This window comes from Streptomyces sp. NPDC104106, assembly GCF_055584345.1.
Map to the genome: position 1 here is coordinate 1 of NZ_JBVJMF010000026.1, position 57,671 is coordinate 57,671.

At 72.8% G+C, this 57,671-nt stretch carries 36 protein-coding genes and 3 pseudogenes (1 of these 39 running past the window's edge); 21 read left to right on the forward strand and 18 right to left on the reverse strand.

Translation table 11 applies throughout. The annotated features are described in order from the left end of the window. The 8 genes and pseudogenes from ACZ60X_RS38680 to ACZ60X_RS38715 all read left to right on the forward strand — a co-directional run. Positions 1–1,145 (forward strand): beta-ketoacyl reductase (locus tag ACZ60X_RS38680; RefSeq protein ID WP_469609234.1); only part of this gene is annotated, 1,145 nt, incomplete at its 5' end. 65 nt (positions 1,146–1,210) lie between these two features. Further along, a pseudogene (locus ACZ60X_RS38685) lies at positions 1,211–5,713 on the forward strand (type I polyketide synthase); the annotation flags it as partial. Positions 5,714–5,838: 125 nt separating this feature from the next. Beyond that, complete coding sequence (locus ACZ60X_RS38690) at positions 5,839–6,033, forward strand: hypothetical protein (RefSeq protein WP_469609237.1); 195 nt, start codon at positions 5,839–5,841, stop codon at positions 6,031–6,033. 10 nt (positions 6,034–6,043) lie between these two features. Then, positions 6,044–7,555, forward strand: a complete 1,512-nt coding sequence (locus tag ACZ60X_RS38695; RefSeq protein WP_469609239.1) for an FAD-dependent monooxygenase — start codon at positions 6,044–6,046, stop codon at positions 7,553–7,555. A gap of 55 nt (positions 7,556–7,610) precedes the next feature. Next, on the forward strand, positions 7,611–8,639 hold the full coding sequence (locus tag ACZ60X_RS38700; protein ID WP_469609241.1) for a 3-oxoacyl-ACP synthase III family protein: 1,029 nt from the start codon (positions 7,611–7,613) through the stop codon (positions 8,637–8,639). Continuing rightward, on the forward strand, positions 8,636–10,537 hold the full coding sequence (locus ACZ60X_RS38705; RefSeq protein ID WP_469609243.1) for an HAD-IIIC family phosphatase: 1,902 nt from the start codon (positions 8,636–8,638) through the stop codon (positions 10,535–10,537). The genes ACZ60X_RS38700 and ACZ60X_RS38705 overlap by 4 nt, the downstream gene beginning before the upstream one ends. Then, complete coding sequence (locus ACZ60X_RS38710) at positions 10,534–10,761, forward strand: phosphopantetheine-binding protein (RefSeq protein ID WP_469609245.1); 228 nt, start codon at positions 10,534–10,536, stop codon at positions 10,759–10,761. The genes ACZ60X_RS38705 and ACZ60X_RS38710 overlap by 4 nt, the downstream gene beginning before the upstream one ends. Beyond that, a complete protein-coding gene (locus ACZ60X_RS38715) occupies positions 10,758–12,617 on the forward strand; it encodes a 2-oxo acid dehydrogenase subunit E2 (protein ID WP_469609247.1) in 1,860 nt (619 codons plus the stop codon). Before ACZ60X_RS38710 ends, ACZ60X_RS38715 begins: the two co-directional genes overlap by 4 nt. Here ACZ60X_RS38715 and ACZ60X_RS38720 read toward each other — a convergent pair. After that, on the reverse strand, positions 12,614–13,234 hold the full coding sequence (locus ACZ60X_RS38720; protein ID WP_469609249.1) for a TetR/AcrR family transcriptional regulator: 621 nt from the start codon (positions 13,232–13,234) through the stop codon (positions 12,614–12,616). The genes ACZ60X_RS38715 and ACZ60X_RS38720 overlap by 4 nt on opposite strands. Positions 13,235–13,434: 200 nt before the next feature. Here ACZ60X_RS38720 and ACZ60X_RS38725 point away from each other — a divergent pair, with 200 nt between their 5' ends. Both ACZ60X_RS38725 and ACZ60X_RS38730 read left to right on the forward strand, forming a co-directional pair. Then, positions 13,435–14,634 (forward strand): nucleotide disphospho-sugar-binding domain-containing protein, encoded by a 1,200-nt coding sequence (locus ACZ60X_RS38725; RefSeq protein ID WP_469609253.1) that lies wholly within the window; start codon positions 13,435–13,437, stop codon positions 14,632–14,634. A gap of 93 nt (positions 14,635–14,727) precedes the next feature. Beyond that, on the forward strand, positions 14,728–15,996 hold the full coding sequence (locus tag ACZ60X_RS38730; protein ID WP_469609256.1) for a nucleotide disphospho-sugar-binding domain-containing protein: 1,269 nt from the start codon (positions 14,728–14,730) through the stop codon (positions 15,994–15,996). Positions 15,997–16,066: 70 nt separating this feature from the next. Here ACZ60X_RS38730 and ACZ60X_RS38735 read toward each other — a convergent pair whose 3' ends face one another. Genes ACZ60X_RS38735 through ACZ60X_RS38745 form a run of 3 tightly spaced genes read right to left on the reverse strand, consistent with a single transcriptional unit; the run spans position 16,067 to position 19,859 of the window. Beyond that, positions 16,067–17,584, reverse strand: a complete 1,518-nt coding sequence (locus tag ACZ60X_RS38735; RefSeq protein ID WP_469609258.1) for an FAD-binding oxidoreductase — start codon at positions 17,582–17,584, stop codon at positions 16,067–16,069. Positions 17,585–17,604: 20 nt separating this feature from the next. Further along, the gene (locus ACZ60X_RS38740; RefSeq protein ID WP_469609261.1) at positions 17,605–18,378 is read right to left on the reverse strand and encodes a thioesterase II family protein; all 774 of its coding nucleotides are present in this window, start codon (positions 18,376–18,378) and stop codon (positions 17,605–17,607) included. 29 nt (positions 18,379–18,407) lie between these two features. Further along, on the reverse strand, positions 18,408–19,859 hold the full coding sequence (locus ACZ60X_RS38745) for an NDP-hexose 2,3-dehydratase family protein (RefSeq protein ID WP_469609264.1): 1,452 nt from the start codon (positions 19,857–19,859) through the stop codon (positions 18,408–18,410). Between the two features lie 199 nt (positions 19,860–20,058). On the opposite strand from ACZ60X_RS38745, the gene ACZ60X_RS38750 reads away from it, so the two are divergent. Beyond that, positions 20,059–31,881, forward strand: a complete 11,823-nt coding sequence (locus tag ACZ60X_RS38750) for an SDR family NAD(P)-dependent oxidoreductase (RefSeq protein ID WP_469609266.1) — start codon at positions 20,059–20,061, stop codon at positions 31,879–31,881. Positions 31,882–32,887: 1,006 nt separating this feature from the next. Here the strand turns inward: ACZ60X_RS38750 and ACZ60X_RS38755 are convergent. Continuing rightward, a complete protein-coding gene (locus ACZ60X_RS38755; protein WP_469609269.1) occupies positions 32,888–33,751 on the reverse strand; it encodes an oxidoreductase in 864 nt (287 codons plus the stop codon). A gap of 142 nt (positions 33,752–33,893) precedes the next feature. Beyond that, positions 33,894–35,381 (reverse strand): MDR family MFS transporter, encoded by a 1,488-nt coding sequence (locus ACZ60X_RS38760; protein WP_469609271.1) that lies wholly within the window; start codon positions 35,379–35,381, stop codon positions 33,894–33,896. 188 nt (positions 35,382–35,569) lie between these two features. Between ACZ60X_RS38760 and ACZ60X_RS38765 the strand changes: the two genes are divergently transcribed. After that, the gene (locus tag ACZ60X_RS38765) at positions 35,570–36,772 is read left to right on the forward strand and encodes a nucleotide disphospho-sugar-binding domain-containing protein (protein WP_469609273.1); all 1,203 of its coding nucleotides are present in this window, start codon (positions 35,570–35,572) and stop codon (positions 36,770–36,772) included. A gap of 89 nt (positions 36,773–36,861) precedes the next feature. Here the strand turns inward: ACZ60X_RS38765 and ACZ60X_RS38770 are convergent, their stop codons facing one another. Then, positions 36,862–38,049, reverse strand: coding sequence for a cytochrome P450 (locus ACZ60X_RS38770; RefSeq protein WP_469609275.1), 1,188 nt, complete (start codon positions 38,047–38,049; stop codon positions 36,862–36,864). A gap of 228 nt (positions 38,050–38,277) precedes the next feature. Between ACZ60X_RS38770 and ACZ60X_RS38775 the strand changes: the two genes are divergently transcribed. The 3 genes from ACZ60X_RS38775 (at position 38,278) to ACZ60X_RS38785 (ending at position 40,748) form a co-directional block, all read left to right on the forward strand. Continuing rightward, positions 38,278–39,513: a cytochrome P450 gene (locus tag ACZ60X_RS38775; protein WP_469609278.1), complete on the forward strand. Its 1,236-nt coding sequence runs from the start codon at positions 38,278–38,280 to the stop codon at positions 39,511–39,513. Between the two features lie 60 nt (positions 39,514–39,573). Beyond that, positions 39,574–39,768 carry a ferredoxin gene (locus ACZ60X_RS38780; protein WP_469609281.1) on the forward strand — a complete coding sequence of 65 codons (195 nt, stop codon included), beginning with the start codon at positions 39,574–39,576 and terminating at the stop codon, positions 39,766–39,768. Positions 39,769–39,848: 80 nt separating this feature from the next. Further along, the gene (locus tag ACZ60X_RS38785) at positions 39,849–40,748 is read left to right on the forward strand and encodes an SDR family oxidoreductase (RefSeq protein WP_469609283.1); all 900 of its coding nucleotides are present in this window, start codon (positions 39,849–39,851) and stop codon (positions 40,746–40,748) included. Here ACZ60X_RS38785 and rfbH read toward each other — a convergent pair. The 3 genes from rfbH to ACZ60X_RS38800 all read right to left on the reverse strand — a co-directional run bounded on the left by rfbH (position 40,711) and on the right by ACZ60X_RS38800 (position 44,146). Next, on the reverse strand, positions 40,711–42,012 hold the full coding sequence (gene rfbH / locus ACZ60X_RS38790; protein WP_469609285.1) for a lipopolysaccharide biosynthesis protein RfbH: 1,302 nt from the start codon (positions 42,010–42,012) through the stop codon (positions 40,711–40,713). The genes ACZ60X_RS38785 and rfbH overlap by 38 nt on opposite strands. A 148-nt stretch (positions 42,013–42,160) precedes the next feature. Beyond that, positions 42,161–43,591, reverse strand: a complete 1,431-nt coding sequence (locus ACZ60X_RS38795; RefSeq protein ID WP_469609289.1) for a nucleotide disphospho-sugar-binding domain-containing protein — start codon at positions 43,589–43,591, stop codon at positions 42,161–42,163. Then, a complete protein-coding gene (locus ACZ60X_RS38800) occupies positions 43,592–44,146 on the reverse strand; it encodes a flavin reductase family protein (protein ID WP_469609292.1) in 555 nt (184 codons plus the stop codon). It lies immediately after the preceding gene. 440 nt (positions 44,147–44,586) lie between these two features. On the opposite strand from ACZ60X_RS38800, the gene ACZ60X_RS38805 reads away from it, so the two are divergent. The 4 genes from ACZ60X_RS38805 (at position 44,587) to ACZ60X_RS38820 (ending at position 49,794) form a co-directional block, all read left to right on the forward strand. Continuing rightward, entirely contained in the window at positions 44,587–45,327 is a 741-nt protein-coding gene (locus tag ACZ60X_RS38805; RefSeq protein ID WP_469609295.1) for a VOC family protein, read from the forward strand. A 239-nt stretch (positions 45,328–45,566) separates the two neighbouring features. Beyond that, positions 45,567–45,995: a hypothetical protein gene (locus ACZ60X_RS38810; RefSeq protein WP_469609297.1), complete on the forward strand. Its 429-nt coding sequence runs from the start codon at positions 45,567–45,569 to the stop codon at positions 45,993–45,995. Further along, the gene (locus ACZ60X_RS38815; RefSeq protein WP_469609300.1) at positions 45,992–48,388 is read left to right on the forward strand and encodes a glycoside hydrolase family 65 protein; all 2,397 of its coding nucleotides are present in this window, start codon (positions 45,992–45,994) and stop codon (positions 48,386–48,388) included. The genes ACZ60X_RS38810 and ACZ60X_RS38815 overlap by 4 nt, the downstream gene beginning before the upstream one ends. Positions 48,389–48,729: 341 nt before the next feature. Beyond that, positions 48,730–49,794, forward strand: coding sequence for an ABC-2 transporter permease (locus ACZ60X_RS38820; RefSeq protein WP_469609302.1), 1,065 nt, complete (start codon positions 48,730–48,732; stop codon positions 49,792–49,794). 382 nt (positions 49,795–50,176) lie between these two features. On the opposite strand, the gene pntB is transcribed toward ACZ60X_RS38820, so the two are convergent. The 4 genes and pseudogenes from pntB to ACZ60X_RS38840 form a co-directional block, all read right to left on the reverse strand. Further along, positions 50,177–51,643, reverse strand: a complete 1,467-nt coding sequence (gene pntB / locus ACZ60X_RS38825) for a Re/Si-specific NAD(P)(+) transhydrogenase subunit beta (RefSeq protein ID WP_469609305.1) — start codon at positions 51,641–51,643, stop codon at positions 50,177–50,179. Between the two features lie 6 nt (positions 51,644–51,649). Then, positions 51,650–53,206: a Re/Si-specific NAD(P)(+) transhydrogenase subunit alpha gene (locus ACZ60X_RS38830; RefSeq protein ID WP_469609309.1), complete on the reverse strand. Its 1,557-nt coding sequence runs from the start codon at positions 53,204–53,206 to the stop codon at positions 51,650–51,652. 94 nt (positions 53,207–53,300) lie between these two features. Then, complete coding sequence (locus tag ACZ60X_RS38835) at positions 53,301–54,128, reverse strand: beta-galactosidase trimerization domain-containing protein (RefSeq protein WP_469609312.1); 828 nt, start codon at positions 54,126–54,128, stop codon at positions 53,301–53,303. Positions 54,129–54,270: 142 nt separating this feature from the next. Beyond that, positions 54,271–54,462, reverse strand: a pseudogene (locus tag ACZ60X_RS38840) (beta-galactosidase); the annotation flags it as partial. A gap of 26 nt (positions 54,463–54,488) precedes the next feature. Here ACZ60X_RS38840 and ACZ60X_RS38845 point away from each other — a divergent pair. Then, positions 54,489–54,644 (forward strand): annotated as a pseudogene (locus ACZ60X_RS38845) (glycosyl hydrolase family 28 protein); the annotation flags it as partial. Positions 54,645–54,676: 32 nt separating this feature from the next. Next, positions 54,677–55,264: a glycosyl hydrolase family 28 protein gene (locus ACZ60X_RS38850; RefSeq protein ID WP_469609314.1), complete on the forward strand. Its 588-nt coding sequence runs from the start codon at positions 54,677–54,679 to the stop codon at positions 55,262–55,264. Positions 55,265–55,397: 133 nt separating this feature from the next. Here ACZ60X_RS38850 and ACZ60X_RS38855 read toward each other — a convergent pair whose 3' ends face one another. The 4 genes from ACZ60X_RS38855 to ACZ60X_RS38870 all read right to left on the reverse strand — a co-directional run. Next, positions 55,398–56,525, reverse strand: coding sequence for an ABC transporter substrate-binding protein (locus ACZ60X_RS38855; protein ID WP_469609317.1), 1,128 nt, complete (start codon positions 56,523–56,525; stop codon positions 55,398–55,400). Between the two features lie 311 nt (positions 56,526–56,836). After that, positions 56,837–57,046: a hypothetical protein gene (locus ACZ60X_RS38860; RefSeq protein WP_469609320.1), complete on the reverse strand. Its 210-nt coding sequence runs from the start codon at positions 57,044–57,046 to the stop codon at positions 56,837–56,839. Between the two features lie 250 nt (positions 57,047–57,296). Further along, complete coding sequence (locus ACZ60X_RS38865; protein WP_469609322.1) at positions 57,297–57,446, reverse strand: hypothetical protein; 150 nt, start codon at positions 57,444–57,446, stop codon at positions 57,297–57,299. Between the two features lie 125 nt (positions 57,447–57,571). After that, positions 57,572–57,671, reverse strand: partial view of a hypothetical protein gene (locus tag ACZ60X_RS38870; protein WP_469609324.1) — the 3' portion only. It continues 122 nt past the right edge of the window; 100 of the gene's 222 nt are visible here — the last part of the coding sequence; its start codon lies beyond the right edge, outside the window; it ends in the stop codon at positions 57,572–57,574.

Here is a 57,671-nt window from a genome sequence, read left to right on the forward strand (position 1 = left end):
GCGACGCCAGCGACCTCCACGCCCTCACACAACTCATCAGCAACATCCCACCCGAACACCCCCTCACCGCCGTCATCCACACCGCAGGCACCCTCCACGACACCACCCTCACCAACCTCACCCCCCAACACCTCCACCCCGTCCTCACCGCCAAAATCGACACCGCCTGGAACCTGCACCACACCACCCAGGACCACGACCTACAAGCCTTCATCCTCTTCTCCTCCGCCGCCGGCACCCTCGGCACCCCCGGACAAGCCAACTACGCCGCCGCCAACACCTACCTCGACGCCCTCGCCCACCACCGCCACCACCACAACCAACCCGCCACCAGCCTCGCCTGGGGACTGTGGACCGACCCCAGCACCATGACCACCAACCTCACCGACACCGACCACCAACGCCTCACCGCCACCGGACTCACCGCCCTCACACCCACCGACGCCCTCGCCCTCTTCGACGCCGCGCTCCAAGCCCCCCGCCACCCCCACCTCGTCCTCACGCAGGTCGATCGCACCGCCCTGCGCCGGCACGCGCGCCAGGGCACGCTGCCTCCCCTCCTCGACCGGCTGGTGCCCGTTCGGGTCCGGCAGGCCGGGACGGGGGGAGCGGAGCTGGCCGAGCGGCTCAGGGGGCTGGACGAGCGCAAGCGGGAACAGGTGCTGCTGGACCTGGTCCGGACGCACGTCGCCGCCGTACTGGGCCATGATTCCGCCGCCAGGATCGCGCCCCGGCAGGCGCTCAAGGAACTGGGCTTCGACTCGCTCAGCGCCGTCAGCCTGCGCAACCAGCTGTCGGCCGCGACAGGCCTGCGGCTGTCCACCACGCTGGTCTTCGACCATCCCAGCGCCGTGGCGATCGCGAGCCACCTCGGTGAACAGCTGGACGGCGGCGGCACGGCTCGGCAGGTGCCGCTGCACACGGAGCTGGAACGGCTCGAAGCTGCCTTGGCAGCCGCCGAGTTGGACGACGCGGGCCGGGGCCGGCTCGGTGCCCGGCTGAGGGCGCTGCTGCTGCGGGTGACCGCGACGCCGGGCACGACGACGGCGGCCGGTGACGACGACGATCTGACGTCGGTGACCGACGCCGAGCTGTTCGACGTCCTCGACGAGGAGCTGGGACTGTCAGAGCTGGACGAACGATGAGCGGAGGACCTGCTCCCATGGACAGTGAGAAGGAACAGCGGGTCGTCGATTACCTCAGGTGGACGACCGCCGAGCTGAAGGAGACCCGCCGACGGCTCGCGCAGGTGGAGGCCGCGCAGCGCGAGCCGATCGCCATCGTGGCGATGAGTTGCCGGTTTCCGGGCAACGTGCGGTCACCCGAGGACCTCTGGCGGTTGGTGGCGGACGGCATGGACGCGGTCTCGTCCTTCCCGGACAACCGGGGCTGGGACCTCGATGCCCTCTACCACCCCGACCCGGACCGGACCGGCACCTGCTACACCCGTGCCGGCGGCTTCCTCCATGACGCCGCCGACTTCGATCCGGAGTTCTTCGGGATCAGTCCGCGCGAGGCCCTGGCGATCGACCCGCAGCAGCGGCTGCTGCTGGAGACGAGCTGGGAGGCGTTCGAGAACGCGGGGATCGACCCGGTCTCGCTGCGCGGCAGCCGCACCGGCGTCTTCGCCGGTGTCCTGTACGACGACTACGCCGCCCGGCTGATGGAGCGCATTCCGGACGGGTTCGAGGGCTATCTCGGCACGGGGAGTGCGAGCAGCGTCGCGTCCGGGCGGATCGCCTACACGTTCGGTCTGGAGGGTCCGGCGGTCACCGTGGACACGGCGTGCTCGTCGTCGCTGGTGGCGATGCACCTGGCGGCGCGGGCCCTGCGTGCCGGGGACTGTGGGCTGGCGTTGGCGGGCGGGGTGACCGTCATGGCGACGCCGGGCGTGTTCGTGGACTTCAGCCGGCAGCGCGGCCTGGCGCCGGACGGGCGGTGCAAGTCGTTCGCCGCGGCGGCGGACGGCACCGGCTGGGGCGAGGGCGTGGGCCTGCTGCTGCTGGAGCGGCTCTCCGACGCGCGGCGCAACGGCCACCCGGTGCTGGCGGTACTGCGCGGGTCCGCGGTGAACCAGGACGGGGCGAGCAACGGGCTGACCGCGCCGAACGGCCCCGCCCAGCAGCGTGTCATCCGGCAGGCCCTGGCCGATGCCCTGCTGGACCCGGTGGACGTGGACGTGGTCGAGGGGCACGGCACCGGCACCGTCCTCGGCGACCCGATCGAGGCGCAGGCGCTGCTGGCCACCTACGGCCAGGACCGACCCGACGACCGGCCGCTGTGGCTCGGCTCGGTCAAGTCCAACATCGGTCACACGCAGGGGGCCGCCGGGGTCGCCGGGGTGATCAAGATGGTCCAGGCCATACGGCACGGGGTCCTGCCGAAGACCTTGTACGCCGCCGAGCCGAGCCCGCACGTGGACTGGACGAGCGGCAACGTCGCGCTGCTGGCCGAGGCCCGACCGTGGCCGACGGAGCACGGCCCGCGTCGCGCCGGGGTATCTTCCTTCGGCGTCAGCGGCACGAACGCGCACGTCATCGTCGAGGAGGCACCCGAGAACCCCGAACCGGCCCCGGCGGCGCCGCCCGACGCGCCGGCCCGGCCGATACCACTGGTGTTGTCGGCCCGCGGCGAGAAGGCGCTGCGGGAGGCGGCCCGCGAACTGGCGGCGCGACTGACCGCCGATCCCGCGCCCCGTCCCCTGGACGTGGCGTACTCGCTCGCCACCACCCGGTCGGCGCTCCGGGATCGCGCGGTGGTGGTCGGCACGGAGCGCAGCGAGGTGACCCGCGCTCTGGAGGCGCTGGCCCGGGGGGACCTGCTGCCCGGCAATGTGGTGGTGGACCGGGCCGCGGCCGAGCCGGGCCGACTCGCCTTTCTGTTCACCGGCCAGGGCAGTCAGCGCGCCGAGATGGGTCGGGCCCTCACCGTGGCCCAACCGGTGTTCGCCGAGGCCCTGGCCGAGGTCTGTGGGGAGCTGGACCGGCACCTGGACCGTCCGCTGTGCCCGCTGCTGTTCGCGGGCAAGGACCACCCGGACGCCCAGCTGCTGCACCGGACCCAGTACGCGCAGCTGGCGATCTTCGCCGTGGAGACGGCGTTGTTCCGGCTGCTCGCTCACTGGGGCGTGCGGCCGGACTTCCTGCTGGGGCACTCGATCGGCGAACTGGTCGCCGCGCACGTGTCCGGGATGATCGACCTGCCCGCCGCGGCCGAGTTGGTCGTCGCGCGGGCGCGTGCGATGCAGCGGGCGCGGGCGGACGGCGCGATGGCCGCCGTCGAGGCGGCGGAGGACGAGGTGCTGGCCATCCTGGCCGACCGGGCGCATCAGGTGTCGGTCGCGGCCGTCAACGGTCCCAGGGCGACGGTGATCTCCGGGGACGAGAAGGCCGTGCTGGAGATCGCCGCGCACTGGCGGGCCGAGGGACGGCGGGTCCGGAGGCTCGCCGTCAGTCACGCCTTCCACTCCTCGCACATGGACGACGTCCTCGGCGAGTTCGAGGAAGCGCTCGCCCGGGTGGACTTCGCTCGGCCGGCGATCCCGCTGGTGTCGGATGTGACCGGTGAGCTCGCGGACCCGGAGGAGCTGTGCTCCCCCGGCTACTGGCTGGAGCACGCCCGGCGCCCGGTCCGGTTCGCCGATGGCCTGCGCACTCTGCGCCGGGCCGGAGTGACCTGTTTCGTCGAGGTCGGCCCGGACGCCGTACTGACCGCGCTGGCCCGTGACTTTCTGCGCGATTCCGCGGCCGGCGAGCGGCCGGCGACGGTGGTGCCGGTGATGAGCGCTCGGCGGCCCGAACCGCAGACCGCCCTGCTCGCGGCGGCCAAAGTGCATGCGGCGGGCCATCCGGTGGACTGGGCGGCGGAGTTCGCCGGTCTGGGGGCCGCGCCGGTGCGGCTGCCCAACTACCCGTTCCAGCGGCGCGGTTACTGGCTCAATCCGAAGACCGAGTCGACCGGGCAGGCGCGGGGGCAACAGGCTCTGGACGCCGCGTTCTGGGCGGCCGTCGAGGAGAGGGACGTCGAGGTGCTCGGCCGGGCACTGCGGCTGCCGAAGGCACAGTTGGCCTCTCTGGCACAGGTGCTGCCCGCGCTGGTCACCCATCGGCGTCGTGCCGAGTGGCACCACCGGACCGTCTGGCGACCGGCCGCGGAGGTCCCGGCGGCGCCGGTGACCGGTCGGCTGGTCCTGCTGGTGCCCGCCGGTCCGGCCGAGGCCGGGCTGCCGGCCCGGGTGGGCGAGGCCCTCGGGGAGGTCGCGGACCGTGTCGTGGTGCCCGCGTCCGCCGGGACCGGCGAGGATCTCGCCGCGCTGGTCGGCGGCGCGGGCCCGGTCGGCGCGGTCGTGTCGCTGCTCGCTTTCGCGCCGGAGCCGGAACGTGGCCTGGCGCTGACCGCCGCGCTGCCCCGCGCCCTGGAGGTGGCCGGAGTGGACGCGCCGCTGTGGGTGCTGACCAGCGGTGCGGTGACGGTCGGCAGGCTCGATCCGCCGGTGGCGCCGGGCCACGCGGCGATCCGGGGCCTGGCGCGGGTCATCGCGAACGAGCACCCAGGACGCGCGATCGGCCTGCTGGACCTGGACGCCGGCCCCGACGGGCTCGGGCGGCCGCTGGCCGCGCTGTTGGCCACGGCACCCGCCGACGGGTGTCTCGCGGTGCGCGGCTCGGGGCTGTTCACCGAGCGGCTGGAACCCCTCGCCCCGCCCGGCGCCGGCCGTGACCTGCCGTGGCGGCCGGAGGGGACGGTCCTGGTCACCGGAGCCGGCACGGTGCTCGGCGGCCATGCAGCCCGCTGGCTGGCCGAGCACGGTGCCGCCCGGCTGGTCCTGTCGGGCGCCGCGGAGGCCACCGTACCGCCGGAGGAACTGGCCGAACGGGGCGTCGAGGTGGTGCTCGATCCCGGCCGGCCCGACGACCCGGACGCGCTGGCCCGGCTGGTCGCGCAGTGGCCCCCGACGGCCGTCGTCCACCTCTGCGACCTCGAACGGCCCGAGGAGGCGGTGGCCGTGGCGGCGGCGGTCGACGAAGCCACCGCGCACCTCGACCTGGCGGCGTTCGTGGTCTGCTCGTCGGGGCCCGGCACACTCGCCGCTCCCGGGTCCGGTGACCTGGCCCCGGTCCACGCGGCCCTGGCTGCCGTCGCCCGGCGGCGACGGCAGCGTGGCGGACATGCCGTGTCGCTGGCGTTCGGACCGCTCGACTGCGACGACGAACGCGCGACCGACGGCCGGTGGGACGCCCTGTCCGGCCTGCGGCCGTTGGCGCCGGCCGTGGCGGTCGACGCCCTGGGTTACGCCGTGCTGCCCGGCGCCGAGGACGTGACGGTGGCCGATCTCGACGCGGGGTCGGACTCCTGGCCTGGGTCCGACCGGCTCTTCGCCGACCTGCCCGGTTTCGCCGTGGCCGATGCCCCGGGCCCGGCCGTGGACCCGGGCCTGCCGGCCCGGCTCGCCGCGGCGGACCCGGCGGAGCGCTTCGCGCTCGTGCTGGACCTGGTGCGGGTCCAGGCGGCCGAGGCACTGGGTCTGGCCTCGCCCGACGAGCTGGAGCAGGACGCCGACCTGTTGGCGCTGGGCCTGTCGTCGCTGGCCGCTCTGGAACTGAGCACGCAGCTCAGCGCCGCCGGTCTCACGGTGACTCCGCAGCAGATCTTCGACCATCCCTCACCCGCCAAGCTCGCCGCGTCGGCGGAAGTGGTGGGCGGATCTTCCTGAGAAGGCCGCCGTCCTCGGCGCGGCCGGACCCCTCACCTCACACCAGATCCCCGTTCCCCCCCGACCGCCCGGTTCGCCACGTCGACCGACGCGGTACGCGGGGAGGACCAACTGAAAGGCACGTGATGCGGCACGACATGGTCACCGCCGGCACCGGACCGGTCGGGCTGTTCGTGTGGGTCTGTGGACTGGATCTGGCCGGCGCGCAGGCCGCCGTCCTCGGCGCTGCCGGATTCACCCTCACCTCGCAGCAGATCCCCGTACACCCTCCGACCGCCCGGTCCGCCGCGTCGGCCGACGCGGGCGAGCAGACTTCCTGAAAGGCGTTTCATGCAGCACGACATCGTCATCGCCGGCGCCGGACCCGTCGGCCTCATGCTCGCCTGCGAGCTGAGGCTGGCCGGCGCGCAGGTCGTCGTCCTCGACGGCCGTCCCGGGCCCGACGCGCAGGCGCCGGGCGTGGCCATCAACGCCGGAGTCATCGAACTGCTGGAGATGCGCGGGCTGATGGACGCCTGCCGCCCGGGTGGCTTCGAGTTCCCGATGGCCCACTTCGCGCACATCTGGCTGGACCCGGCACGGCTCGCCGACCGGTACCCGTACAACTTCTCCCTCCCGCACGGCAAGCTGATCCACCACCTCGCGGAGCGCGCGCGAGAGCTGGGGGCTCAACTGCGCTTCGGGCACCGCGTGCTCGGTGTGACCCAGGACCAGCACAGGGTGCGGACCCGAGTCGCCGGTCCGGCGGGCGAGCAGACCCTGAGCAGCTGTTACCTGGTCGGCTGCGACGGAGTGGACAGCACGGTGCGCCGTGCTGCCGGTATCGCCTTCGACGGGGAGGAGGAGCCCTTCCACGGCACGGTCGCCGATCTCGCGGTCGAGCCGGACAGCGTTCTGCTCGGGCAGTTGGGCGCCCATGTGCATCCCGGTGGGCTGCTGGCGGTCAGTCCGCTCGGTCCCGAGACGGTCCGGTTGCTGACCGGCGAGTTCGGCGTGGCGCCGCCCAGCCGGGACACGTCTCCCGACCTCGCGGAGCTGCAGGGCGCTGTGCGCCGGCTCGCGGGCATCGAGTTCACCGGCGAGGCGCCGTTGTGGTCGGCCCGCTGGTCGAACGCGACCCGGCTCGCCGAGCGGTACCGTGCGGGGCGGGTGTTCGTCGCCGGGGACGCGGCGCACCAGCACTTCCCGCTCGGCGGCCAAGCGCTCAGCACCGGCATGGACGACGCGGTGAACCTCGGCTGGAAGCTCGCGGCGGACCTGGCCGGGCGGGCGCCGGCCGGGCTGCTCGACAGCTACCACGCCGAGCGTCACCCGGTGGGGGCGCGGGCCTGCCTGACCACCCGTGCGCAGGCGGCCCTGCTGCACCCGATGACGCCCTTGCGGGAAATCTTCACCGAGTTGGTGAGGTTCCCGGCCGTCAACGAGTACCTGGTCACCATGGTCGGCGGCACCGACACCCGCTACGCGCCGGCGGCGGGTGCCCAGGACGACTCGGGAACCGATCCGCTGCTCGGCCGACGGCTGCCGGGCGTGGCCGCCGCCGCGCAGGCGGTGCCCGCACTGGCCGCGGCGTGGCGGTCCGGGCGCGCGGTGCTGCTCGACCTCGGCGGCCTCGGCGACGACAGCCTCGGCGGCTTGGACGGTTTGGACGGCTCGGGTGATCCGGACGGCCTGGTGGGCCTGGTGCGGGCGCAGCCGCTGCCCGGTGTGGAGGTCGAGGCGGTGCTGCTGCGGCCCGACGGCCGGGTCGCCTGGACGAAGCGGCCCGGAGCCGGCCTTGCGGGCCTGTCCGATGCCCTGGCCGCCCTCTTCGGCGAGCCCGTGCGGCCGGTCGGCCCTTAGCGGCGCTTAAGCGCCGCAGCACAGCATGACGGTCGCAGGCGAAAAGAGGTCGAGTATGGACGTGTACTTTCACTCCGTCGGAACGGCGCTGCCCGGCCCGCCGGTGGACATCCCGACGCTGGCCCGACGGTTCAAGCTGCCCCGGGTGTGGGAGCAGTGGGTGGGCACCTTCATCGATACCCCTGTGCGGTACTACTCGGTCGACCTGGACTCGGGCGAGGTCCGTTCCACGTTGGCCGACCTCGCGGTGACGGCGGCCGAGCGGGCGTTGACGGCCGCCGGGATCACCGCGTCCGAGGTCGACCTCGTCGTCATGGGCACCTCCTCGCCGGACATGCTGATGCCTGCCACGGTGAACGTGGTCGCCGACCGGCTGGGCATCGACGGGGTTCCCGGCTACCAGCTCCAGTCGGGCTGTGCCGGCGCGGTGCAGGCGCTGGACGTCGCCCGGCACATGCTCGGCTCCGGCATGTTCCGCACCGCGCTGGTCATCGGTGCCGACTCCTGCGCCAAGCACTTCGACCTGACGCTGGACGTCACCGAGCTGCCGCCCGAGGAGCAGGTCAACGGCGTGCTGTTCGGTGACGGTGCCGGGGCGGCGGTGCTGCGCACCGAGCCGTCTGCGGAGCCGGTCGCGCTGCGCTGGACGCAGGTGCGCTGCGTCGGCCGGGGCCGGCCGCCGGGACAGACCCTGACCTGGTTCGGCGCGGCCGACCGGCACCTCGGCCGGCCCGCCGCCGTCGAGGACTACCAGGCGGTCCATGACTCGGTGCCGCCGCTGGCGGTCGAGACCCTGGACGAGGTGCTCGGCGCGCTCGACTGGGAGCGCGAAGCGCTGGACTACGTGCTGCCGCCGCAGTTGTCCGGCCGGATGACCGACGAGATCCATGCCCGGCTCGATGTGCCGGACGCCCAGCAGGTGAGCTGCATCCGGGAGACCGGCAACACGGGCAACGCCCTGCCGTTCTTCCAGCTCGAACGGCTGCTGCCCCGCATGATCAGCGGGGACCGCGCGGTCGGCGTGGCCGTCGAGTCCAGCAAGTGGATCAAGGCCGGATACGCGTTGGAAAGGGTGGCACGGTGACCGCCGGCACGGCCCAGGCCGCCCCCTCGGCGCGTGCGGTGGCCGAACTGCAGGCGTCCGGGCGGCTCGCCGCCGACTACCCGCTGGTCCGCGGGCTGCTCGCGGATCTCACCGACACCGAGCTGGTCAGGGCCGGGCAGGTGCTGGCCCGGCTCGACCCCGATGAGGTGCTGCGCCACCACCCGGCCACCCCTGTGCTCCGCATCGCGGTCACCGGGCACCGGACGCTGGGCACCCTGGTTCCCCCGCTGACCGCCGAGCTGGCCCGCCACGGCCTGCTGACCCGGCCCCGGCTGTCCGGCTTCGACGCCTACGTCTTCGACCTCGGCGATCCGGACAGCGGGCTGTACGCGGCCGACGCCGACCTCGTGCTGTGTGTGCTGGACCCGGAGGTGGTCTTCGACGAGGTCCCCCTGCCGTGGACCGCCGCGGACGCCGAGCGGGTGCTGGAGGACAAGGTCGCGATGATCGGGGACCTGGCGGCCCGCTTCGTCCGGCGCGGCCGCGGCACACTGGTCCTCAACACCCTGCCCCTGCCCCGGCGGTTCACGGCACAGCTGGTGGACTACCGCTCCCGCGCCCGGCTGGGCGCCGTCTGGCGGGCCGCCAACGCCCGGCTGCTGGCTCTGAGCGAGGAACTGCCCGCACTGATCACCCTGGATCTGGACCCGCTGCTCGCCGAGGGCATCCCGGCCGAGGACGCGCGGCTGGGCCGCTACGCCGGGGTCGGCCTGTCCCCGGCCCTGCTGGCCCGGTACGCCCGCGAGATCGGCCACCTGGCCCGGCACCTCACCGGGCGGACCCGCAAGGCGCTGGTGTGCGATCTGGACGGGACCCTGTGGGGCGGTGTGCTCGGGGACGACGGCGCGGGCGGCATCGAGCTGGGCGGCACCCCGCGCGGGAAGGCGTTCGAGGCGTTCCAGCGGGTGGTCGGACAGCTGGGGTCCCAGGGCGTGCTGCTGGCCGTGGTGAGCAAGAACGAGCCGGAGCCGGTCGCCGAGGTACTGCGCGACCACCCCGGGATGGTCCTCCGTCCTGACGACTTCGTACGGGTCACGGCGAACTGGCGCCCCAAACCCGACAACCTCACCGAGCTGGCGACGGCCCTCAACATCGGCGTGGACTCCTTCGTCTTCGCCGACGACAGCGCCTTCGAGTGCGGGCTGGTCCGGCACGCACTGCCCGAGGTGGCGGTGGTACGGCTGGACGAGGAGCCCGCCCGGCACATCGAACGGCTGCTGTACGACGGCTGGTTCGACACCCGCGAGCTGAACGCGGACGACCGTGCCCGTCCCGCCCGATACAGGCAGGAGCTGGACCGGCAGACGTTCCGCACCTCGTTCGACTCGGTCACCGACTATCTTCGCGGACTGGACATACAGGTGCGGTTCGCGCCCATGACCGACGACGAGGCCGCCCGTGCGGCACAACTGACGCTGCGCACGAACCAGTTCAACATGACCGGCCGACGGCTCCAGCCGGCCCAGGTGCGGGCGGCGGCAGCCGGTCCCGGCACCGAAGTCCTCATCATTCGCGCCGCGGACCGCTTCGGCGACAACGGACTGGTCGGTGTCGTCTTCACCCGGGCCGAAGCGGGCACCGTGCACATCGACAACTTTCTGCTCAGCTGCCGGGTGTTCTCCCGGGGCATCGAGACCGCGTGTCTGAGCGCCGTGCTGGCGGACGCGAAGGCCGCCGGGGCGCACGCGGTCGAGGCCGTGTTCGTGCCCGGACCGAAGAACGCCGGAGTGCGGGACTTCTACCCGGACCACGGCTTCCTTCCGGTCGAGACGGACGACGGCGCCGTCTTCCGCCACAACCTCGCGGACATCCCGGCGCCGCCCGCGCACATCCGGTTCACCCGCTCCCCCGACACGTCCGAGGAGACAAGCAGTTGACGACCATCGACGACTTCATGGTCCTGGTGCGCGACGAACTCGGGCTGCCGCTCGGGGCCGAGGACGCCGGCCTGCCGCTCGACCGGGTCCCGGGATGGGATTCGCTCCACCTGCTGACCCTGCTCACCGCTCTGGAGCGGCAGACGGGACGGACGATCTCCCTGCCGGATGTCCTGGAGGCGGGCAACCTGGAGGAGATCTACCGAGTGGCGGTGGGAGCATGACGATCGGACCCGTCGCCCGGGAACGCCGTCCCACCCTGTACTTCCTGCGGGAGATCCGTCAGTTCGCGCCGGTGCACCTGGACACCGAGGTCGACATGACCCGGATCAGCGCCCACCGCTCGGAGGCACGCGCGCAGGGTCACCGCTCCTCGTGGCTGAGCTACGTGCTGTTCGCGGCGGGCCGCGCCCTGGAGGCCCACCCGGAGGCGAACGCGGCGATCAGCCGAGGGGTCCGGCCCAAGGTGATCCGCTTCGGCTCGGTGAACGGCAAGTTCACCATCGACCACACCACGAACGGCCGGCGGGTGGTGCTGTCGGCCGTCATCCCCGACGTGCACACAGCGAGCCTCGCGGACATCCAGCGGAAGGTGGACTACTACACCGCCGGCGACGCCGACCAACTGCCGGAGTTCGCGGGCGCCCGGCTGATCCGCAAGCTGCCCTGGGCGCTCGGCGAGGCCGCCTACCGCTCGCGGGTCCGCCCGCTGCGCAACCGGGCCGACGCCATCGGCACTTTCGCGGTCACCTCGCTCTCCCACCGCGCGGTGGACGGTTTCCACTCGGTCGGCGGCACCACCGTCACGCTCGGCCTCGGCAGGATCGCCGACCGGGCCGTGGTGCGCGACGGCGAGCTGGCGGTGGCGCCCGTCATGCGGCTGAACCTGACCTTCGACCACCGGGTGATCGACGGCGCGGAGGCCGCCGACCTGCTGACCGACATCAAGCGCGCCCTGGAGGAGTTCGAGGCCGTGCCGCGGGAGCCGCAAGGCCCGGCGGGCACCAACGACATCGGTGAACTCAAGCAGTTCGTGCTCGCGCATACCCGGGGGCAGAAGGTCGCCGGGCACCAGGAGGTGCTGGCCCGGATACGCCACGACGCGGACGGCTCGGGGTCGTGGACCGCTGAATGGACCCGCTCAGCGCGGCAACTGGAGGGCTCCGGGCGGCTGCTGGACGCATGCCGGCACCACTCGATGGCCAGGTTCCCGTTCGTCGACGGACCCGGGCGACGGCAGGCGCTGAAGGAGACGGTGCGTACGTTCGACGAGTGGCGGCGCAGCGATCCGGACATCGAACGGCTGGAGGTCGAGCTGCCCGGCGGGCGCGTGGCCGCCTGGGCGACGGGGATGTCCGACGGCACCAGGCGGCCCGTGCTGATCATCAGCGGCGGCATCGTGACCGTCAAGGAACAGTGGGGGCCCACCCTGGCCGCCGTCCGGCGGCTGGGCATGGCCGGCATCGTCACCGAGATGCCCAGCGTGGGCGAGAACACCCTGCCGTACGACCGGGACAGCGGGCGGATGTTCTCCCGTCTGCTGGACCAAGTCGCCGACCGGGCCGACGTGACCCAGGCGTACGCGCTCGCGCTGAGCTTCAGCGGTCACCTGGCGCTGCGCTGCGCCCTGGAGGACAGCCGGATCAAGGCGGTGCTGACCGCCGGAGCGCCGGTCAACGGCTTCTTCACCGACCGGGACTGGCAGGCCGCCCTTCCCCGGATCACGGTGGACACCCTGGCTCATCTCACCGGCCGTAAGCCCGACGCCGCACTGGAGGAGATGCGGTCGTGGGCGCTGCGGCCCGGGGAACTCGCGGCACTGACCATCCCGGTCCGCTATGTGGCGTGCACCCGCGACGAGATCATCCCGAGCTGCGATGTCGACCTGTTGCGGGCACACGTGCGGGACTTCGACAGCCTCACCCACGACGACGTGCACGGCGCCCCGGCGCACGCGGTCGAGACACAGCTGTGGCTGATCCGCTCACTGCTGGGGATCCGCGGCGGCAACCTGCCCGCGGCGCTCACCCTCGGTCTGCTCTACCGGCTGGCCCGGCTGCGCGGCGGCGCGGGACGTTAGGGCCTGTCGCCGGGCGGCTGCGTGTCCGGCGCGGGCAGCGCGGGGGCGATCCGCTCCAAAGTGGTGCGGATCATCTCCGTCAGGGGGACGTCCCGGGGCGTCTCGGCCCAGAACTCGATCGCGACCCGGACCGCGCTGCCCACCATCGCGGCCAGCAGCCGGGGGTAGATGTCGGTGTGCACGTCGACGCGGAGCCGTTCTGCGATCCCGGCGGCGAGCGCGGCCTCCCGCGCGGCGTGCGCCTTGAGGTACTCACCGCCCAGCGGGGAGGCCGCGACGGCGAGCTGCACCTTGGTGACCAGGTCACGGTCGACGTTGGCGTCGGCCACCAACGCGGCGAGCATGGCGTTGACGACGGCCTCCAGCAGCGGTTCGTCGTCGGGGCGCGCGCGCAGGTGCTCACGGATCGCGGCCGACCGGTCGAGGTCCACCGCGTACAGCGCCTCGTTCTTGCTGCGGAAGTAGTTGCTGAACGAGCGGGTGGACATCCCGGCCCTGGCCGCGATGTCCTCGACCCGGACGCTGTCCCAGCCGCGCTCCATCGCAAGGCTGAGCGCCGCCTCGCTGAGCGTCCTGCGAACCGCGGCCGCCTTGATGTCCCGAACCGATTCCGTCACCACGCCAGCGTCGCACGCTCCTGCGGGAACAGCAAGTTGTTGCGGACTCGGCAAGCACGGATACTGCAGGAACACCCGGGACACCGGCAGGGCGCCGGCGACGCCCGGGCGCCGGGGCATTCGCCGGGGCATTTCAGGGGCCGTTTAGGCGGAGCGGATGCACTGGGCGTGTCCGGTCGTACGTCTCCTGGGGGCTTGCCATGCGCGTCCTGTTCACCACGCTGCCCGTCGCGAGCCACCTGTACCATCAGGTGACCCTCGCCTGGGCGTTCCGCGCCGCCGGGCACGAAGTGCGGGTCGCCTCACAGCCGGCGCTCACCCCGGCGATCGTCTCCACCGGGCTGTCGCCGGTCGAGATCGGCGACGGATACGACTTCATGGGCGCGATGGCGGCGCTGCCGCAGGGCAACCGGTTCAACGCCGCCGAACTCGCCGCCCTGTCGCCCGAGGAACGCCGCGAACTGGGCCGCAGGCGCTCCCTGCCGTTGGTCGACCTGGCCCACCGGATGGCGCCCGACCTGCTGCGGTTCGCCGGGCACTGGCGTCCCGACCTGGTGATCACCGACCCGGTGGTGTTCGCCGCACCGCTGCTCTGCGGGGCCCTCGGCATCCCGCTCGCCCGCAACATCTGGGGTCCCGACATCCTCTACGGCCACCCGGCGCAGGGCCAGCCCAACACCGGTGCGGAGCGCGACGAATGGCTGCCCGGTCTGGTCGAGCTGTTCGACCGGTACGGGGCGGAGGTCCGCAACGACTACCCGGCCCACACCATCGACCCGTGGCCGACGAGTCTGCAGACCTTCGGGGCACCCCGCCGGCTGCCCCGGCGTTATGTGCCCTACAACGGCGCCGCGGTCGCCCCGGAGTGGGCGCTGCGCCGTTCCGACCGTCCCAGGGTCTGCGTCACCTGGGGCACCACCACCAGCATGCTCGGCGGCAGCAAGGACCTGCTGCCGCGCGTCGTGGACGCGTTGGTCCCCCTCGACATCGAACTGGCGGTCACCGTCAGCAGCACCGACCGGGCCAAGCTCGGGACCCTGCCGGACAACGTGCGGCTGATCGAGAACCTGCCGCTCAACCTGCTCATGCCCACCTGTGACGCCATCGTCAACCAGGGCGGGACGGGGTCGGTGCTCACCGCGGCCAGCGCCGGGGTCCCCCAGGTGCTCGTGCCGGAGACGTCCGAGACCCCGACCAACTCCATCAGCTTCAACGCCAGCGGTGCGGCGGTCCTGTTGGACGCCGCCACGCTCGACGCCGCCACCGTCACCGCCGCGGTGCACCGCGCCCTCACCGACGACGCGATGCGGGCGGCCGCCGACAGCGTCCGCCAGGAGATCGCCGCGATGCCGTCGCCCGCCGCCGTGGTCGGCACCTTCGAAGCCCTCGTCGGCGCCTGACGCCGCACCACCGGCCGCTCAAGTCCGGGGCCGTCCCCACCCAACCACCACGCCATCGTATTGCCGACGCCCGTGACGCCTCAGGAGGGCACCGTGCGCATCCTTTTCCTGCCAGTCGCCGCGACGACCACACCGCTCTTCCACATGGTGCCGCTGGCTTGGGCCTTCCGGGCGGCCGGGCACGAGGTGCGGATCGCCGCGCTGCCGGACCTCACCCCGGCTGTCGTCGGAGTGGGCCTGCCGGCCGTCGAAGTGGGCCACGGCTATGAGCTGATGGAGGGGGTGATCCGCTCGCGCGGTGGTCAGCGGGTGATCGAGGCACCGGCGAAGGAGTGGGCCGACAGCGCCCTGACCGGCCCGAACGGCCCGCAGAGCGCACCGGCCACCGCCGACCCGGAGGCCGCCAGACTGGCGTCGCTGCGTGACGCCGCCATGGCCCCGCTCGTCGAGGCCGCCGTTCGGATGGCACCGGACCTGCTCCGGTTCGCCGAACGGTGGCGGCCGGACCTGGTCGTGACCGACTCGATGGTGTTCGCCGCTCCGCTGGTCGCCTCCGCCCTGGGGATCCCGCTGGTCCGCCAGACCTGGGGCCCCGACGTGACACGGATGATCAGCCAGCCGTTGCAGGGGATGCCCGGCGCCGGCGACGAGGTGCGCCCGCTGTGGCCGACCGGGCTCCCCGAGCTGTTCGACCGGTACGGTGCCGAGATCCGCAACGACTACCCGGTCCGCACCGTCGACCCCTGGCCCTCCAGCCTCCAGCTGCCGGGCATCACCGGGCGGCTGCCCATGCGGTTCGTGCCCTACAACGGTGCCGCCGCCGTACCGGGGTGGGCCCTCGACCGCCCGCGGCGCCCCCGGGTCTGCGTCACCTGGGGCACCTCCACCTCCGCGCTCGCGGGCGACGAGGCGTTCGTACTGCCGAAGGTCGTGGCCGGGCTCGCGAACCTGGACATCGAGATGGTCCTGGCCGTCAGCGCCCCGGACCGGGCCAAGCTCGGCAGCCCGCCCGCCAACGCCCGCATCGCCGAGAACGTCCCCCTGCACCTGTTCATGCCGACCTGCGACGCCATCGTCAACCAGGGCGGTACCAGTTCGCTGCTGACCGCGGCCGGCCAGGGGCTGCCGCAGGTGCTGATACCGCAGACGGCCGACAACCCGTTCAACGCCGCCAACTTCGCGGCCGGCGGCGCGGGCGTGGTGCTCGACGCGGCCGACGCCGAGCCCGCGGACATCGCGGACGCCGTGACCCGGGTGCTCACCGACGCCTCCTTCCGGTCGGCGGCACGCAAGCTGCGCGAGGAGATGGAGAGCGCCGTCCCGCCGGCCGACATCGTCCGCGCCCTCGAAGCCCTGGTCTGACGCGTACGGCGAGACCCCGTGCGGGACCCCCCTTCTCAGGGCCCCGCACGGGGTCTCGTCGTACGCGCGGTCAGCTGCCGACGGCCTGCTCGAACGAGAAGAAGCCGTGCGGGTCGTAGCACCGCTTGACCGCCACCAGCCGCGGATAGTTCTCCGCGTAGTACGACTGCCGCCAGTCCGGCAGCGCCGGGTCGATGTAGTTCTGGTAGGTCTCGTGCGCCGAGTACCGGTCGACGACCGTGAAGGCGCCGTCGATCCACGCCCGGGCGGCCGCCTGGTCCTCGGCGGCGGGCGGGTTGCCCGCGACCGCGACCGCCATGTCCACGGTGAACCGGGCGTCGCGGTGCACGTAGGCGGTCGCCGTCCGCGCGAGCTGCCCCGAGACCCCGCCCAGGGCGAACAGCTCCACGAAGCGGCTCTGCCCGGCCTTCCGGTCGGCGTCGAAGGCACCGAGGATCTCCGCCACCCCCGCCGCCGGCAGGTCCTGCTTGAAGTAGCGGGAGCGGTCGATGGTGAACCCGCTGCGGGGCAGGGTGCCCTGCGGGGCCTGATGGCACTGTTCGACGGTCAGATTGGAGCACTTGAACCAGGACATCATGCCGCCGCGGAAGCCGAGGTCCTGCACGGTGCGCACGGCCGGCGCGTGGCCGACCGCCGCGACCAGCGCGTCCAGATGCGGTGCGATCGCGTCGGGCGTGCCGAGGAAGGAGCCGTCGGCGAGCAGGAACGGCGTGGCACCGGGGGCCGAGTCGAGCATCCCGATCAGGCAGCGGGCGCCCATCTCGCGGGGCGCGTCCTCGGCCAGCCACCGCTGCCAGCCGTCCACCACGTCCGCCGCGGCGTCCCAGGTCCAGGCGACGGTGTAGTTGACCATCGGCGGCAGCGGGGAGTGGCGCCGCTCGTAGCGGGTGACGACCCCGAAGTTGCCGCCACCCCCGCCGCGCAGCGCCCAGAACAGATCGGGCTCCTCGTGCTCGGAGCAGGTCACCACGGTGCCGTCGGCCAGCACCACCTCGGCGGACACCACGGAGTCGCAGCCGAGGCCCAGTGCCCGGGTCTGCCAGCCCATCCCACCGCCCTGGAGATAGCCGCCCATGGCCACGGTGGGGCAGATGCCGCCCGCGAGTGCCACGTCGTGGGAGGCTGCGGCGTCGACGATGTCCACCAGCTGGGTCCCGGGCCCCACGAACGCGGTGTGCTCGCCGATCCGGATGTCGTTGAGCTGGGACACGTCGATGACGAGACCGGTACAGCTGGAGTAGCCGCCGTAGCTGTGCCCGCTGCTGCGCGGGACGGCCGGGATGCCGTGGTGCTGGGCGAAGGACAGACACGTCCGGACGTCCTGCGCATCGGCGCAGTAGGCGATGCCCGCCGGGAGGGTGCTGTCGAAGGCGGTGAAGTACAGCTGCTTGGCGGTGGTGTAGTCGGCGTCCTGCGGCAGTACCAGACGACCCGACAGCCGCTGTCGCAGCCGCTCCCAGTCCGTCCGGGGGGCCGAGGCCGCCGGACCGGCGGCCCCCAGCGCGCCGAAGCCCGCCATGGCCAGGCCTGCCGCGCCGCCCTTCAACAGTGTTCTGCGAGTGGGCACTCGTTCATCTCCTCCGTCGTTCACTGTCTTTGTGCCGCCTGCCCGGCCAGGCCCTGTGTCACCAGGTGCGCGATGTCCTGCCAGTGCTCGGCCAGGAAGAAGTGGCCGCCAGCGAAGGCGTGCAGGTCGAAGCCCGCCGTCGTGTGCCGCTCCCAGGCGCGGACGTCGTCCAGGGCGGTCTTGGGATCGGCCGAACCGGTCAGGGCGGTGATCGGGCAGCGCAGCGCCACGTCCTCGGTGAGCCGGTAGGACTCGGCGGCCTTGTAGTCGGCGCGGATGGCCGGAAGCGCCGCGCGCATCATCTCGTCGTTGTCCAGCACGCGGGTGTCGGTGCCGCTCAGCTTCGCCAGTTCCGCGAACAGCCGGGCGTCGTCGAGACAGTGCACCAGCTCCCCGCCCTGCCGCCCGGGGGCACGGCGCCCGGAGGCGAACAACCGCAGCAGCGAGGCCTGCGGCTCCCTCTCGATCCGGCGTGCCAGCTCGAACCCGAGCGTGGCGCCCATGCTGTGGCCGAACAGGGCAACCGGCCGGTCGAGCGCGGGCCGCAGCGCATCGAAGACGGCGTCGGCCAGCGTCCCGATGTCGTCGACGCAGGGCTCGTGGCGCCGGTCCTGGCGGCCGGGATACTGCACCGCCAGCACGTCCAGACGGTCGCCGAGTGCCTGCGCGAGCGGGAAGTAGTAGCTGGCCGAACCACCGGCGTGCGGAAGGCACACCAGCCGCACGGGGGCCTGCCGCGACGCCGGCACGAACCGCCGGAACCAGTGCGCGCTCAGGTCGGAAGCCGTCGTCATCGTTCTCCTCTGAAGGTCTCGTCCCTCGGCTACCACAGCGAGTTCAGGCAGGCGAGAAGGGTGCGCGCCTGGACGTTGACGCAGTTGCGGTGCTGGACGAAGGCCAGCAACTGGCGGACGGTCATCCAGCGGAAGTCGGGGTGCGGCTCCAGGGCCTGCGGCAGGTCGCCGCAGTCGACGACCAGGTAGCGGCACTCGGCGTGGTAGAAGCGGCCGCCCTCCTCGGAGAGAGTCACGTCGTAGCGGATGTTGTCGCCGGCGCGACGCACGTAGGGGTAGAAGCGGGGCTGTTGCTCCGGCGGCAGGCCGGCGTAGGTGCCCGGGTTGCACTGGACGGTGGGGCCGAGTTCGACGACGTCCCGGAACCCCGGCTCCACGGCCGCGCGCATCAGCACGTGCAGCACCCCGTCGATACGGCGGGTCAGGAAGGCGGCGACACCGGTGTCGGCGGGCGCGAGCAGGGGCTGGTGCCAGCTGTCGACCTCGCGCCGGCCGCTCACCGAGACGCCGATGATGCGGAAGTGCTTGCCCTCGTGGTGAGCGATGTCCTCCCGGGACAGCCGCCAGCCCCGCAGCCCGGCCAACCCGACCCGCCCGACGTGGAACTCGGAGTCGACCCGTACGTCGTTGAGCCAGCCGGCGATCTCCAGGTCGGTGTGCAGGCCGTCGGCGTCGGTGGCGTCCATGGAACGCCACAGGTCGGCGGCGAACTCGGGGGCGGGCGCGTCGGGCGTGGGTGTCCGCGGTGCGCCCTGCACGGCCAGCGGCAGGCTCGCGAGCACGGTCCGGGAGTCCATGTTGATCAGGTTCGGCTCGGCCAGCAGCCGCCGGATCTGCCCGTAGGTCAGCCAGCGGAAGTTGTCGCGGACCTCGACGTCGTCGGTGGTCTCGACGACCATGTTCCGGTTGCGTTTGCCCAGGAACCACACGCCCTGCTCGGACTGGAGCACATCGGCGATCACCCGGCCCCGGCCCGTCTGCAGGAAGTGCTCCAGGTACGGGACGGACGCCCCGCCGTGCACCTTGGTGTAGTTGCTCCGGGTCGCCTGCACGGTCGGGGAGAGCTGGAGCGGGCGGCGGTTGCCCGGTTCGATCTTGGCCTGCATCAGGAAGTGCAGGACGCCGTCGAACTCCTTGGCCAGCAGGCCGAGTATGCCGATCTCGGCCTGGTTGATGAGGGGCTGCTGCCAGGACCGCGGACGAGGGCCGCCCACGTCGATGTCCGCGCCCTGGATGCTGAAGAACTTGCCGCTGTCGTGCACCAGCGCGTCGTTGCCGGCGGTGAAGTGCCAGCCTTCCAGGTCCGCCAGCGGGACCTGCCGGACCGTCATCCGGTCGGTCGTCTCGCGTGCGGCGAGCCACGCCGCGAACTCCTCGTTCGTCGTCGCCACACCCCGAGTGGCCAGACCCGACCGCATGACCCGGACGCCATCGGGAAGGGCCTCGGGCGGCGCGGCCGGCCGGCGGAGGGCTGCGCTCATGATGTACCTCTCTGCAGAAGCGTCGGGGACCACCGTCCCTCCCCTCTTTAAACTCCCGCTAAAACCAGGCCCGTTGCATGAACCGGAGGAATCCGGCGGCGTGCGATCGCAGGCTTTAGAGCTGCCCAAGTCCGTTGTTAGGGCCCGGTGCCAGCCTGTCGCCAAATTGTGTGCAGACCAATGCGAGGCAGGGAAACGGATGACTTCCGACTCGGCTGAGGTGAGCCCGACGGCGAACGAGGCGAAGCTGCGTGACTATCTGAATCGGACGACCGCCGGTATCCGTCAGCTTCGCCGGCGCCTCGCCGAGGTCGAGGACCAGGCGCACGAGCCCATCGCGGTGGTCGCCATGGGCTGCCGCTTCCCCGGCGGGGTGACCTCGCCCGAGGACCTGTGGGAACTGCTGGTGGCCGAGCGGGACACCGTCACCCGTGTCCCCACCGACCGTGGCTGGGACATCGAGGACATCTACGACCCCGACCCCGACGCGCCGGGCAAAAGCTACACCAGGGACGGCTCGTTCCTTCAGGGCGCCGAGATGTTCGACGCCGACTTCTTCGGGATCAGCCCGCGCGAGGCGCTGGCGATGGACCCGCAGCAGCGCCAGTTGCTGGAGGTCACCTGGGAGACCTTCGAGCGGGCCGGCATCCCGCCCGCCTCGCTGCGCGGCAGCCGCACCGGGGTGTTCGTCGGCAGCATCGGCCAGACCTACAACCAGAGCCTGGCGCCCGCCCTGGAACAGGTCGAGGGTTATGTCCTGACCGGCACCCAGAGCAGCATCATGTCCGGCCGGATCGCCTACGCGTACGGTCTGGAGGGCCCCGCGATCACGGTGGACACCGCCTGTTCGACGTCCGCGGTAGCCGTGCACCTGGCGGTCCGGGCGCTGCGGGGCGGCGAGTGCGACCGGGCGCTGGCCTGCGGTGTCACCGTCATGGCGACGTCGGCCTGGTACACCGAGTTCAGCCGGCAGCGCGGCCTCGCGCCGGACGGGCGCTGCAAGCCGTTCGCCGCGGCGGCGGACGGCCTCGGCTGGGGCGAGGGCGTCGGTGTGCTGCTGCTGCGCCGGCTGTCCGACGCGTACCGCGACGGTGACCGGGTACTGGCAGTGCTGCGCGGCTCGGCGGTCAACTCCGACGGCGCGAGCAACGGTCTGACCTCGCCCAACGGACCCTCGCAACGGCGGGTGATCGAGCTGGCGCTGGCCGACGCGCGGCTGACCACGGGCGACGTCGACGCGGTCGAAGCGCACGGCACCGGCACCACGCTGGGCGACCCGATCGAGGCGCAGGCGCTGCTGGCCACCTACGGCCAGGACCGGCCCGACGACCAGCCGCTGTGGCTCGGCTCGGTCAAGTCCAACATCGGCCATCCGCAGGGCGCCGGCGGAGTCGCCGGTGTCATCAAGATGGTGCTGGCCCTCCAGCACGGTCTGCTCCCGAAGACGCTGCACGTCGACGCCCCGACCCCGCACGTCGACTGGGACGCGGGCAACGTGCGGCTGCTGACCTCGGCACGGCCGTGGCCGGAGACCGGCCGTCCGCGCCGCGCCGGCGTGTCGTCGTTCGGGGTCGGCGGAACCAACGCGCACCTCATCCTGGAGGAGTCGCCGCGGCGCACGGAACCGGCCACCGATGCGGACACCCCCGCGCCCGCACCGGCCGTGCTCACCGCGGGCGCCCTGCCGTGGCTGGTGTCGGCCCGCAGCGAGCAGGCCCTGCGCGGCCAGGCACAGCGTCTGCTGGACTTCGTGACCGCCCGTGCCGAGCTGCCGCCCGGCGACGTCGCCCACGCGCTGTCCGCCGAACGCGAGCACCACGAGCACCGTGCGGCCGTCGTCGCCGAGACCCGCGCGGACCTGCTGGAGGGCCTGCGGGCGCTGGCCGACGGCAGGCCCGACGCGCGGCTGGTGCGCGGCCGGGGCACCTCCGCCCGCACCGTGTTCGTCTTCCCCGGTCAGGGGTCCCAGTGGGAACGGATGGCAGTCGACCTGCTCGACGGCTCCCAGGTCTTCCGCGAGCACCTGCACGCGTGCGCCGACGCCCTCGCCCCGTACGCGGACTGGTCGTTGGTCGATGTGCTGCGCGAGGCGCCGGATGCGCCGTCGCTGGACCGGGTCGACGTGGTGCAGCCCGCGCTGTTCGCCGTCATGGTCTCGCTGGCACGCGTGTGGCAGGCGGCGGGCGTACGGCCGGACGCGGTGGTGGGCCACTCCCAGGGCGAGATCGCCGCCGCCCACATCGCCGGTGCGCTCAGTCTCGACGCCGCCGCCCGGATCGTCGCTCTGCGCAGCCGCGCCCTGCTCGACCTGGCCGGCAGCGGCGGCATGGCCTCCCTGCCGGTGCCCGCGGCCGAGGCAGAACGGCTGCTGGCCCGGCCCGGCCGGCAGAGCCTGAGCATCGCCGCGGTCAACGCACCTGGGTACACGGTGGTGGCGGGCGATCCCGAGGAACTGCGTGAACTGGTCGACGCGTGCCGGGCCGACCGGGTCAACGCCCGGCTGATCCCGGTGGACTACGCCTCGCACACGCCGTTCGTCGAACCCGCCCGGGAGCGGATCGAGGCGGCACTGGCAGAGATCGTCCCGCAGCCGGCCGAGATCCCCTTCTACTCCACGGTCACGGCGGCGCCGTACGACGACGCCCTCGACCCCGCCTACTGGTACCGCAATCTGCGCCAGCCGGTCCGGTTCGAGGAGACCACCCGTGCCCTGCTGGCCGACGGCCACACACTGTTCGTCGAGGTGAGCCCGCACCCGGTGCTCACCTCCTCGATGCAGGAGACCATCGAGGACAGCGGCGCCGCGGCCGTCGCGCACGGCACGCTGCGGCGCGAGCACGGCGACCGTGCCCAGCTGCTGGAGGCCCTGTCCGAGGCGCACGTCAACGGCGCCGCTCCCGACTGGACCCGGATCGTCCCCGGGCAGGGAGCCGCACACGTCGACCTGCCGACCTACGCCTTCACCGGACAGCGCTACTGGCCGGACCCGGCAGCCCCGGCCGGGGACGTGCGCTCGGCGGGGCTCGGCTCGGCCGGCCACCCGCTGCTGGCCGCCGAGACCATGCTGGCCGACGGCACCGGCCACCTGTTCTCCGGGCGGCTGTCGCTGCGCACCCATCCCTGGCTCGCCGACCACGCCGTGCACGGCACCGTGATCGTGCCGGCCACCGCCTTCGCCGAACTCGCCCTGCACGCCGCCTTCCGGGTCGGCTGCGCCGAGCTGGCCGAACTGACCCTGCACACACCGCTGGTGCTGCCCGAACGGGACGCGCTGCAGATCCAGGTGACGGTCGGGGCGGCGGGGCCGGACGGCGAGCGCGGCGTCGGCATCCACTCCCGGGCGGAAGGCACCGACGAGGACAGCGACGACCTGCCGTGGACCCACCACGCGACCGGGGTGCTCGGCCCGCGGGCGGCGGCTGCCGACGCACCCGTCGAGGTGTGGCCGCCCACCGGCGCGACCCCCCTGGAGACGGCGGAGGTCTACCCGCGCCTCGGCGACCTCGGCCTGCTCTACGGTCCGCTCTTCCGGGGTCTGCGCGCCGCCTGGCGGCTGGGCGAGGACCTGTACGCCGAGGTCGAGCTGCCGGAGGACACCGACGTACGGGGCTTCGCCCTGCACCCGGCGCTGTTCGACGCCGCGCTGCACGTGACCGCGCTGAGCGGCGCAGAGCACGACGGCCGGACCCGGCTGCCGTTCGCCTGGCGCGGGGTCTGCGTGCACGCCGTCGGTGCCACCTCGGTGCGCGTTCGGCTCCGGCTGACCGGGCCCGACACCGTCAGCCTGTCCCTGAGCGACCGGAGCGGGGCGCCGGTGGCCTCGGTCGACGCGCTCACCGTCCGGCCGCTCGCCGACGGCCGGGCCGCCCGGGCGGCCGTACGCCGGGACTCGCTGTACCGCGTCTCCTGGCAGCCGGTGCCGGCGTCCGCCGAGCGCGACGACCCCGCGGACTGGGCGGTGCTCGGCGCGCTCCCTCACCCCGCCGAGTGGCTGGGCGGCCGGCCGGCCGTCGTCGAGGACCTGCCGGCGCTGTTTCGGGCGATCGACGCGGGCGCACCCGTGCCGCGGACGGTTCTCGCGTTCACCCCGGACACCGGCGACACCGACCCGGTCGAGGGCGCCCACGCCACGACGCACCGGACCCACCGCCTTGTGCGGCAGTGGCTCGCCGACGAACGGCTGGCGGACAGCCGACTGGTCGTCCTCACCTCGGGCGCGGTCGCCGTACGCGCCGGGGAACACGTCACGGGCCTGGCTGCCGCCCCCGCCTGGGGGTTCGTCCGGGTCGCGCAGCTGGAGCAGCCGGACCGGTTCGCCGTGGTCGACCTCGACGGCCGGGAGGCCTCGGTACGGCGGCTGCCCGAGGCCCTCGCCACGGGGGAGCCGCAGCTCGCCCTGCGCGACGGCGACGCCTTCGCGGCCCGGCTGATCCACGCCGACAGCGAGGCCCTGCTGACATCCCCCGCGGGCGCCGCCTCCTGGCGGCTGTCGACCACCGGGCCGGGCACCGTCGACAACCTCACACTGGAGCCCTGCGCCGCCCACGAACGGCCCCTGGAAGCCGGGGAGGTCCGCGTCGCCGTGCGGGCGGCCGGGGTCAACTTCCGCGACGTGCTGATCGCGCTCGGCCTGTACCCGGGCGACGCGCTCATCGGCAGTGAGGCCGCCGGCGTCGTCCTGGAGACCGGCCCCGGCGTCACCGGCCTCGCACCCGGAGACCCGGTCATGGGACTGTTCCCCGAAGGAGCCATCGGCCCGGTGGCGGTGGCCGACCGCCGGGCGCTGACCCGGATGCCGTCCGGGTGGACGTTCGTCCAGGCCGCCGCCGCACCGGTCGCGTTCCTCACCGCCTACTACGCCCTGCACGACCTGGCGGGGCTCCGCCCCGGCCAACGCCTGCTGGTGCACGCCGCCACCGGTGGTGTCGGCATGGCCGCCGTCCAGCTGGCCCGCCGCTGGGGCGCCGAGGTCTACGCCACGGCCAGCACCCCCAAGTGGGACACGCTGCGCGCCATGGGCTTCGACGACGCGCACATCGCGGACTCCCGGACGCTCGCGTTCGAGGAGGACTTCCGCGCCGCGACCGGCGGGGAGGGCGTCGACGCGGTCCTGGACTCGCTCGCCGGCGACTTCGTCGACGCCTCGCTGCGCCTGCTGCCCCGGGGCGGCCACTTCCTGGAGATGGGCAAGACCGACGTCCGCGTCGCCGAGGAGGTGGCGGCACGCCATCCCGGTGTCGCCTACCGGGCGTTCGAGACCGTGGAGGCCGGCCCCGAACACGTCGGGAGGATGCTGGCGGAGCTGGGCCGGCTGTTCGAGGAGGGAGTACTGCGCCCGCTGCCGGTACAGGCCTTCGACGTCCGCCAGGCGCCGCAGGCGTTCCGGCTGATGAGCCAGGCCCGGCACACCGGCAAGCTCGTCCTGAGCGTGCCGCGGCCGCTCGCGCCCGGCGGCACCGTCCTGGTGACCGGCGGCACCGGCACGCTGGGCGCCGCGGTGGCGAGGCACCTGGTCACCGAGCACGGCGTGCGCCATCTGCTGCTGGTGAGCCGGCGCGGCCCGCAGGCCGCGGGCGCCGCTGAACTCCAAGCGGAACTGGCCGAGTTGGGTGCCAAGGCCACCATCCGGGCCTGCGACACCGCCGACCGGGAAGAGCTGAGCCGCACGCTGCGGGCGATCCCGGCGCAGCACCCGCTCACCGCCGTGGTGCACTCGGCGGGTGTCACCGACGACGCCGCCGTCACCGCCCTGGAGCCGGGGCAGCTCGACCCCGTACTGCGCCCGAAGGCCGACGCGGCATGGCATCTGCACGAGTTGACCCGGGACCGCGACCTGAGCGCGTTCGTCCTGTTCTCGTCGCTGGCGGGCACCCTCGGCAACCCGGGGCAGGCCAACTACGCGGCGGGTAACACCTTCCTGGACGCACTGGCCGCGCACCGGCAGGCGCTGGGCCTGCCCGCCGTCTCGCTCGCCTGGGGACTGTGGCAGAGCGCCAGCGGCATCACCGCCGAACTCTTCGAGGACAGACAGCACGCCGTCGCGCACAGCCTGCTCACCACCATGTCCGACGACGAGGCGCTCGCCCTGTTCGACGCCGGCCTCGCCGGGGGCCGCCCCGACCTGGTCCCCGCCGGGATCAACCTGCGCGCGGTACGGGCGGCGGCCGAGACCCGGTCGGCGCCCGCGGTGCTGCGGGGCTTCCTGCGTCCCGCACGCCGCCAGGCCGGTGGGCGGGGCGGCACACAGGGCTCGCTCCAGCTGGAGCTGGCGGGGCGCTCCGAGGCCGAGCAGCGCGGCTTCCTGCTGGACCTCGTACGCGGTCACGTCGGCGCCGTGCTGGGCCACCCCGCGCCGGAGACGATCGACCCCCGGCGCCCGTTCCAGGAGATCGGGTTCGACTCGCTCACCGCCGTCGAACTGCGCAACCGGCTGAGCGCCGAGGCCGGGCTGCGGCTGCCCGCCACACTCGTCTTCGACCACCCCAGCGCGGCCGCGCTGGCCGAGTACCTGTGCGAGCGGCTGAGCGGCCACAGCGAGGCCACGACCGTCCGCGCGAGGACGGTGGCCGGCGGCGAGGACCCGATCGTCATCGTCGCGATGGCCTGCCGCTACCCGGGTGGTGTCCGCTCCCCCGAGGATCTGTGGGACGTCGTCGACTCCGGCCGGGAGACCGTGTCCGGCTTCCCCGACGACCGCGGCTGGGACCTGGACGGCCTCTTCGATCCCGACCCCGACCACCCCGGCACCTCGTACGTCGACAGGGGCGGCTTCCTCGACGAGGCGGGGCACTTCGACGCCGAGTTCTTCGGCATGAGCCCGCGCGAGGCCCTGGGCACCGACCCGCAGCAGCGCGTGCTGCTGGAGACCGCCTGGGAGACCCTGGAGCGGGCCGGGATCCCGCCGGAGACGCTGCGGCGCAGCCGCACCGGAGTCTTCGTCGGCATGACCGGCTACGGGTACCCCGCCGGCGCGTCGCGCGAGGCGCAGGCCGTCGAGGGCTATCTGCTGACCGGCGCGGCGAGCAGTGTCGCCTCCGGCCGTATCGCCTACGCGCTCGGCCTGGAGGGGCCGGCCATCACCGTGGACACCGCCTGTTCCTCGTCGCTGGTCGCGCTGCACCTGGCCGCCCAGGCGCTGCGCAACGGCGAGTGCGACCTGGCACTGGCCGGCGGCGCCACCGTGATGCCCGCACCGAGCGTCTTCGTCAGCTTCAGCCGACAGCGCGGCCTGGCCCCCGACGGGCGCTGCAAGCCGTTCGGCGCCGGCGCCGACGGCACCGTCTTCTCCGAGGGCGTCGGCCTGCTGCTGGTGGAACGCCTGTCCGACGCCCGGCGCCACGGGCACCGGGTCCTCGCCGTCATCCGCGGATCCGCCGTCAACTCCGACGGCACCAGCAACGGTCTGACCGCCCCCAACGGCCCCTCCCAGCAGCGCGTCATCCACCAGGCGCTGGCCAACGCGGGACTCGCGCCCGCCGACGTCGACGCCGTGGAGGCCCACGGCACAGGTACCGAACTCGGCGACCCGATCGAGGCGCAGGCGCTGCTCGCCACCTACGGGCAGGACCGCGAACAGCCGCTGTGGATCGGTTCGGTCAAGTCCAACATCGGGCACACCCAGCAGGCCGCCGGCGTGGCGAGCGTCATCAAGATGGTCCAGGCCATCGAGCACGGGCGGCTGCCGGCGGTCCTGCACGTCGACGAGCCGACACCGCACGTCGACTGGGAGGCCGGCCGCGTCGCGGTGCTCACCGAGACCGTGCCGTGGCCGCGGACCGGGCGGGCCAGGCGGGCGGGTGTCTCCGCGTTCGGCATCAGCGGCACCAACGCCCACCTCATCCTGGAACAGCCGGCCGAGTCCGACCGGTCCCCGGTGCCCGCGCCCGCCGGCGCCACCGCGCGCGTCCTGGCAGCGGGGCAGGCCCAGGACACCGCCGGCGGTCCGGTGCTGCCCTGGCCGGTCTCCGGCCGCTCCGAGGCCGCACTGCGCGAACAGGCCGCCCGGCTCGCGGCGTTCACCGGAAGCCCGGGCGCCTCCGAGCCTGCCGATGTCGCCTGGGCGCTGGCCACCGGCCGGTCGGCGTTCGACCACCGTGCCGTGGTCGTCGGCCGCGACCGCGAGGAACTGCGCGCCGGGCTGCTGGCGCTGGCGGCGGGCGACCCGCACCCGGCGCTGGTCCAGGGCACGGCCCGCGCGGGCGCGGGCCGGACGGCCCTCGTCTTCCCCGGCCAGGGCTCGCAGTGGGCCGGCATGGCCCGGGACCTGCTGGAGCACTCCCCTCTCTTCGCCGCGCACCTGCACGCCTGCGCGGAGGCGATCGACCGCCACACCGACTGGTCGCTGCTCGACGTCCTGCGCGGCGAGCCCGGTGCCGCCGATCTGGACCGGGTCGACGTGGTCCAGCCCGCGCTGTTCGCGGTGATGACCTCGCTGGCCGAGCTGTGGAAGGCCGCGGGCGTCGTCCCGGACGCGGTCGTGGGCCACTCCCAGGGCGAGATCGCCGCCGCGTACGTGGCCGGAGCGCTGTCCCTCGACGACGCGGCGCGGGTGGTCGCGCTGCGCAGCAAGGTGCTGACCGGGCTGGCCGGCACCGGGGCGATGGCCTCGGTGCCGCTGTCGGCCGACCTGGTGACCGCACGGCTGTCCGACTCCGCCGACGTCCATCTGGCGGCGCTCAACGGGCCGGAGAGCTGCGTCGTCGCCGGTGGGGCCGACGCCGTACGGGAGTTCGTGGCAGGCTGCGAGGCCGACGGCGTCCGCGCCCGGCTGATCCCGGTCGACTACGCCTCGCACACCCCGCACATCGAATCGCTTCGCGACGAACTCCTCGACGTACTGGCGCCGATCAGCCCGCGCGCCGGGACCGTGCCCTTCTACTCCACGCTGACCGGCGGGCTCCTCGACACCGTCGAGCTGAACGCCGACTACTGGTACCGGAACCTGCGTCACCCGGTCCAACTGGCGCGGGCCACCGAGGCGTTGCTGGCCGACGGCCACCGGCTGCTCATCGAGTCCGCACCGCACCCGGTACTGACCACCGCTCTGCAGCAGACCATCGAACGAGCCGGGGCACCGGCGCAGACCGCCGGGACCCTGCGGCGCGACGAGGGCGGCGCGCGGGAGCTGCTGACCGCCCTCGCCCGCGCCCATGCGCACGGTGCGCAGGTGGACTGGACGACCGTGCTCGCCCCGGCGGCGACCCGGACCGACCTGCCGACCTATGCCTTCCAGCGCGCCCCGTACTGGCTCAAGCCGTCTACGGTGGCCGGCGACGTGACCTCCGCCGGGCTGGCCGACACCGGACATCCGCTGGTCGCGGCGGGCCTGTCGGTGGCCGCGGACGGCCTGCGGATCTTCAGCGGGCGGCTCTCGCTGCGCACCCACCCCTGGCTGTCGGACCACCGGGTGGACGACGTGGCGCTCGTGCCGGGCACGGCCTTCGTCGAGCTGGCGCTGTACGCGGCGCGCGAGGCCGGCTGCGCCGCCGTACAGGAACTCACCCTGCTCGCGCCGCTGGTGCTGCCCGAGCAGGGCGCCGTCCAGGTGCAGGTCGTCGTCGCGACCGAGGAGAACGGCGCGCGCCCGGTCACCGTCCACTCGCGTCCCGACTCGGGCGACCCTGACGCGGAGTGGACCCTGAACGCCACCGGCTCGCTCGCCACCACCGCGCCACAGGCCGCCACGGGGCTGACCGAGTGGCCGCCACCCGGGGCCGAACGCCTGGACACCGGCGCCGCCTACGACCGGTTCACCGCCAAGGGGCAGGCCTACGGCCCGGTCTTCCAGGGGCTGCGGGCGGCCTGGCGGCACGGCGAGGACCTGTACGCCGAGGCGGTCCTGCCGGAGGACACCGGCATCGAGGGGTTCGGCATCCACCCCGCGCTGCTGGACGCCGCCCTGCACGCGCTGCTGGCGGTGCCACCCGCGCCGGGGGACGCGTCCGGCGCCGAGGCGGTGCTGCTGCCGTTCTCCTGGACCGGGCTCTCGGTACGGGCCAGCGCCGGCCGGGCGCTGCGGGTCCGGCTCCGGTTCGGGCCCGACCGGTCCGTCGGCCTGGACCTGGCGGACGGCGCGGGCCGGCCCCTCGGACGCATCGAGGCACTGCGGCTCCGGCCGCTCGCCGAGGGCGCGGGCCGCCTCTCGGCCGACCGCGGCCGGGATCCGCTGCTGGCGTCCCGATGGGTCGCGGCCGGACCCGCCACCGCCGCGGCACCGCGACTGGTCCTCGTCGGCGACAGCGGCGTCACCGGCGTGACGTCGGCGCACTACCCCGACCTGGAGGCGCTGCGCGCGGCCGTCACGGGCGGCGCACCGGTGCCGCAGGCCGTGGTCGTGCCCTGCCCGTCCGCCGACGCCGGCGCGGCCGAGGCCGCCGAGGCGGCGCACCGGGCGGCCCGCCACGCCCTGGAGCTGGTCCAGCGGTGGTCGGTCGACGAGCTGTTCGGGCAGACGGCCCTGGTCCTCGTGTCGCGCGGCGCGGTCGCCGTCATGGAAGGGGAGGACGTGCCCGACCTGGCGGCCGCCGCGGTCTGGGGGCTGGTCAGGAGCGCACAGTCGGAGAACCCTTCCCGGTTCCAGCTCGTCGACGTCGACGAGCAGAGCGACGAGGTCGCGCTGGCGGCCGCGGTCGGGGCCGGCGAGCCGCAGGCCGCGGTGCGCGAGGGCACGGTGTATCTGCACCGCCTGACACGCCGGTCCGGCGCGGCCGCGCCCTCGCCTTTCGCGACGGGCGGCACGGTGCTGGTCACCGGAGGCACCGGCACACTGGGCGGCCTGGTCGCCCGGCACCTGGTGACCGCGCACGGCGTGGAGCGTCTGCTGCTGGTCAGCCGCCGGGGTGCGGCGGCTGACGGCGCGAGCGGGCTGGCCGCCGAACTCCGCGCCCTCGGCGCGACGGTCACCATCACCGCCTGCGACACCGCCGAGCGCGACGCGCTCGCCGGGGTGCTGGCCGCCATCCCCGACGAGCATCCGCTCACCGCGGTGGTACACGCCGCCGGGACGCTGGACGACGCCACGGTGCCCACCCTGACTCCCGAACGGCTGGAGGGCGTGCTGCGGCCGAAGGCAGACGCCGCCTGGAACCTCCACAGGCTGACCGAGCGGCTCGGGCTGTCGGCGTTCGTGCTGTTCTCCTCCGCGGCCGGTGTCCTCGGCGCCCCCGGACAGGCCAACTACGCGGCCGCCAACAGCTTCCTCGACGGGCTCGCCGCGCACCGGCGCGCCCGCGGGCTGGCCGCGGTGTCCCTGGCCTGGGGCCCCTGGGAGCAGACCAGTGCGCTGACCGCCAGGTCGCAGAGCAGCAGGGACGGCGGCGCGGCCCGCCGGGGCCTCGTCCCGCTCACGACCAAGGACGCACTGGCCCGTTTCGACGCCGCCGTGGGCACGGACTCGGCAGCCCTTGTCCTGGCCGAACTGGACCTGCGCGCCCTGCGCGCCCAGGCGGTGGCGGACGCCCTGCCACCGCTCCTGCGCGGCCTGGTCCGGATCCCCCCGCGTCGCTCGGACGAGGCGGGTCCCCTGCTCGCCGAGCGCCTCGCCGGCCGGGACCGCGACGAGCAGCGGGCGGTCGTGGTCGAGGTGGTGCGCGGCCACATGGCCGCCGTGCTGGGCCACGCCTCGCCGGTGGACATCGCCGCGGACCGCGCGTTCAAGGAGTTGGGGTTCGACTCGCTGACCGCGATCGAGCTGCGCAACCGGCTCGGCCGGGCGAGCGGGCTGGCCCTGCCGGCCACCCTGGTCTTCGACTACCCGACGGTGGGGGCGCTGGCCGAGTATCTGCGCGAGCACCTGGCACCGCCGGAGCAGTCGCCGGCCGAGCTGGTGCTGGCCCATCTCGACCGGCTGGAGGCAGCGCTGGCCGCGCTGCCCGAGGACGCCGACGACGAGATCGGCCGCCGGCTGCGGCTGCTGGCCCTCCGCCCGGCCACGGCCGACGAGACAGCGAACGGGACGACGGTCGGTACGGCCTCGGCCGACGAGCTGATGGATCTCATCGACCGCGAGTTCCGCCAGGCGTGAGCGCGGGCCGGCCCGGGGCGAGGGTGGCTACGGGACGGACGCGTCACTCGCCGGCCGGGCGTCCGGGCCGGCCGGCGGAAGCCGGTCGTGGCCGCCCAGGGCGGGGATCCCGTCGAGCGGTTCGTCCCGGGTGATCGGCTTGTCCATGTCGTACCGCCGAAACTCCGGGGCTCCGAAGGCGGCCGCCTGACGTATGCCGTTGGCTGCCTTTGCGGTGACCGCCCGGTGGACGACGTGCGTGGGCCACGCTCAGGTGTTGACCGACGCCCACGACCCGGCCGTGGACGTCGGTCAGGCCTGCACCGCCTCCGGCGGTGGCTGGATGAGGTACCAGAAGAGCGCGCGGCACCCGTCGGGGGGCAGCCCCTGCGCCGCTTTGGCCGCGTCGGCGACCGGGTCCCCCCGGGCCCGGCCTGCCCGGCGATGACCACGGCGAAGGCACGGCCGTCCTGGTCCCACGCCTCGGAGGCCGACTCGTCGGCCGCGATCCCGTGGCGCGGGCCGGCTCGTCCGCCCTGGCGTCGGGCTCGGCCCCGAGCACGGGCAGCCGCCCTCTGGAACTGCCGGAGCCGGTGAGTCCGGCGAAGCCTGTGGCCGGGACTGGAGGACCGCTCGGCGGTACGGTGCTCACGGAGGGTCAGGGGCCGGGCGCCGGGTCCTTTCCCGACCGAGAAGAGTCGCTGCGCACGGCCTGCGGAAGGCGACAGGCGGACAAGTCGCTTCCCGTGCAGGAGCATCTCGGGGCGCACGAGGAGAACCGCACTTGCACGGGCACGCCGGTCGCCCGCGCCCGAGCGGAGCCGGCCATCGCCCTCCAGGCCCTGCCGCGCCGCTTCCCGGGCCGCGGCCGCCGCCCCGTGGTGATCCGTGCCCGCCCCGGCCGATAACGGCGCCGGGCCGCACCTTGGGCAGGGAGCACATCCTGCCGAAGGTGGCGTCGGCGATCCGGTCGGCCGGGCGGCTTCGCGGTGTGTCGCCGGCCCCGGCGAGCCGTCAGGCGGGCGTGCTATCCGGCCAGTTCCGCCAGGTCGTCGGCGGTCAGGCGCAGGCCGGCCGCCGCGGTGTTCTCCTCCAGATGGGCGAGCACGCTGGTGCCCGGGATGGCCAGCACCGCGGGAGAGATCGCGAGCAGCCAGGCCAGCGCGACCTGCGTGGTGGTGGCGCCGTGGCGAGCGGCGATGTCCGTCAACCGGGCCGGGTCGATCTTCTCGCCGCCCCCGCCGAGCGGGAAGAACGGCACGTACGCGATGCCCTCCTTCTCGCAGAGCGCGAGGAGTTCGGAGTCCGCGCGGCGGTGCACGTGGAACTGGTTCTGCACGGCGGCGACCGGGGCGATGGCACGGGCCTCGGCGAGCTGGGCGGCGTCGACGTTGCTGACGCCCAGATGCCGGATCAGCCCCTCGCTGCGCAGCTCGGCCAGGGCCGCGAAGCGTTCACCGATCGACTCGCCCCCCGGTTCTCCCATACCGCCCACCCGGAGGTAGACCAGATCGAGGCGTTCCAGGCCGAGGCGGCGCAGATCGTCCTCGACCAGACCGCGCAGCTGCTCGGGGCGGGCCTCCGCGGTGGGCACCACCGCGCCTTCCAGCAACGGGCCGACCTTGGTGGCGATCACCAGGTCGGCCGGATACGGGGAGAGCGCCTGACGGATGGTCTCGTGGGCCAGCAGGTCGCCGAATCCGTAGAAGCCGGCGGTGTCGATGTGGTTCACACCGAGTTCGACAGCGCGGCGCAGGACGGCCGCGGCCGCCTCGGGGTCGCGCACCGAGCCGCCGAGGACGAGGCGCATCGCTCCCAGGCCGAGTCTGTTGACGTGCAGGTCGCCGCCCAGCGGGAAGTCTCCGGCGGCGCCGGCCGTGGTGGTGTTCATCTGTCTGATTCCTTGGGTTGTCGAGTGACATGGTCGAGCGAACGTGCAGGACGAGAGGCGCCCCGCTTCGTACAACTGCCGCCCCGGGCAAGGGGATGCCCGGCAGGTGCGGACCACCTGCCGGGTCGCCGTGCGGGTAGGCTCACGCCTTCTGCGACTGCGCGACCTGCGCCTTCGGCTCCGGCCCGGCCGCCGGCAGCACCGTCTTCGGCAGCAGCAGCGTCGGAATGACCGCAAGCGCCAGGAATCCGACGCTCCACCAGAAGGTGTTGTCGTAGGCGTGGGCGAGGGCTGCCGGGCCCGGCTTGCCACCGGGTGCCCGGTGGATCTGATGGGTGAGCTGGATCTGCAGGACGAGGCTGATCACCGCGGTGCCCGCCGACAGGCCGAGCTGCTGGAAGATCCGGGAGGCGCCGGTCGCCCGGTTGATCTGGAGCGGCGGCAGCCCGACGTAGAGCGCGGTCGACATCGTCAGCACCACCATCGCCATGCCCATGCCCGAGACGAGCATGCCGGCAACGATGACGGCGCGGCTGGTGTGCGCGTCGAACTGCGTGAAGGTGACGCTTCCGGCGATGGCGAAGGCGAGGCCCACACTGCCGACCAGTCGCGGGCCGAGCCGGTTGAAGAACCGGCCGACCGCGAGGGAGGTCAAGACCGAGCCGACTCCGAAGCCGACCAGCAGCACACCGGTGCTCGTCGGGCTCTCCCCGTGGACCTGCTGCAGGAACAGCGGCTGCACGATGCCGGCGCCCATGGTGAGCCCGACGAGCAACAGCAGCGTGCTGGAGGTGGCGAATCCGCGGTACTTGAACATCCGCATGGACACCAGTGCCTCGACGTTCGGCCGCGCGGAGTGGGCGACGAAGGCGACCAGCAGGACGCCGCCGGCCACGAGCGGCGTGATGACCTCGGCACTGCCGAACCCGAGCGCGCCGGCCCGGGAGAAGCCGTAGACGACGGCCACCAGGCCCGGAACGAGGAGCAGTCCGCCGAGCACGTCCAGCTGGGCGGCTTTCTCCGCCTTGAAGTTGGGCAGGTTGCGGCCCGCCACCAGGAAGGCGACCACGCCGATCGGGATGTTCATGAAGAACATCCACCGCCAGTCGACGCCGACCAGGAACCCGCCGAGGACCGGGCCGAGCGTCGGCCCGATCATGCCGGGGATCGCCATCAGGGCGACCAGCCGTGCCCGGTGTTCAAGGCCCCCGAGCCGCACCAGCATCGCCTGGCCGACCGGGACCATCATTCCGCCGCCGAGTCCCTGCACCACGCGGGCGGCCACGAGCATCCAGAGCGAGCCCGACAGGCCGCACAGCACGGATCCGGCGAGAAAGGTGACCAGGGAGACGATCCACATCGTCCGGGCCCCGTAGCGGTCCGCGGCCCAGCCCGCGAGCGGCATACCGACCATCAGGGCGAGCAGGTAGGCCGTCACCACCCACTGCAAAGTCGCCACCGGAGCCGAGAGGTCATGGGAAAGTTTGTCCAGCGCGACGCTGACCATGGTGCCGTCGAGCTGCATCACGAGCAGACCCAGCAGGACGACGCCTGCGACCTTCAGTAACTCCGGTGGAAGAGGCTGGCTCTTGCCCTCAGGGCGAGCGTCAGTCGAACCTCGCTGCACCATCAGACTCCCTCGCGAACATCTGCACTCCCGGGCCTGCGGATCATGGCGACAGGTTCCCACAACTCTGCTGATCACGCAAGGACTTGCAGGACAAGCAGGATTTTGCAGATCCTGCAACCATGCGGGTTCAGCCCTCCTTTAGCACGGCGGGCTTGCATGAGCCACCAGCATCACGAGAGGTGGCCGCTGTGCGCATCCTGTTCACCCCCCTACCCAGAGCACCCCACTTGTTCTTCGTCGCCCCCCTGGCCTGGGCCTGCCGGGCGGCCGGGCACGAGGTGCGGATCGCCGCACCGCCGGCCCTCACCGAGACGACCGTCCGGGCCGGGCTGTCCGCGGTGGAGGTCGGCGGCGGCACACACGCCGTGACACGCAAGGCCCCGGGCGCCCCGCCCGCCACACCGGCCGGTCTCGCCGCGGCCTCCGCCGACGAGCAACTACGGCTGCTCGACCTCAGGTTCACGCCCCTGGTCGACATGGCCGCCCAGGTCGCGGACGACCTCGTACGGTTCGCCGAGCGCTGGCGGCCGCACCTCGTCGTCGCGGATCCGATGGCCTTCGCCGCCCCGCTGGTCTCGGGGACCCTGGGCATTCCGCTGCTGCGCCATCTCACCGGTCCCGACGTGATGCACCGCACCCACAACCCGATGCACGGGCCGCGGACGGGCGACGAGTACACCCCCAACTGGCCCGTGGGACTGGCCGACCTGTACGCGGAGTTCGGTGTGGCGGTGCGGGACGACCACGCGTCGGGCAGCATCGATCCCTGGCCGGGCAGCGTGCAGGTGCCGGACGTGCCCGCCCGCATCCCCCTGCGCTTCGTGCCGTACAACGGGGCGGCCGTCGTACCGGACTGGGCCCTGGAGCCCGGTGGCCGCCCACGGGTGTGCGTCAGCTGGGGCGAACGAGGCGAACGTGCCGAAGGCCCCGACACCGACGAGGCACCCGCCCTGTCCCGGATCCTCGACGTGCTCGGCTCCCGGGACGTCGAGGTCGTCCTGACGGGCAGTGGGGTGGACCGGGCCCGGCACGGCCGGCTCCCCGACCGGGTCCGCTTCGTCGACGACCTGCCGCTGCACGCCGTGGTGCCCGGTTGCTCCGCCCTGATCAGCGAGGGCGGCACCAACACCGTTCTCACCGCCGCCGCCTTCGGCGTTCCCCAGCTGGCGCTGCCCGTGGTGGAACGGCCTGCCAACGCGGCCGCGTTCTGCGAGAGCGGCGCGGGCCTGGTGCTGAGCGCCGCGACCGCCGAGCAGCAAGCGATCGGCTCGGCGGTCGACTCGGTGCTCAGCGACGAGGGCATCCGGGCGGCGGCGCGCAAGGTGCGCGAGGAGATCACGAGCGCTCCATCGCCCGCCGACCTGGTGCGCACCCTGGAGGATCTGGTCTGAGGGACGACCCTCCCCCGGCCCCCGCGCGGCCGGTTCCGGCGGATGCGGCCGCGCGGCCGCATCCGCCGGGGCCGGCCGCGCGTCGCCGCTCACGACCGCCGTACGGACACCGACATCTTCCGGACCCCGTAGAACTCCGACTCGTGGAAATCCGGCTCACCGGTGATCCGCAACTCGCTGAAGTGGTCCAGGAATCCGTTGAGCGCGATCTCCGTCTCCAGTCTGGCCAGCGGTGCACCCAGGCAGAAGTGGATGCCGTGGCCGAACCCCAGGTGACGGTTCGGGTCGCGGCCGATCTCGAACCGCTCCGGGTCCGGGAAGTGCCGCTCGTCGTGGTTGGCCGAGAGGATCGACGGGAAGACGAACGCATCGGCCGGGATGACGCTGCCGGCGATCTCCACGTCCTGGGTGGCGATCCGGCAGGCCCGGGGGAACGGCGGGCGCTGGCGCACCACTTCTTCCAGTGCCGAGGGCACCAGGGAACGGTCGGCACGCAACCGGACTTCGGCCTGCGGATTGTCCCGCAGACACAGCAGGGCGTTGCCGAGCATCAGCGTGGTGGTGATGTGGCCGGTGTTGAGCAGCAGGCCCGCGAACGTGGCCACCTGGAGATCCGTCAGCCGCTCCCCGTCGAGCTCGGCGGCCACCAGGGCACCGAGCACGTCATCGGCGGAGTCGTCCACGCGCCGCCGGCGGACCTCGGCCAGCAGATACTCGTCGAGCTCCTTGGTGGCGTCCGCGATGGACTGGGCCGCCGCCTGCTCGGACTCCGCCTCGTCCGCCCGGATGCCGAGCAGGCGTTCGGCGCAGCGCCGGAAGAACTGCCGGTCGGACGGCGGTATGCCGAGCAGCTCCGCGATGACGATGACCGGCAGCGGATAGGCCAGGTACTCGACGAAGTCGAAGGTGTCGTCGGGGGCGGCGGTCAGCAGCTCGCCGACGATCTCCGTGATGCGCGGCCGTAGGGCGGCGACCGTCTTCGGCGTGAACGCCTGGGTGACCAGCTGCCGCAGCTTGCGGTGGTCCGGCGGATCCTGCCACGGCAGGTTCGCGCTCAGCTTCTCCTCGCCGAAGACCGGCATCAGCCGGCCTATGTTCGAGGAGAAGCGCCCCGGGTCCGAGAAGATTTCCTGAACGTCCGCGTACCGGAAGACGACATAGCGGCCGCCCTCGTCCCGCCAGACCGGCTGCTCGTCGCGCATGTGCCGCATCCATCGCAGAATTTCGGCACCACCATCGGTGAACGATGGCATCCGGCCGATGTCGTCAGCGCTCATCAGACCTCCCCTATGGGGCCGCACCATTCTGACGAATCCGGTTCCCGCGGCCCGCAGCGAAGGAGAATTTAGCAATGAATCGACCTCCTGTCTCGATAAAATAAGCACCTATCACATATTAGCGAGATTTTAGATTTCACCGTTATGGTGACGCTCGTCTTTGTCGAACGAATTCCGGTACTTGCGCGATGTCGGTGATTCCGCACCGCCGCCGAATCAGGAGCTGCCATGACCGAGGCCACGACGGCACCGCACAGCGGCGACCTTCCTGAAATACCCGATTTCCCGATGCCGCGCGGCTGCCCGCTCGACCCGGCGCCGACGTACGCGCGCCTGCGCGCCGAGCGGCCGGTCACCCAGGTCGCCCTGCCCAGTGGGCAGAAGGCGTGGCTGGTCACCAGCTACGCGCATGTCCGCGCGCTGGTCACCGATCCCCGGATCAGCTCGGACCACACCCATCCCAACCTCCCGCTGCTCGCGCCCGTCCGGCCCACGGAGGAGCAGGCGCGCGAGGCCGGCAACACACTGGTCGGCCTCGACCCGCCGGAGCACTCCGCGCCGCGGCGCATGGTCATCGCCGAGTTCACGGTCCGGCGCGTGCAGGAACTGCGCCCCCGCATCCAGGAGATCGTGGACGGCTGCATCGACGACCTGGTCGCCGCCGGTCCCGGCGCGGACCTGGTGAGCACGGTGGCGGTGAGCGTGCCGTCGCTGGTACTGGGCGAGCTGCTGGGCGTGCGTCACCCCGACCGCGAGTTCTTCCACACCCGCGCCTCGGCCATGCTGAGCCGGTCGAGCACCCCCGAGGAACGTCAGAGCGCGATGCTCGAACTCGCCGGCTACATCAACGGCCTGATCACCGAGAAGGAGCAGGACCCGGGCGACGACCTGCTGGGCCGGCTCATCGTGAACAACCGCAAGACAGAGGTGTTCACGCGCATGGGCCTGCTGCAGATGGCCTATCTGCTGCTCGTGGCGGGCAACGAGACGACGGCGAACATGATCTCGCTGGGCACCACCGGCCTGCTGGAGAACCCCGAGGTCGTGGCCGAACTGATCGCCGACCCCAGCCGCATCGGCCCGGTCGTCGAGGAACTGCTGCGGTACTTCACCATCTCCGACGTGCTGCTCCGGACGGCCCGTGAGGACATCGAGATCGGCGGGGCGACGATCCGCGCGGGAGACGGCGTGCTGCTCGGACTCGGTTCGGCCAATCGCGACGAGACGGTCTTCGACAACCCCGACACGCTGGACCCGCACCGGGGCTCACGGCACCACATGGCGTTCGGCTACGGCGTGCACCAGTGCCTCGGCCAGAACCTCGCCCGGGCCGAACTGGAGATCGTCTTCACGACGCTGTTCCGGCGGCTGCCGAACCTGCGCCTGGCCAAGCCCGTGGCGGACCTGCCCTTCAAACACGACTCCAACACCTACGGCCTGCACGAACTGCCCGTGGCCTGGTGAACGGGCCGTCCGCGCGAGCCGGGGGACCGGCGGAATCAGTGCTTCAGGAAAGGACACCACGTGCGTATCGTCGTTGACCGCGACCGCTGTGTCGGGGCCGGCCAGTGCGTGCTCACCGAACCGCGCGTGTTCCAGCAGAGCGAGGAGGACGGCATGGTGGAGCTGCTGACCGACCGCCCCGGCCCGGACAGCGGCGAGCGGCTGCGCACCGCGGCCGCCCTGTGCCCGTCCCAGGCACTGTCCGTCGAGAACTGACCGCCCGCGGGAGCAAGGCCCCGTCCCCCCGAGGGGAAGACCGGGGCGGATGACGGGAGAAACCTATGGAGAGCGGGTCGTTGACACCGCTGGCAGGCACCGGACTGCGCGGCATGGTCGGCGACCGGGCCGCGCAACTGGGGCCGCGACACCGGTGGCAGGCACTGGACTGCGACATCACGGACGCCGCGGCGGTCGACCGGGCCGTCGCGGAGAGTCCCGCACCGGTCGTCGCGCACTTCGCCGCCTTCACCGACCTGACGGCGGCGGCCGGGCAGACGGGCGACCGCGACGGCGCCTGCTACCGGGTGAACGTCGACGGCACCCGGAATCTCGCCGCGGCGTGCCGCAGACACGGCCGGTACCTCATCCATGTGTCGACCGACTACGTCTTCAGCGGCACGCAGGAGGAGCCGTACCGGGAGTCCGACCCGCCCGACCCGCAGGACTGGTACAGCAGGACCAAGCACTGGGCCGAACAGGAGGTGCGGGAATCCGGCTGCGCGTTCTCCGTCCTCCGCCCCTCCTTCCCCTTCCGGTCCTGGTACCCGCGCAAGGAGGACCTCGTCCGCAAGATCCTCGGCGGACTCGCCGCCGGACGGATGCCGCCGATGTTCCGTGACACCCTGGTGACTCCCACCTTCGCCGACGAGTTCGCCGCAGCGGTCGAGCGCGTGGCCGAACTCAGGCCGCACAGCGGGCTGTTCCACTGCGCCGGCGGCGACGCCCTGTCGCCGTACGACCTCACGCTGACCATCGCGCGCGTCTTCGGCCTCGACGCCTCCCCTGCCGTACCCGGCCGCCTCGCCGACTATCTGCGCGGCGCCGAGCGCCCGTACCCGCGCTGGCTGAACGTGGCCAACGAGCACGCGGTCCGGACGCTGGGAGTACGGTTCTCCGGGATCGAGGACGCCCTCACCACGATGCGGGACCAGCTCGCCGTCAGCGGCGGCCTGCCGCGAACTCCCGGATCGAGCTGACCATGTAGTCGATCATCTCGTCGGTGATGCCGGGGTACACCCCGATCCAGAACGTGTCCTCGGTGACGGTGTCACTGACGGACAGGTCTCCGGAGATCCGGAAGTCGACGTCCGCGTACGCCGGATGGCGCGTGAGGTTGCCCCCGAAGAACCGGCGCGTGACGATCCGCCGCTCCTCCAGGTGGGCCACCAGTTCCCGACGGCTGTACGACGCCTGCGGCTCGACGGTCAGGACGAAACCGAACCAGCTCGGATCCGCGTCGGGCGTGGGCCTCGGCAACAGCAGGCCGGGAACGCCGTCCAGTCCCTCCCGCAGCGCACGCCAGTTGCGGCGGCGCGCCGCGCCGAACTCGTCGACCCGACGCAGCTGGCTCGCGCCCATCGCCGCCTGCAGATCGGTGCTCTTCAGGTTGTACCCGACGTGCGAGAAGATGTATTTGTGGTCGTAGCCCTGCGGCAGGGTGCCGAGTTTCTGGTCGAACCGCTTCAGGCACCGGTCGTCCTCACCGGGCTCGCACCAGCAGTCCCTCCCCCAGTCGCGGACCGACTCCACGAGCCGGGCGAGTGCCAGATCGTTGGTGAGCACACAGCCGCCTTCGCCCATGGTGATGTGGTGGGCCGGATAGAAGCTCACCGTGGCGAGGTCCCCGTACGTGCCGGTGAGCCGGCCGCGGTAACGCGAGCCGACCGCGTCGCAGTTGTCCTCGATCAGGAACAGGTCGCGGTCACGGGCGAGCGCGGCGATCTCCTCGACTGCGTACGGGTTGCCGAGCGCGTGCGCGATCATGATCGCCCGGGTCCGCGGCCCGATCGCGGCGGCGATCTGCTCCACCGTCGGGTTGTACGTGCCCAGTTCGATGTCGACGAAGACCGGGACCAGCCCGTTCTGGATGATCGGGTTGACAGTGGTGGGAAACCCGGCCGCCGCGGTGATCACCTCATCCCCCGGCCGCAGCCGCACCTCCCCCAGCTGCGGTGACGTCAGCGCGCTCAGCGCCAGCAGGTTCGCCGACGACCCCGAGTTCGTCAGGTGCGCCTTGCGCAGCCGGAAGTACCTGGCGAACTCCCGCTCGAAACGGGCGGCGCTCGGTCCCGCCGCGATACGCATCTCCAGCGCCGCCTCGACCAGCGCCACCCGGTCGCTGCCGTCCAGAACGGCACCGGAGGTGAGCACCGGCGTCTTGCCCGGCACGAACTCCTCGGCTCCCCGGCTCTCGTGGTACTTGCGCACCAGCTCCAGAATCGCTTCCTTGTCCTCACCCACGGGCCCCACCTCACACGCTTCCTCGACGAGACGTCTTACGCGCGGGGCGCCCGCAGCGGGAACCCACCACGACAGCGTCCCCGCGGCTCCTAGCAGCGAACTTGGTCTGCTCTAAATCCATCGGCCCAGCCCGTACGCGCCGCGCCCTTCAGACGAGACCCTCCAGGACACCCACCACATCACACGGGGCCGGCGCGGCCGCCATCTCCTCACGCAGCCCGCGCGCCGCGGCGCGAAACTTGTCGTCGGTCAGGGCCGCCCCGACCGCCGAGGCGATCGTCTCCGCACTCGCCTCGACGGCGTCCAGGACCACCCCGGCACCCGAGGCACTGAAGTTGAGCGCCACCCCAGGAGTGTCCGAGGCCTGCGGCAGCATGACCTGCGGCACGCCATGGCAGGCGGCGGTGAGCACCGAACCGGCACCGCCGGCGTTGACGACGGCCGAGCACGTCTCCATGTAGAGGTGGAGCGGCACGTTCTCGGCGACACGCACATGGTCCGGCAACCGGCCCAGCCGCTCGAGGTCCGTGCGGACGACGGCCAGGACCACCTCCACGTCCTCCCCCGCGAGCGCCCGCACCACCCGTGTCAGCGCACCGCTGTCGGCACCGAGCGCGGTGGTGGTCGTACCCCAGGACACACAGACACGGGGACGCCCCGGCGTTTCGAGCACCCAGTCCGGGACCGTCCCGGCCCCGTTGTAGGGGACGTAGCGCATGGGAATCCGGCCGACCACATCGGGCAGTTGGAGACTGCCGGGCCAAGGATCGACGGTCGCCACCGGGTGGTCGTCACGCACCTCCACACCGAACCGGTCGTACAGCTCCACCAACCCCTCAGGCCACTGGGCGCGCTCCTCACCGCTGCTCGGCTGCCCTTGCACCGGCCCCACCCGCCGTAGCAGATCCGGTCCCGTCAGGTGCCGCACCAGCGCGGCCCCCGCCGCCTGCGACACGAGGGGAGCCGCCAGCATCAGCGGATCGGTGACCACCACATCCGGACGCCACCGCTCGGCGAAACGCACCAGATCCGGCGCCATCACCGTGACCGTCTCGACGAGCGGCCGCATCGACTCCTGCCGCAGTCTGCGCCGCTCCTCCTCCGACTGGCCGGGACCGCCGCTCTGCCGGTAGCGGTCGATGCTGCGGGCCTCGGTGGCCCGCTGCAACATGTCGTAGTCATGGCCCACCTCGACCGCGGGCAGTCCCAGCGCCACGGTCGTCCCGGTCAGCTTCGGCTGCGAAGCGACCCGCACCTCATGACCGGCCGCCCGGCACGCCCACACCAGGGGCGCGAAATGGTAAAGATGGGTCCGTACAGCCGTCGGCGTGAACAGAACACGCACCGCGGACACCTCCCGCAATCCTTGAGACGAAGGGAACCGGACAACACCGGCCCGGCCGCAGCAGGATCCGGACCTCGGCCGAGAAGGCCACGCGCCCGTGACCGACGTCGTACACCGCACCCCCCGGTGCACCCCCGCCGGCCCGGTCCCACCAGGACAGCCGCCCCGCCTAAAGAACCACTGAAACACCCTCGCCGGGCCCCGCCCGCAACCGCGCCCCGGACACCCCCGCACTCACGTCGCAGCCGGCGCGGCACCGTCCACCGAGACCGGGCCGGCCGCACTGAACCCTCCGAACGCACCACGGTAAAACACCAGCGGCCCGGCCCCCGACGCATCCTCCGCCTGGCCGAGAAGATGCACACGGCCGACCACGATGACATGATCACCCGCGGGATGCTCTGCCTCCACGGAACACTCCAGCCACGCCAGCGCACCGTCGAGCACGGGCATCCCGGACGGTGACGCCGACCAGGACAGACCCTCGAACTTCCCGCTCCCGGAACCGGCCAACCGCCCGGCCTGCCACCCCTGCCCGGCCGCCAGAAAGCAGACACAGTGCCGCCGCCCGCCCCGCAGCCTGGGCCAGCTCGTGCTCGTGCGCGCCACACAGAACGAAACCAACGGCGGAGCGAGAGAAACGGAAGTGAAGGAACTCACCAACAACCCGACCGGAAGCCCGCCATCCATACCCGCCACCATCGCGACACCGGTAGCGAAATGCCCCATCGCAGACCGGAACCCGGCCGAGTCGACACCACCCCACCCATCCACACGATCCATCGTCATACGAGTCCTCCGCCAGACACTCCAGACCGCCACGCAGACCGGCCTCCCCCACACTCCCCCTCCCGGCTAACACACGCCTTGCACCCGTCTAGGACCAGGCCCCGAACGCCCTGCTCCCCCGTCGTGACCGCTGCGGGGAAGGCGCACCGTGTCGGCGTGTGCCGGGGAGACACGCCGGTGATCGGCATGGGCGCCGTCCGGTGGACCGGGACGGGCACCACCAGTCCCGTACCGTGTCACCGCGCCCGGCCGGCCGGCCATCCGTGGCGCCGAGAGCGACACCGCGACGCCCGGCGCAACGGCTGTCGCCGCGAACGACAACACTGTGGGAACAAGGCGGACGCACCATGCGAGTTGACCCTTTCCTCTGGTGAGCCAGTGGCTCCCTGTTCGGCGGCGGTGCGGATGTCGTCGCGGAGCGGGTGGGTAGGATCGCCGGCATGGCACTGCGACCCGTCCAGGTGAACATAAAGGCTCTTGACGCCCCGGTGGTCGGTCGGTTCTGGGCGGAGGCGCTCGGCTGGAGTGCCTACAGCCCCGGCGTGACCACCTATGTCGGACCCGCCGGCGGCCTCGTGTGGCCCGACCCGGTCGCCGTCTGCGTCGACGTCGTTCCCGTCCCGGAACCCAAGACGACGACCAAGAACCGAACGCACCTCGATCTCGCCACCACATCTGCGGCTCACCAGGCGGAGTTGATCGCGTACCTGAGGGGTCTCGGCGCAACGCCCGTCCACGTCGGCCAGGGCGCAGTGCCGTGGACGGTCCTCGCCGACCCGGAGGGCAACGAGTTCTGTGTGCTGGAGCCTCGGGAGATCTACCGGGACACCGGACCGATCGCCGCGGTGGTGGTCGACTGCGTGGATCCACGGGCCATGGCCCGGTTCTGGGGTGAGGCGATCGACTGGACCCTGCACGAGGTGACCGACGATCATGCGGTGTTGCGCTCCGCCAAGGACGTCGGCCCGTACCTCGAGTTCCTCCGCACTCCCGGCGTGAAGACCGTGCCGGACCGCGTCCATCTCGACCTGCTGCCGTACCCCGGTGACGACAGAGCAGCGGAGGTGGCCCGGCTGCGGGCCCTCGACGCCACCGACCTCGACCTCGGCCAGGGCGACGTCCCGTGGACATGCCTGGCCGACCCCGAGGGCCACGAGTTCTGCGTCCTCGCGCCTTCCTGACATCGAGGCGCGCTCGGCCGCTCCGGGGATGACACCGCGTTCACGGGCATCGTCGGCCTGCGCCACATCGGCCGTGGCTCTCTCAGGAGCGCGAAGGACATCCTGCGCGTCGTTGCGGAGGGCGACAACCCGACCGCGCGCCACCGCCGCAGCGCAGGCCTCGACCGAGCGGGTGTCCTGCGGCGTGCCGGACGGTGGCCTACCGCACCCGTCCACGGGCGGCTTCTAGCCTCGGCGGCATGCTGGGGCTTCCTGTGCGCATCCATGCCTGCCTGTTCGACCTGGACGGGGTCCTGACCCAGACCGCGAAGACGCACGCGGCCGCCTGGAAGGAGACGTTCGATGGTTGTCTCCACGAGCGCGCGACGGGCGAGAGGACCGCGTACGTCCCCTTCGACGCGGTCGGCGACTTCGACGAGTACGTGGACGGACGGCCCCGCGAGGACGGGGTGGAATCCTGCGCCGGCTCGCTCCGGTACGTCCACGCGGCGCGGGCGGCAGGCCCGCACTGCGCGGTGGTGTCGTCGAGCGCGGACACCCGGGACGTCCGTGCGGGACGGTTCGGTGTGGTCGCGGGTGTCGACCGGATGGGCCAGGCGGAGCAACCGCGGGTGCACAGGGCCGGTGTCGTGGTCCGTGACCTGGCCGACCCGCTGGAGGACCGGTGATCACCCATCCCAGTTTCACCGTCGAACCGTGGTCCCTGCGTGAGACCGAGCTGAACCTGGACGTTCTCGCACAGAGCGAATCCGTCTTCGCCCTCTCCAACGGGCACATCGGGTGGCGCGGCAATCTGGAGGAGGGAGAGCCGCACGGGCTGCCCGGCTCGTATCTCAACGGCGTCCACGAACGGCATCCCCTGCCCTACGCCGAAGCGGGCTACGGCTACCCCGAGTCCGGCCAGACGATGATCAACGTCACCGACGGCAAGGTCGTCCGGCTGCTGGTCGACGACCACCCCTACGACCTGCGCTACGGCCGGCTGGTCACGCACGAGCGGGTCCTGGACTTCCGCTCCGGCGTCCTCAGCCGCACCGCCCGGTGGACATCTCCCGGCGGTCGTACGGTGCGGATCTCCTCGCGTCGGCTCGTGTCCTTCACCCAGCGAGCGGTGGCCGCGATGGTCTACGAGGTGGAGCCGGTCGACGGCCCGGCCACGGTGGCCGTACAGTCCGAGCTCGTCGCCAACGCGCAGCTGCCGTGCTTCGAGGGCGATCCTCGTGTGGCCGCGGCGATCGAGTCACCGCTGTTGGCCGAGGAGCAGTTCGCCCAGGACACCCGGCTGCGCCTGGTGCACCGCACCGACCGCAGCGCACTGCGGGTGGCGGCAGCGGCCGACCATCTCGTCGAAGGACCGGAGAGCACCCGGTGGACGGCGCAGTGCGAACCCGACGTCAGTCGTCTGACCGTGACGGCGGACCTGGTGCCGGGGCAACCGCTCCGACTGGTGAAGTTCGTGGCCTACGGCTGGTCGGGGCAGCGCTCGCTGCCTGCCCTGCACGACCAGGTGGACGGGGCGGTGGCGGCCGCGGTCAGCACCGGCTGGGACGGTCTGGCCGCGGCGCAGCGGACGTACCTGGATCGCTTCTGGGCGGGCGCGGACGTCGAGGTCGAGGGCAATGCGCGGATCCAGCAGGCGGTGCGGTTCGCCCTCTTCCACGCGCTCCAGGCGGCCGCCCGTGGCGAGAACCGCGCGATTCCCGCCAAGGGCCTGACCGGAACCGGATACGACGGACACTGTTTCTGGGACACCGAGGCCTATGTGCTGCCGGTGCTGACCTTCACCGCTCCGGAGACCGTCGCATCGGCGCTGAGGGCACGTCACCGGATGCTGCCGGCAGCACGGGACCGCGCACGGCAACTCGGGCTCGCCGGAGCGGCGTTCCCCTGGCGCACGATCAACGGGGCCGAGTGTTCCGCCTACTGGCCGGCCGGGACGGCCGCCTTCCACATCAACGCCGCGATCGCGACGGCCGCCGACCGGTACGTCATGGTGACCGGGGACGTCGACTTCGAACGCGGTGAGGGGCTCGAACTCCTCGTGGACACCGCCCGGCTGTGGCGCTCGCTCGGTCACCATGACGCGGAGGGGGTCTTCCACATCGACGGGGTCACGGGTCCCGACGAGTACAGCGCGGTCACCCGGGACAACCTGTACACCAATGTGATGGCCCGGCAGAACCTGGTCTCGGCCGCGGACGCTGCCCTGCGCCATCCGGAACGCGCCGCGGAACTCAGTGTCGACGACGAGGAGACCGCGGCGTGGCGGGACGCCGCCGCCCGCATGGCGGTGCCGTACAACGCATCGCTCGGCGTGCACGAGCAGTCGGCCGGCTTCACGAGTCTGCAGCGCTGGGACTTCGAGGCCACCCCGCCCGAGAACTACCCGCTCCTGCTGCACTACCCCTACTTCGACCTGTACCGCAAGCAAGTCGTCAAGCAGGCCGACCTGGTGCTGGCGATGGCGGAGTGCCCGGACCTCTTCTCCGACGAGCAGAAGGCCCGCAACTTCGCCTACTACGAGGCGCTGACCGTCCGCGACTCCTCCCTGTCGGCGTGCTTCCAGGCCGTGCTCGCCGCCGAGGCAGGCCACCTGCGCCTCGCCTACGCCTACCTCGGCGAGGCCGCGCTGATGGACCTGGACGACCTGGAGCACAACACCCGCGACGGGCTCCACATCGCTTCCCTGGCCGGCACGTGGATCGCGCTGGTCGCCGGGTTCGGAGGCCTGCGCCGGTACGCCGACGAAGCCGGGAGACAGACCCGGCTGGCATTCGCACCGCGCCTGCCGGAGGCGCTGTCCAGAGTGGCGTTCACGCTGCTGGTACGCGGACGCAGGCTGAAGGTGGACATCGGTCCGTCCCTTGTGCGCTACCGGCTGGTGGAGGGCGAACCGCTGATCGTGCTGCATCACGGCGAGCCGACGACCCTGACCGCCGATGCCCCGGTGGACCGCCGGATGCCGCCCGCGCCCGTGCTCCCCGAACCACAACAGCCGCCGGGCCGACGCCCGTTGGGCCTGCCGGGTGAGGAGGAGGAGCGAGCACCGGCACAAGAGTGAGACACCAGAGGCGGGGCCCTGGCACCGGCGTGTTCGGCCGGGAGGCGGTGAAGCCGACGCGGTCGCGTTCCAGTGCGCCCGGCACCGGCACCGCGCGGCGCGGCCAGTTGTCCACGCGCACCGCCCTGTCCCCCGACGCCTGCTCGTCAGGGCCCCCGGCATGATCATGAGAGGTATCCGTGGGCCCGTGAGACCAGCGGGGCGAGGGCGATGCCGCGCGTCGCCGCGCCCCACACGAGGGTGGCCCGGCGCCTCGTCCGCGTCCTGGGGTTCCGGCATGCCGGTGACGCGTCCGGCGCGGCAGCCGGATGTCGCCCGGCGCCCCGCATACGGTCACGGCCATGGGCGAGCGGTGGTCTGCGGCGATGCCGCCTCGGCAGCCCCGTCAGGGCGGGTGGTCGCGGTTGACGTCGTCGCGATTCCTGCCGGCGGTGGTGATCTCGCTGATCATCGCGGCCCTGTCCGGGCTCTTCGTCGGCGCCTACTGCTGGGCCATGGCCAATCCCGTACCGCATCGCATCCCCGTCGCGGTGACGGAGAAGTCGGTCACGGGCGACCGGTTCACCCAAGCACTGGAGGCCGCGCTCCGTACGTCGCTGGTCCTCCATCCGTACCCGGACTACGGCAGGGCGCTCGCCGCGGTCGGCGCCCAGCGGGAATTCGCGATCCTGCGGCGCCGACCAGGCGGGGTGGAGATCGACGTGGCGAGCGCGGCGGGCGCGTCGGTCGCCCGGGTCCTCAGCCAGAGCGCCCCCGCAGTGGGCCGGGCCCTCGGCATCCCCGTCCAGGTCAAGGACGTCAAACCGCTTCCGGCCACCGATCCTCAGGGACTCGCTCTCTTCTACATCGCCCTGGGCTCGACCATCCTCGGATTCGTCGGCGCCATCCAGCTGGGGGTGCATGCCCAGGCCCTCCGCCCGGCCGAGCGGATCGCCGCCACCATCGGCTATTCCGTGCTGGGCGGCCTGTGGATCTGCGTCATGGCCGACTGGGTGCTCGGCGTGGTGCGGCTGCCGTTCGGCCAGTCATGGGGAATCTGCGCCTTCACCATGGTCACAGCGGGCATGATCTTCACCGCGTTCCACACCTTCCTGGGCCGCTGGGCACTGCTGCCGACCTGGCTGCTGCTGGTCATCCTCGGCAACCCCTCGTCCGGGGGCGCGGTCGCCTGGCCGCTGCTCCCCCCGGTACTGGGCTTTCTGGGGCGGTTCCTTCCACCGGGGGCGTCGGTGAACGCCCAGCGCAACGCCATCTACTTCCCGCACGACCAGCACGTCGAGCCCTACGTGGTGCTCGCCGTGTGGTGCCTGGCCGCCACCTCGGTCTTCCTTGTCTGGCGGGGGCGTCACCCCGCCAGCCGGGCGGCCGCACAGGCCGCCACACCCGACGCGGGACGAGCGCGATGAGCGCATCGCGCCGGCGCCATCCGTGGCGGGGGCGTCGGCAGCCGTGCGGACGTCACGTATCGCTCACACGAAGGCCGTCGCTCACGTGAAGCCCGACAGCGGGGATGCCGGCGCTCCCCTCGGATGCGACGACCGGCCGTCATCCTGACGGTTGCGGCGGCCGCTGGAGCGAGAACCGCTTCGGAGGGCGACTCCGACCGGGCACCGGCATCGTGCTGCGCGCAGTGCGACGCACGCCGTCCGGGGCGCTTCGGGGAGCTGACGGCGCCCGTCGGCAGCGGCCGCCACGCGGCTGGGCTGCGGCCTGCGGCGGGCGCCGCCGTCACCGCGGCGGCCCCTGCGGCGTGGACGGCTCGTCCGCCCACGCCCGTTCAGCAGCGGCTCACCGGCCGGCGGTCGTCGCCTGGCGCGCGGCCGAGGCGGCCTCATGGGGGCCGTCGGCGCCGAGCGCGCCCAGGATCTCCTCGACGCTCCGCCTGGCGTCGCCGAAGAGCATGGCGGTGTTCTCGCGGAAGAACAGCGGGTTCTGTACGCCCGCGTAGCCGGAGGCCATGGAGCGTTTGAAGACGATGACCTGCTCCGCCTCCCAGACGCGCAGCACCGGCATGCCGGCGATGGGGCTGGCCGGGTCCTCGGTCGCGGCCGGGTTGACGGTGTCGTTCGCGCCGATGACCAGGACGACCGACGTGCCGGCGAAGTCGTCGTTGATCTCGTCCATCTCCAGGACGATGTCGTAGGGCACCTTCGCCTCGGCCAGCAGCACGTTCATGTGTCCGGGCAGGCGACCGGCGACGGGGTGGACGCCGAAGCGGACCTCCACGCCCCGCTCGCGAAGCCGGCGCGTCAGCTCCGCGACCGGGTGCTGGGCCTGGGCGACGGCCATGCCGTAACCGGGGGCGATGATCACCGAACGGGCCCGGGCGAGCGTCTCGGCCGCCTCCGCCGCCCGCACCTCACGGTGCTCGCCCTGTTCCTCCTCGCGGCCGGACGGCGCCTCGAGGCCGAATCCGCCCGCGATGACGGAGAGGAAGGAACGGTTCATCGCCTTGCACATGATGGCGGACAGGTAGGCGCCGGAGGAGCCGACGAGGGCGCCCGTGACGATGAGCAGGTTGTTGTCGAGCAGGAAGCCGGCCGCGGCCGCCGCCCATCCCGAGTAGCTGTTCAGCATGGAGACGACGACGGGCATGTCACCGCCGCCGATCGAGACGACCAGGTGCCAGCCGAGCGCCAGCGCCAGCACGGTCACGGCGATCATCAGCGGCAGGCTCGGGCGAACCGTGAAGCAGACGGTGAGCGCGGCGAACGCGGCGAGCGCGCCCAGGTTCAGCGCGTTCTTGCCGGGCAGCGTCAGCGGACGGGACTTGATGCGTGCCGAGAGCTTCAGGAACGCGATGATCGAACCGGTGAAGGTGACGGCGCCGATGAAGATGCCGATGAACACCTCGGCGTGATGGATGCCCAGGAGGCCTGCGCTGCCGCCGGCCCGCGCCGAGCCGTGCGCCTCCACCTCCAGGTAGCCGTTCCAGCCCACCAGCACCGCGGCGAGGCCTACGAAGCTGTGCAGCACCGCGATCAGTTCCGGCATCTGCGTCATCTCCACGCGGCGGGCCCGCCACAGGCCGACCGCCGCGCCGAGCGCCATCGCCAGCACGATCAGCGCGACCGCTCCCGCGGTGATGCTCCGCGACGCCACCACGACCGTGGCGACCAGGGCGAGGGCCATGCCGGCGATGCCGTAGCCGACGCCGGCGCGCGAGGTGCGGTGCCGGGACAGACCGGCCAGGCTGAGGATGAACAACAGGGCGGCGACCAGGTCCGCCGCGTGGGATGCCGTCAGGGAGGTCATGTCGGCTCAGCCTTTCGAGAACATGGACAGCATGCGGCGGGTGACGGCGAAACCTCCGAAGATGTTCACGCTCGTCAGCAGGGTCGCGACCCAGGCCAGCGCGGTGACGATCCGGCTCTCGTGCCCGATCTGCAGCAGGGCGCCGATCACGACGATCCCCGAGATCGCGTTGGTCACCGACATCAGCGGCGTGTGCAGCGCGTGGTGCACCTTGCCGATGACGTAGTAGCCGATCACCACGGCCAGCGCGAACACGGTGAAGTTCCCGGCGAGTTGGGCGGGAGCGAAGGCCACCAGCAGGAACAGGGCGAGCATGCCGAGCCCGGTCAGTGCGAAGCGCCGCGCGGGCGTCAGCCTCGGCTCTTTCGGCTCGGGCGCGGCGGGCGAGGTCCCCGGGGGCGCCGGGGGCGCGGCCGAGACCGCGACGGGCGGTGGCGGCCAGATGACCTCGCCGCCGCGCACCACGGTCACGGCCCGCTGGACGACGTCGTCGAAGTCGATCACCAGGTGCCCGTCCTTGGCGGGGGTGAGCAGCTGCAGCAGGTTCGCCAGGTTGGTGCCGAACAGCTGCGAGGCCTGGGCGGGCAGCCGGGAGGCGAGGTCGGTGTAGCCGATGAGGGTGACTCCGTTGTCCGTGACCACCGCGCGGCCGGGCACGGTGCCCTCGACGTTGCCGCCCTGGGCGGCGGCCATGTCGACGACGACGCTGCCCGGCTTCATGACGGCCACGTCCTCGGCGGACAGCAGGCGCGGCGCCGGCCGGCCCGGGATCAGCGCGGTGGTGATCACGATGTCCACGTCCGCGGCCTGCCGGTGGTACAGCTCGGCGGCGGCACGGTCGTAGTCCGCGGAGGTCGCCTTGGCGTAGCCGTCGGTGCTCGTGTCCTGGGCGGCGTCCACTGGGAGGTACTCACCGCCCAGCGACCTCACCTGGTCCGCGACCTCGGGCCGCGGGTCGGTGGCCCGTACGATCGCGCCGAGGCTGGAGGCGGCGCCGATCGCCGCCAGGCCGGCCACTCCCGCGCCGGCGACCAGTACCTTCGCCGGCGGCACCTTGCCCGCCGCGGTGACCTGGCCGGTGAAGAACCGGCCGAAGACGTGCGCGGCCTCGATGACCGCCCGGTACCCGGCGATGTTCGCCATGGACGACAGCACGTCCATCGACTGGGCCCGCGAGATGCGCGGCACCGCGTCCAGCGCCAGCGCGGTCACCCCGGCGGCGGACAGCGTCTGGAGCAGTTCGGGCCGTGCTGCCGGCGCCAGCAGGGCGACCACGGTCGCGCCCCGGTGCAGCCGGGTGATCTCCGCGTCGGACGGCGGGTTCACCTTCAGGACGACGTCCGCGTGCCATGCCGTGCCGATCCGGGCGCCGGCATCGAGATAGGCCTCGTCCCGGAAGCCGGAGGCCGCGCCGGCCCCGGACTCCACCACGACCTCGTAGCCGAGGCCCAGCAGCCGGCGCACGGTCGCCGGCGTCGCCGCGACACGTGTCTCGCCGGGGACGGACTCGGCCACTACCCCGATGCGCTGGGGTGGGCGGTGCGCAGGTTCTTGTGCCGACATGTCTCGTGTTCTCCCCTCACCAGGAGCGCTTGACGGGCTGTCCGCGATCGAACGGCGTCCACGGGGCGTTCCCGGGGACGCCGGCCCTGGGAACCTACCCCTCAGCGCCACGCATGTGACCGTGGTGGCCGAGAGGGCACCCGGGCTGCACCCGCATGCGCCAAAGCGCTCGGTCTCGCCGCTGCCCTATGCTGCTGTGGCAGTGCGAGGCGGCGGCCGTCCGGTGCGGTGCCGGTCGCCGCCGTGACGGTCGGCGGCAGGTCGCGCCAGCCGCCGACCACGGAGGGAGCCAGTCACCCCGCCAGCGCCTGGGCGAGCCCGCGGCCCGGGACCGTGCCGACGTACGTGATGCGGCCCGCGCCGAGGCGGCGGGTGGTGACGGCGGGCCAGCGGCCGAAGTGCGGTGGTCGCAGGCGGCCAGTACGTCGGCGTCGATGACGGTGAGGCCGTCGGCCCACCGGGTCGCCGTCGCGCCGTCGGGCAGCCGCAGCGGGCTGCCGTCCGCGGCACGGACCGTGAGGTCGCGGGCCAGGTTGCTGAACTCGTCGTAGGTGAGGCCGGCGGCCTCGGCGAGGCGCCCGGGTGCCGGTTCCCGCCGGGCGCGGGCCTCGTGGTCGGCGTAGCCGGTGCGCGGGCCGAGGACGAGGTGGCCGCCGGCGCGGGCGTAGGCGGCGAGCCAGTCGAGCGTCGTGTCGGCGGCGACGTACAGGGCGGGGACCACGAGGACGGGGTGGCGGCGGGCCGCCTCATCGGGGGTGGGGCCGGGGTGTTCACCGCGGGGGTCGTGCAGTTGGCGGGCGTGGACGATGCGCACCTGGCGGCCGGCGTCGAACGCGCCCCGGTAGAAGGGGTCGACGATGCGGTGATAGGCGGCGGGGCCCGGTGCGCCGTCCGGGGTGGCCAGGGGCGGGTACTTCTGCATGAGCCACTTGCTGGGCGTGGAGTACAGCAGTGTGATGTCCGCGTCCGGTTCGAGCCCGGCGACGACCGGCCCGGCGGCCTCGAACTCCGCTCCGAGCCGGGCGAGTTCGGCGTAGGTACGGCCGGGGCGGCCGGTGTGGGGCAGGGACGCCGCCCCAGTAGGTCTCGGCGCCGTGGTGCAGGGTGTGCCAGTGCCAGTACTCGATCATGCGGGCACCGCGGGCGACGAGTGCCCAGGCCGCCTGCCGCCACTGGCCGTCGTAGGCGGGGCGGTTGTCCCAGGGGAAGCCGATGGAGCCGGCGTTGGTCTCGGTGACCAGGAAGGGTTCCTGGCGAGAGGAGTACCGGGGCCGACAACCTCACCGTCTACGACATCAACCTCGTCAACTCGCCCAAGCAGCACCTCTACTACAAGTCCGGCAACGGCCTCACCGTCTGGGGCCTGCGGATCAAGACACCCGACACCGCGAAGAACACCGACGGCATCGACATCGACTCCTCCAGCAACGCCACCGTCAACGACAGCTCCCTCTGGACGGCGACGACTGCGTGGCCATCGAGACCAACGCCTCCGCGAGCAGCAACACGACCGTCGAGAACACCCACTGCTACGGCACGCACGGCCTGTCCATCGGCAGCGAGACCAAGTACGGGGTCAGCTCGGTGCTGATGCAGGACAACACCATCCAGGGGACCGACACCAACGGCACGCTGAGCAGCACGCCGGCGGGTCTGCGGATCAAGTCGTACTCCTCGGAGGGCGGAACGGTCTCCGGGATCGACTACGAGTCGACCTGCATGACGGGCCTGAAGTACCCGCTGGACTTCGACCCGTTCTATTCGAGTTCGACCGGCACCGCCTACCCGTACTTCAAGAGCGTGACGGTCAACGGAGCGACCTCGGTCAACTCCGTCTCCAGCGCCCGGTCCGTCCTCAAGGGCTACAGCTCCGCCTACCCGCTCGGACTGACCCTGGAGAACGTCCACCTCGACGTGACGGCCGACACGGCGCAGTACGCGAACGTCAAGCTGTACAACTCGGACGTGGTTCCCTCGGGCAGCGGCGTCACCGTCACGGACATCAGCGGCAGCGGTTCGGCACCGGCCTGCTCCTTCCCGAGCTTCCCGGCGCTCTGAACCCGTAGCCGTCGTCCTGACGCCGGCCGCCAGAACTGACACCCCGCTCGCCGCCTGGCGACCGGTCGGCCCGGCGCCGGCCGGACCGGGCGGCGAGCCCCGGGTCCTTACCGGCGTCGGGCCCCCTGCCCTCTCAGCCGGTGCGAAGGACCCGGAAGCGCTCGGGTTCGGCCGGATCCCGGTCGACGACCTGGACTGGCGGCCAAGCCCATTGCCACACGTTGCCGCCCGGCGCGCGGGAGAACCGGATGCGCCCGCGGGTGCCCTCGACAGCGACCTGCGGCCAGGCTCCGGCGATGCGCGTGCGGTCCGTGCCGTGCGAGCGGAGCACCTCGGCGAGGACGGCGATGGTGTCGTAGCCCTCGAACGCGACGAAGGAGGGCGCTTCGCCCAGCCGCCCGCGCAGGTCCGTCTCGACTCGTGCACCGAGTGGGCCGAGACGCTCCGGCAGGTAGCGCAGGAACGGGATCCCCGAGCCGTCGGCGCCCAGCAGCTCGGCCCATTCGGCGAACTCCGGCTGCCCCGCAGGTGCCCCGATCATGATCTCGGCGTGGCGCCGGTCGCTGCGGACCGACTTGACGATCGACGCGGCCGGTTCCGGATGGCCGGTCAGGAGGAGGAGGGCTGTCGGGCGATGCTGGACGAGTTCGCCGCACACCGCCGCAGGGGCGAGCGCGTCCATGTCGAGTGCGATGACGGTGCCGCCGCGCGGAGCAAGGTGGTCCCGCAGGATCCGGACCCCCGAGGCCCAGTAGACGCTCGACTGGGCTGCTACGGCGATTCGGCGGTGGCCCGCGTCGACGAGGAAGTCCGCGTAGATCCGCCAGCCGTGGGACTGCGCCGGGCAGAGGCGTGCGACCCGGTCCGTCGGCTGTCCGGTGAGCGCGTCGAGAACCGCGGACGAGCAGAGGAAGGGCAGGCCGAGGGCGTCGGCCCTGGCGGCAGCGGCGCGAGCGACGACGCTGTGGTACTCCCCCGCCAGGGCGGCCACTCCCAGGCGAGCCAGTTCCTCCACGGCCGCCACAGCCCTCCGCGGATCAGCCGCGGTGTCTCGGACCACCACCTCCAGTGGCCTTCCGGCGACCCCACCGGCGTCATTGACTGCGCGAACGGCCACCTCGATTCCGGCGAGCAGGTGCCGGCCTGCCTCGATCCAGCCGGGCCGGGTCAGCGGAACGAGAGCGCCGATCCGCACGGATGAACCGTCGTTCCGCCTCGTTCCCTGGGCCGCTGATGATGTCTGCGTGATCACGCCGGACATTCCATCCGTCCCCCTCATCGCCAGGCAACCGAAAATGCGTCCGACGACCTCTCGGGCCAGCCGGCGTCCCACGCGGCCGTCCGGTTGCCAGCCCGTGTCCGTGCATCAGGCGCATCAGGAACTGCCCGTAGACCGCGTTGCCGCTCTGCCCGGTCGGTGGTTCGGCCGGCCGCCGGCAGACGGCGAGCGCGTCGGCCGGGCGGTCGGCACGTGCCTGGTCGGCGAGCGTGCGCCACTGCCGGTCGTGGGCGCCGGTCGGGGTGGCGCCCCGCCAGCGGCGTCGACTCCGCTGTCGTCGAGCCGGGCGTCGGTCAGGACAGGACCGCCGCGTCGGTGCGCAGCCGGTCCAACGCCCTCTCGCTCTGCGCCGGCCGCCGGCCGGCGGTCAGCGGCTTGTGCGGCGGCTCGCAGCCGCGCCGCTGGCGGGCGAGCGGGCAACGGCGGGCGTCGAAGTGGTCGCGGCGCCGGGCGACTGCATCCGGCCGGCGGCCCGGTGGGGGCGTCCGCGGAAAGGACACCACGCGCGTAGACAAGCGGGAAGGCGCCACGAGGTAAAAATGTCATGCACTCTACATTTCGAGCGGGCAATGGTCCGGCCCGAACGACCTGTCGGCTTCCCGGTCGCGGGCCGACCCGGCCTGGCGGGCAGCCCGCGGCGCACGCGGCACGGCAACGGGCGAACGCACTGACGCGGTTTCCGGCCGCGAAAGCGCCCGGTGGCGGTCTGCGGGGGGGACCTCGCCGAGAAGGGGGAGGGCGGCGGCAGTTGGTCTAGTGGTTGCTGCCGTACCCGAAGGCCGCCGAAATGTCGGGCAGCACCCGGGCGTTGCCATTGCCGATGCGGGTCGCCTGGTGCCAGCTGCCGCCGCGGTAGTACTCCAGGCGCAGGGGGTCCTCACGGCCGGGGCCGGCCGAGTCCATGACGTGGACCCTGATGGCGCGGCGCGCTGCTGAACTTCCCGCCGCCGGCGCCGGAGCCGGTCGGCAGGCCCACGGCGGGAGCGTTCTGCGCCACCTTGAGCGACGCACCGCGGCCGACTGCTCGGTCACCGGGCGCGCCGGCCATGGCTCGGGCCCTGCGCGCCGACGAACAGCGCACCGTAGTCATCGCGCGCCGTGGCCGTGGCGTCTGCAACCGTCATGGTG

Coding starts and splice junctions, on each gene's coding strand:
- ACZ60X_RS38770 (WP_469609275.1), bottom strand. CDS start 38,049: ATGAGCGCTGACGACATCGGCCGGATGCCATCGTTCACCGATGGTGGT.
- ACZ60X_RS38690 (WP_469609237.1), top strand. CDS start 5,839: ATGCGGCACGACATGGTCACCGCCGGCACCGGACCGGTCGGGCTGTTC.
- ACZ60X_RS38695 (WP_469609239.1), top strand. CDS start 6,044: ATGCAGCACGACATCGTCATCGCCGGCGCCGGACCCGTCGGCCTCATG.
- ACZ60X_RS38775 (WP_469609278.1), top strand. CDS start 38,278: ATGACCGAGGCCACGACGGCACCGCACAGCGGCGACCTTCCTGAAATA.
- ACZ60X_RS38865 (WP_469609322.1), bottom strand. CDS start 57,446: ATGGACTCGGCCGGCCCCGGCCGTGAGGACCCCCTGCGCCTGGAGTAC.
- ACZ60X_RS38740 (WP_469609261.1), bottom strand. CDS start 18,378: ATGACGACGGCTTCCGACCTGAGCGCGCACTGGTTCCGGCGGTTCGTG.
- ACZ60X_RS38715 (WP_469609247.1), top strand. CDS start 10,758: ATGACGATCGGACCCGTCGCCCGGGAACGCCGTCCCACCCTGTACTTC.
- ACZ60X_RS38700 (WP_469609241.1), top strand. CDS start 7,611: ATGGACGTGTACTTTCACTCCGTCGGAACGGCGCTGCCCGGCCCGCCG.
- ACZ60X_RS38810 (WP_469609297.1), top strand. CDS start 45,567: ATGCTGGGGCTTCCTGTGCGCATCCATGCCTGCCTGTTCGACCTGGAC.
- ACZ60X_RS38855 (WP_469609317.1), bottom strand. CDS start 56,525: ATGTCCGGCGTGATCACGCAGACATCATCAGCGGCCCAGGGAACGAGG.
- ACZ60X_RS38755 (WP_469609269.1), bottom strand. CDS start 33,751: ATGAACACCACCACGGCCGGCGCCGCCGGAGACTTCCCGCTGGGCGGC.
- ACZ60X_RS38830 (WP_469609309.1), bottom strand. CDS start 53,206: ATGTCGGCACAAGAACCTGCGCACCGCCCACCCCAGCGCATCGGGGTA.
- ACZ60X_RS38835 (WP_469609312.1), bottom strand. CDS start 54,128: ATGCAGAAGTACCCGCCCCTGGCCACCCCGGACGGCGCACCGGGCCCC.
- ACZ60X_RS38750 (WP_469609266.1), top strand. CDS start 20,059: ATGACTTCCGACTCGGCTGAGGTGAGCCCGACGGCGAACGAGGCGAAG.
- ACZ60X_RS38805 (WP_469609295.1), top strand. CDS start 44,587: ATGGCACTGCGACCCGTCCAGGTGAACATAAAGGCTCTTGACGCCCCG.
- ACZ60X_RS38725 (WP_469609253.1), top strand. CDS start 13,435: ATGCGCGTCCTGTTCACCACGCTGCCCGTCGCGAGCCACCTGTACCAT.
- ACZ60X_RS38760 (WP_469609271.1), bottom strand. CDS start 35,381: ATGGTGCAGCGAGGTTCGACTGACGCTCGCCCTGAGGGCAAGAGCCAG.
- ACZ60X_RS38800 (WP_469609292.1), bottom strand. CDS start 44,146: ATGACGATGGATCGTGTGGATGGGTGGGGTGGTGTCGACTCGGCCGGG.
- ACZ60X_RS38820 (WP_469609302.1), top strand. CDS start 48,730: ATGGGCGAGCGGTGGTCTGCGGCGATGCCGCCTCGGCAGCCCCGTCAG.
- pntB (WP_469609305.1), bottom strand. CDS start 51,643: ATGACCTCCCTGACGGCATCCCACGCGGCGGACCTGGTCGCCGCCCTG.
- ACZ60X_RS38745 (WP_469609264.1), bottom strand. CDS start 19,859: ATGAGCGCAGCCCTCCGCCGGCCGGCCGCGCCGCCCGAGGCCCTTCCC.